Here is a 57,041-nt window from a genome sequence, read left to right on the forward strand (position 1 = left end):
TCGGCGAAGCGCGGCGTCATCGGCCGCTTGACCAGATACGGCGCGAGTTCGAGCGCGAGGCCGGGCGCGTAGTCGAACGGAAACTGCTCGGCCGACGGTTCGAGGAAGAAGTCGAACGGGTTATAAACGGCCATCTCCGCGACCAGATCCACGGTCACCTTGAATTCGCTCGTCTTCTCGGGAAACACGAGGCGCGCCTGGTAGTTGGCGAATGCGTCCTGCTGCCAATTGATAAAGTGTTCGGCCGGCTCGACCCGCATCGAATAGGACAGGATCGGGGTCCGGCAATGCGGCGCAGGCTTAAGACGCACGACCTGGGGCGACAGTGAAACCAGCCTGTCATAGCGGTAATGTGTAACGTGATGCAATGCGACGCGTATGGACACACCGGACTCCTGGTCGAAGGATGGCAGCCCGCCAAAAAGCAAGCTTCATGCCGTTGAACGAAAAACCGCGTGACACGTGAGTATTGCCCGGATCAACGCTTGCCGCGAAGTTCGCCGTCGATGGCCGGCGGTGCGGGCGGCCTGGCGAAGCATAGCTTGCCTCGCAAGTGCCAGGCACTGCACCAAAGCGGCGCAGCAGCCGTGCACGATCCAGCACGTACTGTGCGTTAAAGCAGTGACATCTGGCAAATGCGGCATGAAGATTGCGGCAGGTATGCGCTCATAGCTGCCTCCCACCCACCAGGCTCGACCGATGAAAACCTTCCACTGCAATTGCTGCTCGCAACTCGTCTTTTTTGAAAACGTTCGCTGCGAGCGTTGCGAGTCGTTGCTCGGCTACGTTCCGGAACTGGCGGAAATCAGCGCGTTCGAAGATGCCGGCGAGGGACGCTGGCGCAGCCTTCATCCGCGTGCGGACGGCGCGCTGTTTCGCCAGTGCCATAACTATGCCGTCGAAAACATCTGCAACTGGATGATCCCCGCCGACTCGCCCGACACCTTGTGCCACGCTTGTCAGTTGACCCTCACGATTCCGAATCTGAGCGCACCGGACAACCGGCTTTACTGGTATCGCCTGGAAGGGGCGAAGCGGCGGCTGCTCTACACGCTGGCCGGACTCGGCGTCGACGTGAAGTCGCGCCAGGCGGACCCCGAGCACGGCCTCGCATTCGAATTCCTCGAGGACGGCGGCGACGGTTCGCGTGTAATGACCGGCCACGACAACGGGCTGATCACGCTGAACATCGCGGAAGCCGACGACGCGCATCGCGAGAAGGTCCGCACCTCGATGGGCGAGCCGTATCGCACGCTGCTCGGCCACTTCCGCCACGAGACCGGCCATTACTATTTCGACCAGCTGGTGCAAAACGATCCGCGCTGGCTCGAACCGTACCGCACGCTGTTCGGCGACGAGCGCGCCGACTACGGCGAAGCGCTGAACGCGTACTATCGCAACGGCGCGCCGGCCGACTGGCAGGCGTCGTACATCAGCGCGTATGCGACCATGCATCCGTGGGAGGACTGGGCGGAGACGTGGGCGCACTACCTGTTGATCGTCGACGTGCTGGATACGTCGACGTCGTACGGTCTCGCGCTGCTGCCCGACGATCCGCGCGAGCCCACGCTCACCGACCGCACGCCGGTCGAGGACGCCAGCTTCGAGAATCTGATGAAGCGCTGGTTCCCGCTCACTTATGCGTTGAACAGCTTGAACCGCAGTCTGGGGATGAAGGATGGTTATCCGTTCACGCTGGCCGCGCCGGTGGTGGACAAGCTGCGCTTCGTGCATCGGGTGATTGCGGCAGCCGGCGAAAAGGCGGCGCTGCTGACCGCTGAGACGCGGACGGCCGGGCAGACCGCGGCGACAGATATGAGGCAAGCGGCCGGTGCCGGGCCCGCCGCAGGCAACGCAGCGCCCGAGCAGCAGACCGCCCAGCCTCGCTAGTTCGGCCGGGGGCTCGCTTTAGTTGAGACAGCTCGCAACTCGCAACTCGCCCCGAGCATCGCGCGAGCGATGCGGGCCGGGAACATCGGTTTCACGAGAATTCCTTCGAGGTGAAACGCCCGTGGCCAGCATGCCGGTCACGAACGCAAGACCAGGGGCGCACATCTGACCGGCGATACCGGTTGCATTCACACCGGTCGGGCTGCGTGAATGCGTCTACGGAGGGGCGGGGACGAAACTTTAATGGGTCGCGGCGAAGCGCCGCAATCGTTTGCGGGGCAATTCACACATTTGCCGGACGGTGGCCCGTTCGAGGCGCTTAATGATGAACGACGCGATCATGAGACGGCGCTGGTTTCACCCTGTTTTCGGGTGGTGGCGCGTCAGAAGCGAACAGTCGCAAGAGCATGACAGCGCGCGAGGAAATGTTGATGCGCGCCGCATTGCGCGAGTCGAAGTAAACGATTGCTGCAAAAAGCGTACTTCTGCGCCTCTTTCCTCTGACGAGAAATGTTAGAGGTGGCCTTTTCGTGTGAAGAGAAAGGGCAGCCTCAACCTCGCTCCAGCACTTGTGAAGCCGCGCAAAAAAATACCGCGAACGGCATCGGTCGTTCGCGGCATTGACTACCCGGCAACGAAACGCGTCACGCTCTAAGCGAGCGATTCGACGTTCTCGCTACTTCTTCTGCTGCAAGAGCGACTTCAGCTCCTGCACGTTTTCTTCTACGCGTTTTGCGATCACCGCATACGACTCCGCTTGCGTCTGATACGCAGCTTGCGCGAGTTGCTGCATATCGGCGAGCGACTTGTGCAGGCTCTGCTGGATCAGCTCGGCGGTTTTCGCCGAAGGCGCCGCGCCGCCGGCCGACAACTGCCCGGTCAACGACTGCAATTCGCTCAGCGTCGCGCGCAACATGTCCGCCTGTTTCTGCGCGAGCGACTGCATCCCCTGGAAGGCGGTCTGATTCGCCTGAACCAGTGCTTCCACATCCTTGCGTCGCGCTTCCATGATGGCGGGTACGTCGAAGCCGGGGAGCTTGAACTGCTCCAGCATTTTGGTGAAATCGCCAAACGGATTGGCGGCGTCAGGTCGGTCCATGCGAAATCCTCCTTAACGGTTGAATACTCGCCGGCGCTGCAGCGCCGCGACATGATTGCGTGACGGATGCAACGGCGGCTTCCTGTGCCGCACACCCCGCCAACGCTTGCTGCTTCTGGGGTCGGACGGCACATCGGTCCAATCATGCGCTATCCGAAAACATTGCGCCAGCGGTCCTCACCCTGGCTCGCCGGGCAGGCTTCGACGGACCTCAGGTGGTATTTGACGGCAGCGGCCGCTGCTCATGCAAGGTTTGGAAAGTTACGTGACGGCTTCAGTAACCCTACGAATCCCCATCTCGACTATCGTTGCTCATGTGCCGGCGCACTGTGACGCCGGCGTTGTCTCGAGGGGAGCGACATCATGAAAAAAGCAATCTTCGGCGCGGCCCTGGCCGCCATTTTGGGCGTGGCTGCAATGGCTACATTCGCGCAGGAGGCCCCGCCGCCGGCCGCCCAGATGCACGGCGAGCCGCAGCGCGGCGACGGAGCGCCGCCGCATGGCGCGATGGGTCCGATGATGGGTGCGAGGGGTCCGAGCTTCGCGGTGATCAACGATCTGGAGCAACTGCGCCGCCTGTATGCGATGAGCGGACATCCGGGCGACATCGTCGCGGTGTATCACGACGTGCTGAGCAAGACGCAGGATCCGATGCTGCGCCACTACATCTATGATTCGCTGGCTCGCGAGCAGTTGAAGCCCGCCAATCCGGAGCAGGCCATCGCGACGCTGCGCACCAGTCTCGCGGAAGACCTGGCTGCGGCGAACAAGGCGCCGCATGGTGTGCCGGGGCAGCCGCAATAAGTTCGTTCGCCACGCACACCCGTTCGCTACCAGCGCTTGCGCCGTGTCCCCGTCGTGTCCCTTTTGAAAGCGGCGCGGCGTTGTTCACGACCCTCGCTCACGCCTTGAAGCGGCGCCATCACCGCACCGGGTCGCGCATACGTTCGGCCCGCTGCGTTGGCTGCCCCACACTATTGCCTCACTGCCCACTTTTTCATCTTGCGCCGGGTGACTAGCATTACTGCACTGACATGCCAGTACCCGGTGAAGAATGCGCTATCCGTTGAATCTGCTGGTCGCCGCCGCGCTGCTCATCTTCGTCCTGAGCTGCATCCTCAAGCTTGCTTTGAACTGATACGCGATTTGCGCGCCGCGCGCGATACCACCGCTTCACCCCGCTCGCCGACAAGGCTGAACTCCACTCGCACGCGGCTTCTGGCACGTCACATCCACTTCCTTCCCGCGCCACGCAACCGCCACCGGCACCGCTTTTGCGCGTGACATCACTCGAAATAATTGCTGAATGGAGTTCGGCGAGCGATTTGCCCATACTTCGTTTCGCTGCCGGTGCGTACGAAACAAGGACGCATGAGATCAAGGGTGCTTCAAGTGCGAATACGTTCGCCGATGATCAACGATCCCACGGTTGCCCGATCATCGGCTGATACGTTCGAACATTCCGGCACCGCGTGCCGACGACAGGATGAACATGTTGACTTCAGCGAATTTCCTCAAAAAGAACGCCACCCGTTTGGTCTGCGTGGCGATGGTCTGCTGCACGGCGTTGCTGACCGGTTGCGCCGGCAGCGGCATCAGGAACACGAGCGAAGCGAGCGCGCAGCCGCAAGTGCGTCCGGACACCATCTATGTCTACACGTTCGACGCCAATCCCGATCAGGTCAAACTCGACGATGGCGGCATGCTGCAGAAATTGAAAACGCATATCGGCGGTTCGTCGACCGAGCAAAAGCAGGTCGCCGATGCGGACCAGGTACGCGAGCAGGTCGCCGACGAAATCGTGCATCAACTGCAGGCGAAGGGTCTGCACGCGATTCGCGCGGATGCCCCCGCGCCCGCCGACCAGAACGTGCTGCTGGTGCAAGGCAGTTTCGATACGATCGACTCCGGCAATCGCCGCCGTCGCGTGCTGATTGGCCTCGGCGCAGGCAAGAGCCAGGTGAGCAGCTCGGTGCAGATTCTGTATAAGCCCGCCGGGGGCGCACCGCGTCTCGTGCAAAGCTTCACCGCCGACGCGGACAGCGGCAAGGCGCCGGGCATGGCCGAAACCGCCGGCGTGGGCGCGGCTGCAGGCGCCATCGCGACGACGGCGGCAGTGGGCGGCGGCTTGCACGCCGTAACCGAAACCAAACGGGCCAGCGTGTCATCGGACGCGAAGCGCCTCGGCGATGCGGTGGCGAAACAGATCGCACAGATCGGTGTCGACGGTGGATGGTTGTCGACAGAGCACACGAAGAGCTGATCGAACACGCCCGGTTGGGTCTGGGCGCGTGAAAAACGGCGCGGCAGCGTGGAGCGAAACTCCACCCCGCCGCGCGTTTCATTTCATTCACGCTTTCGTATAGCGCAGCCACACCGCATCGTGTTCCGCTTTTTTGACCGATGTCAGCTTCAGATACGCGGGCGCCTGCCACTTGTCCATCGGCACTTCGAATGAAGAAGGATACTCGCTGAGCCCATCGTGTCCGACACACGCTCGACGAGTCGGGCGCGACGGACATGTTCCACAAGACGTGCTTCCTTATAGCCATGCAATCCTGAACAAACCAGCAGAAATCTCACACATCACGCCGCCCTCACACCGTCACGATCAGCAGCCACGCGGCGTTGCCGCCCGTCGATCATGATCCTCATCGACTCCAGCCCGCGGCTGATCCAGCTTTTCACCGTGCCAACCGGCGCATCCAGCGTGTGCGCGATTTCCGATTGCGATTGCCCGCGGAAATAGGCAAGCGCGATCGCTTGCCGCTGCACCGGCGTGAGCCGGCCGAGATAAAACGACAGGCGTTCGGCATCCAGAGAAAACTGCTGCGCGAAGTCAGTGTCGTCGTCCGGTATTGCAAAGCGCTCCCCCCGTTCCTCTTCATACGCGCCCGAATGCGCATTGCGCCGCAAATAGTCGAGCGCCTGATTCTTCACGATGGCCGACATCCACGTGGACGGCGACGACATCCTCGGATCATACGAACCGGCAAAGCGCCAGATCTTGAGGAAGCCGTCCTGCACCACCTCTTCGGCGGATTCGGCGGATCGGGTCACGCGCATCGCGAGACCGAATAGCGTCGGCGCCGAGGCGCGGTACAACGTCTCGAACGCACCGGCGTCGCGCCGGGCGATTCGCTTGAGGAGCGCCGCGAGACAGGCGCTCTTTTCATTCAGCGCGTGCGCGCAGACGGCTGCATCCACCGAAGCATCATGTTGCATGGCGCATCCTCCGCGAACGGTGTGAGCTTGCGTGCTACTCCTGAACGGCCGGGGGCGGCGGCGCGGCGAACCAGCCCTCTTCGCGCGCGACCCGCTCGAGGGCGGTCTCGATCATCGCGCAGGCCCGGTTGCTGACGTCGCCGAGATAGCGATGCAGCGCGGCGTCCTGCGCCGAGCGCGACGTGCATTCGTCGCTATAGCGCTCGAACGCCGACAGCTTCATGACCAGCTCGGCCAGATGCCGCGGACATTCGCACGCGATCGTGGACGAGCGGCTCGCAATCGCTTCGAGTTCCCCATCGTCATAGCGACGGCGCGCGCGCGACCAGATGGCGTCGTCGCCGATGCGCTCCTGAATGCGGACGCGCTCGCAGAGGTCGCCTAGCATCTGACGGAATTCGGTGCGGCTGCCCGGCTCGCGGTACAGCCGCACGCCGGCCACTCGCAAACTTTCGGCCGACGCGCCGGTGCCAAAGCCGTAGACCACGGCGATTGCCCTGGCGCGGACTGCGTCGGCGAGCGCAATGATTTGCGCGGCGACGTCTTCCTGTAGCGAGTCCACGCTGACCAGCAGTGCGTCGATCGGCTCGCGGCGCTCGCCGCTTGCGCAGGCCTCGGCCAGATCGGCGAAGGTGATCAGCTCGTTGACGCCGTATTGCCGCACATCGACGCCGCAAGCTTGCAGATGCTGCGCGAGGTGGGCGCCGACCAGCGCGAGCTTGAGATCGGTGCTTGCGGCGCTGCCCGCGTCCGGCGAAGCGCCCGCCTCACGCGCATTGCGCGCCGCCAGAAATTGCAGCTGCTCCCGGTCGAGCCGCGCGATCGCGCCGATCGCATGACCGCGGCTGACCAGCAATTTGATCAACGTGAGTCGCCGGACGTCGTCTTCCGTATACAAACGCTGGCCTGACGCGGTCTTGGCCGGGCCGACCACGCCATATCGGCGCTCCCAGATGCGCAGCGTGGTGACTGGCATCTTCGCCAGACGCGCCGCCTCGCCGCTTCGGTAGCCTTGCTGGGCTGTTGTTTGGTCGCCATTTGAAGTCACCATGAAACCCTCAAAGTCGCGTCTCCCGATTCAAGAATACGCGCCTTTACGACATTGTGAAACGCGTTTGAGGCTCATTTTGCGCCATGAAACGGATTTTTTGATGCGTCAGGTGTTCAGGGCCTGGGCGTGCTTTCCCTTGAAGCGGGCACGCTTGTGCGGCGGCAGGCCGCCAGGTGTCGGCGGCGGCGTGGTGAGGTGGGATATGGCGCGAACGAGTTGGCGTTTGTCGTAAGGCGAGGTATGCCCTATTCGCGCCAAAGCCTGCGCATCAGCGCGAGCAAAGCGGTCGGCGCCGTGCCTTTTTGACAATAGCCGTCGAAATTATGACGTGCCTTGCCGGTTTCCTTGACGTGGTCCTCGTCGAGCGATGTGAACGCGACGATGCCGAGACTCTGGGTCGGCAGATAGCTGCGCAGTGCGCTCGCCGTTTCATAGCCGTCCCGCCCCGGCATCATGATGTCGAGCACGACGACGTCGGGCACCCAGTCCTTCACGCAGCGCAGCGCCTCCGTGCAACTCATGGCGGCACGGGCTTCTATGCCTTCATAGGAGAGATAGGTGGCGAGCGCTTCGGCCGCGCCAGCGTTGTCGTCGACGACTAGCACGCGAGGCACTTCGTGCAATACCCGGACCTCGCGGGCGCTCCATCGTTGGCAGGTAGACGGTGTTCGGGACATGTAGGGCAACGTGCGATAAAAACATCAATGCTCAGCAAACCGCGTACCCACGCGCTTCGCAGCATCTGAACACCGCCAGCACCTGTCGATCCCGACCTGGGATACCGTCGACCTCGGCGCGCGCCATGCGGCCGTGCTGTCCGGCAAGCCGACGACGTTCTGCGCCAGCGTGCTGATCGTTGCGAACAGGCCCTACTGTGCTGCGCCGAAGGGCGGCTATCTGACGTAAGGCGCGGCGCGCGCTCCTGTTGTCGATGACGACGGACTTCTGATCGTCGGATGCGGGGGCGCCTCCGGGCGACTTCGCAGCATGATGGAAAACGCTGCTGACATCGCCTGTATTGAGGTAAGCGCCTCATGGGAAAAGGTAACAGTTACCACAACAAAAAATGAAACATTACAATGACCTTTCTTTAAATCCGCGAAGGGAGGACATGCAATGGTTCTGTTTCACCGTGGCGCAGCAATTCAGGCGTCCGCTATCAGACATGGCCACATGTTCGTCGGCCGCGCCTGCATTTTGAAGGAAGACGGCGAATCCACCTCGCTGGGTGATCTTGGTCCGTTCGCAAGTCCTGCCTGTGCATACGAGTTTGCTGTGCGTTGTGCGAGTGCTTTCGTGGATGGCGTGCCGATGCCTCGTTGCCCTATCAGCAAATCCTCGACCGTCGACGATTCGGCTCATCATTGACGGCTCTCTCCAAAGCACATTGCATCCCGGCGCAATAGCGCCAAACACAATCTGCCAGGCAAGGAGACGTCATGTACAAACCCGTACTAAGCCGCTTTCAATACACCCGCAAGCACGGTAAGCGACGCACCTACGACGTAACGATCAACCTCGTGCAAAAGGCATCCGGTGTCTGCTCATACGCAGCGTGGGTGCATTTCCAGGCCGAATTCAAAGGCTCCGGATTAATGCTCCCACTCGTTGCCAATACGCGTGACGCTGCCGTGCTGGAAGCGCAAATGCGTGTTCAGACAGACATCGACAATCTGATTGGGATCGTCGAATAGGGAACCGGCTAGCGCGGGGCGAATCCGGGCGCTGTCCTGATCGTTCATTTGCGCGTCATCGCCCACCACGAAGGCCGCATCCGCATCGCCTTCATGATTCAACATGCCGTCCGCTCTCACGCCGACGGCATGTTGCACATCCACTCCTGCCTAAGGCAAGTCAGCGATCTCCAGGCTCATCAACGCCGAACTCAAGGATTTTCCATGCGCATCGAGAGCGAGTGAACGCGTGACACCGCCGCCCAGCGCATCGCCAAGTACAAAGTTGAATGCCGCAAGATGCGGAAGTTCGTAGCGAACGACATCCCCACGCACGACCTCACGCAAATGCAACTTCACGCGGTCCGCGGATAACTCGCGCCGGAGATGTTCGTAGTGACGCGGGTCATAACAGATGACCGACACGTTCAGCGTATTGCCCTTGTCGCCCGTTCTGGAATGGGCCAGCTCTCGCAGTTTCATCTCATGCCTCCACGAACTCGAATGCCGGATTGACGTCGACGCGTGGCAGCAGCACGGATTGAACCGCAAGCACTTCTCGCGTCAGCCTGGTGACGCCACCGCCACCGGCCGGACCATTCGTATAGAGCGTTTCGACTTCGTTGCCGATTCTCACGGCTTCCGCCACCGAGGCCGTACGTCCCGCCACGCGTGCGCGCACTTCATACGGCTGCGCATCGCAAGCGCCCAAAGTATCGCCATGCAAAGCGTTCACGCCAATCAGATCGAAGCGCAGCTCGCTCGTGTCGACGCCGGTGAGTTGCAGCCTTTGCCTGACGACATCGAGTGCGAGCCGGCCTCGCTCCACCGCGCCGGGACCGGCGTACGATATCTGCCCTTCCCCGATGTAGCCATCGGCGTAGGCCACCGACACCTTGAGCGTATCGGTGCGCGGCGTGCCGCGCCCCCCGCTCACACGGACGCGATCCGGCGCTTCTTCGGTCACGCGAACACCGGTGAAGTCAGCGACCACATCGGGTTGCAAATATCTGGCCGGGTCATGAATCTCGTAGATCAATTGCTCCTTGCAGGTCGCCTCGGTCACGCGGCCGCCCGCATGCGCCACTTTCGTGACGATGACGGAACCGTCCTCGCCGACTTCGCCAATCGGAAAACCGAGGCGCGCGAGCTGCTGCACATCCTTGAAGCCCGGGTCGGCGAAATAGCCCCCGGTCACCTGGCCCGCGCATTCGAGCAGATGCCCGACCACGGTCGCTTGACCTAGCGTGTTCCAGTCGTCCATTTTCCAGCCGAACTCATGGATCAACGGCGCCGTGAAAAGCGACGGGTCCGCCACGCGCCCCGTCAGCACGATATCCGCGCCGGCCGCGAGCGCGGCGACAATCGGCGCGGCGCCCAGATACGCGTTGGCCGACACGATGCGCTCGTTGAACGAAGCGACGCTTTCTGCCGACTCCACGAAATGGAAATCGCCTCGCCGCACGACGTCGAGCACGTCATCGCCGGTGACGGCGGCGATCTTCAGCCCGTCGAGTCCGAGTTCGCGCGCGATCGCGGCAGTCCTTTGCGCGGCCGCGATGGGGTTGGCCGCGCCCATGTTGGAAATGATGCGCACGCCGTGACGCGCCGCAACCGGCAGCACCGCTTTCATGCGGGCCTCCAGCAGCGGATCGTAGCCGAGCTCCGGGTCTTTGCGCCGGCTCTGCTGCGCGAGCGCGATCGTGCGCTCGGCAAGGCATTCGAACACGAGATAGTCGAGCGCGCCGTATTCGGCCAGCTCGACCGCGGGTTCGATCCGGTCGCCGGAATAACCCGCGCCTGCGCCGATGCGCACGCGGCGTTGGGATTGAGTTGTCGTCATACGGATATCGCCTTTCGGAAAAGCTTCACAGAGGAAACACGCCGAGCACGACGCAGGCGATCGTCATGACGATCGACGCGCCGAACAGCAGCGGGAACGTGAATTTCTGGTGGTCGGCGAGATCGATGCCACACAGGCCGACGACGAGAAACGTCGCGGGCGTGAGCGGGCTCACCGGAAAGCCCGTGGTCATCTGGCCGAGCAACGCGGCCTGGCCGACGTGCACCGCCGGCACACCGAGTTGTCCCGCGACTTCGGCCACCACGGGTAGCACGCCGAAGTAAAACGAATCGGGGTCGAACAGCATGCTCAGCGGCATCGAAACGAGACCGAGCGCGATGGGAATGTGGCTCGCCATCGCCTGCGGCACGAAGCCGACGGCGGCCTGCGCCATCGCCTTGAGCATGCCGCTGCCCTGCATGATGCCGGTGAAAACGCCCGCTGCGAGAAGAATGCCGGCCATCATCAGCGCGGCGCGCGCATGTGCATCGATCCGCTTGCGCTGCATGTCCACGTTCGGATAGTTCACCATCAACGCGATGCACAAGCCCACCATGAACATGATCGCCGGCGGCACCTTCTCACCCAGCACGACCATCGTGCCGAGCACCACCACGGTCAGGACGATGTTGAACCAGAAGTTCTTCGGCCGGCGCAGCGCCTGTTCTTCAGCGGTGAGTTCACGCCGGGGCATCGGCACCGCGCCGTCCGCGCCGAAGTACCCGAGCCGCTTCTCTTCACGCCGGCCGAGCCAGAATGCCATGCCGAACACAAAGACCAGTCCGACAATCTGCACGGGAATCAGCGGATTGAACAGCGCCGAGACAGGAAGATGCAGCGACGCCGACGCGCGGATCATCGGCCCGGTCCACGGCAGAAAGTTGATGCCCGCCGCCATCGACACCGCGGCGGCCAGTACTCGCCGATCCATTTTCAGGCGGTCGTAGAGCGGCAACATCGCTGGAATTGTCACCAGAAAGCACACCGCGCCCGAGCCGTCCAGATGAATCAATAGCGCGAGCAGCGTCGTGCCCATCACGATGCGAGTCGGCTTCGTGCCGACTGCCCGCAGTATCCGGTCGATGATCGGGTCCAGCGTGCCCGCGTCGGTGATGGTTCCAAAGTACAGGATCGCGAACACGAACATGCCGACGACCGGCGCGAGACTCTTCAGTCCGTCGAGCACGAACTTGCTTGTCTGAAACCCGAAGCCGCCAACCAGCGAAGCCGCAATCGGCACGATGATGAGCGCGACGAGCGGCGACATGCGTTTCGAAAGGATCGCCCCGAGCAGGACGACGATGGTGGCCAGCCCCAACAATGGAAGCATGAGCTTGTCTCCGACGTGTTTTTTAATGTGACCCAGCGTAATTTCACGCCTACAATAAATCAATTGAAATGATTTGATCGCAACAATCACAAAACGTAATGGATCTGAACTTCCGCGATATTCGCGCTTTCATCGCCGTGGCCCACGCGGCCAGCTTCACGCGCGCGGCGACGCGTCTGAATCTCTCGCAGCCCGCGTTGACGGTGCAGATTCGCCGTCTGGAACAGACGGTCGGCGTGCGCCTGCTGGATCGCAACAGCAGGAACGTCGCATTGACGCCCGCGGGCCGGGAGCTGCTGCCCGTGTTGCAAAAGTCGCTTCACGACATGGAGCATGTATTGAGCGACGCGCGGGCGCTCGGTGACGGCACGAGCGGTACGGTGAGAGTCGCGTGCCTGCCGACATTCGCTGCGAGCGTGTTGCCCGAGTTGATCCACGATCTGAAGAACGAGGTGCCGCGCGCGCGCTTTTACATTCGCGATGTCGTCGCGGATATGGTGAATACGTTGGTGCGCAGCGAAGAAGTCGACATCGGGCTGACGGGGGGCGATCTGTCCGATACGGATTTTGAAGTTTTGCACGCCGGTGTCGACCGTCTGGTGGTCGTATGCCCGAAGGAGCACCGGTTGGCGCGCGGGCGGCACGTCAAGCTCGAAAATCTTGCCGGCTTGCCGCTGGTATTGACCGCGCCGGGTACGAGCGTCAGGGCTGTGGTCGACGCCGCGTTTGCAAGCAGCGGCTATACGCCCGACATCGCGTGCGAGCCGACCTATATGATGACCGCGGTGGCGATGGTGCGCGGCGGGCTGGGCGTGACGATTCTGCCAGGCTCGGCTCGCGAAGTTCTCGCCGAACCGGGGCTGGTCGCGCGACCCATCGCAGATCGGGCGTTCGTGCGTCCCATTACGCTGATCAAAAAGCGCGGGTGTACTTTACCTTCAGTGACCGAGAAGTTCGTCGCGGCGATGAAGAAAAAAATCGGCGCGACACGGCGCGTTCCGTAGAAAAGTCGCAGCGGCTCGAATGAGCCGCACGCGCCTTCAACCGGCGGAACCCTCCTTCATCGACGCGCGGGCGCCGTCGCCAGCGCAGCCTGCGCACGCTGCAGCCATTCGCGGTTATGGTCCCTTGCGTGGCGCGGCCAGTGTTTGGCATCCTGAACGATTTCCCTGTACAGCAGGTCGGCCCGTTCGCGATCCGCCACATCGGGTTGCGCGGCCAGCCAGTCCGCGAACAGACAGCGCGGGGCCACGTCACTCGCGCACGTCAACGACTGCTCGAACGCCGCGCGCGTGCCGGCGGCCCCTAGCGCGGCAAGCGTGCGTGCATACAGTAGCGCCGGTTCACCTTGATTGCGGGCCTGCGGGTGAGCCGCGAAGAGTTTCGCCAGGGTCGCGTCGGCGGCCGCGGGGTCGCCCATCGCGAACTGCGCGCGCCCCAGGCCAAGCAGCAACGCGGGGTCGTTCGCGAACGGGCCGTTCGCGGCAGCCTGATAGTGTTCGAGAGCTTCACCGGCATTACCAGCCGCGAGCAACGCTTCGCCGAGCCGCATGCGGTGCTGAACGGTGGGCGCGCGGTCGAATTCAGCGCGCGCCTCGCGCACCGCGCGATTGGGATCGACGAACTGCGTGATGGCCTGCGTGGCCGCGCGCGCGCCGCGCGATTGACGCAGGCTCGGCAGGTAGATGGCGAACAAATACACCACGCTGCCCAGCATCGGAAAAACAAACAGGATGAACAGCCAATACAGGCCCTGGTTAGTACGGACCGCGTGCACCGCAAAGCAGATTGCGATGATGACGTGAAGACCGATTCCGAAATATGGCATGTTTGTTGACCCTTCGAGGCTTAGGGAGCGCTTGTGGACACAGCCGCGCTGCTTCTTCATAAGCAAGTTTATTACAGGGCGAACAGGACCATCGGAAAAGGTCCTTACGGGTTAATGCAAGTCACCGCACGGGACACGCGCGCAGGAGCAGGACGCCATGACCAAGCGCCCTGCTGTGAGTCACATGGGGACAGTGGCCGTTGCTCCACGTCAATGCATACCTGAGCGGATCAGCGGTTCCTTCGCGGCGACTGGCCGCTCCTGCGCTTCCTGATCAGCAGACCTCGGTGCGTCGATCCCTCCCGCCGACTCCCGGTCGAGCACGGCGCGCGCCCTGCTCATATCGAGCGCCCCTTCCCAGCGCGCGACCACGATGGTCGCAACGCCGTTGCCGATCAGATTGGTCACCGCACGGGCTTCGTTCAGAAAGCGATCGACGCCCAACAGCAACACCAGTCCGGACACAGGGATCTTGTGCATGCTGGCGAGCGTCGCGGCGAGCGCGACGAAGCCGGCCCCCGCCACGCCCGCCGAGCCTTTCGACGTGAGCAGCAAAACGCCGAGCAGCAGCAACTGGTCCCAGATCGTCAGGTGGATGTTCATCGCCTGCGCGACGAACATCGCGGCCATCGTCAGGTAGATCGCGGTTCCGTCGGCATTGAAGGTGTAGCCGGTCGGCAATACCATGCCGACCACCGGCCGCGAGCAGCCGATCTGTTCCATCTTGATGAGCATCTGCGGCAACACGGCTTCTGTCGACGCGGTGCCGAGCGTAATGAAGATTTCATCCTTGATGTAGCGAAGGTACTTCCACAAGGACAGTCCGCACATCCGCATCACCAGTCCAAGCACCACGGCCACGAAGAAAATCGAAGTCAGGTAGAGGCACAGCATCAGTTGACCGAACGAGGCCAGCGTGCCGATGCCGTACCTGGCGATCGTGAAGGCCATGCCGCCGAACGCGCCGATCGGTGCCACGTACATCACGATACGCACCACGCCGAACATGCCCTGCAAAAACATGTCGAGCATATCGACGAACGGCGCCGTGCGCGGCCCCAGCCTGGCGAGAGCAACCGCGAGAAGAACCGAAAAGAAAATGATGGGCAGAATCTCGCCGTTCGCAAACGCTCCGACGATGCTGTTCGGCACGATGCTCATGAAGAAATCGAGCATGCCGTGTTGCTGCGCGGCGTGGGTATAGCTGGCAATCGCCGAACTGTCGATATGCGCGGGGTCGATGTTCATGCCGCTGCCGGGCCGGATCACGTCCACGATCACGAGACCGATCATCAGTGCGATCGTCGACGCGACCTCGAAGTAGAGCACCGCCTTGACGCCCACTCGACCCGCCTCGTGCAGGTCGTTCATCCGCGCAATGCCGACCACCACCGACGCGAAGATGATCGGCGCGAGCAGCATCCTGATCAGTTTGATGAACAGGTCGCCGAGCGGTTTGAGTTGCGAGCCGATATCCGGGTAGAAGTGTCCGACAAGAATACCGGCCACGATACCGATTAGAACCTGCACATAGAGTCTGGTGAGATATTTTCCGATCTTTGCAACCCGCATGTCTGTCTCCTATGCGTGGCGTCTTCCATTAAAGTCCGGACCGGCTGCTCGCGGCGGCGCCTCACGCTGCCGCGAGTACGGCCGGATCTCGCCTGCGTTTTTCTTTATTGTTTTAGTGCTGCGCCGATTCGTCGGACCGGCGCGCGGGTGCCGGCCGCTTATGCGGACAACTTGCGCATCTCGGCAATCAGATCGGCTTTTCCTTCGAAGCCGATGCCCGGCAAGTCGGGCATGGTGATATAGCCGTTGTCCACTTTCACGCCATCCGGAAAGCCGCCATACGGCTGGAACAGATCCGGATACGATTCGTTGCCGCCCAGACCCAGGCCGGCCGCGATGTTCAGCGACATCTGATGGCCGCCGTGAGGAATGCAGCGGCTCGGCGACCAGCCGTGCTGATGCAGCATGTCGAGCGTGCGCAGATACTCGACGAGGCCGTAGCTCAACGCGCAGTCGAATTGCAGCCAGTCGCGATCCGGACGCATGCCGCCGTAGCGGATCAGGTTACGGGCGTCCTGCATCGAGAACAGGTCCTCGCCGGTGGCCAGCGGCTTGTCGTAGTAATTGCGCAGGGTCGCCTGCAGTTCGAAATCGAGCGGGTCGCCCGGCTCCTCGTACCAGAACAGATCGTATTGCGACAATGCCTTCGCGTACTGGATGGCCGTGTCGAGATCGAAGCGGCCGTTCGCATCGACGGCAAGTCGCTGCCCGTCACCGAGCACGCTCAGAATCGAGTCGATGCGGCGCAGATCTTCGTCGAGCGACGCCCCGCCGATCTTCTTCTTCACGACCGTATAACCACGATCGAGATAGCTGCGCATTTCGTCTTTCAGCTTGCCGTGATCCTGGCCCGGGTAGTAATAGCCCCCCGCCGCATAGACGAAAACCTTGCGCTCGGGTCGGCCGTTGCCATAGCGATCGGCCAGCAACTGGAACAGCGGCTTGCCTTCGATCTTCGCGACCGCATCCCAGATCGCCATGTCGATCGTGCCGATCGCTACCGAACGCTCGCCGTGACCGCCCGGCTTTTCGTTCATGAACATGGTCGCCCAGATCTTGTGCGGGTCGAGGTTGTTGCCGGTGGAGTCGACCAGCGTCGAGGGATCGGCTTCGAGGATGCGCGGAATGAAGCGCTCGCGCATCAGCTTGCCCTGGCCGTAGCGGCCGTTGGAGTTGAAGCCGTAACCGATGACGGGCTGGCCGTCGCGTATCACGTCCGTCACCACGGCGACGAGACTCAGCGTCATCTTGCTGAAGTCGATGTAGGCATTGCGGATCGGGGAACTGATCGGAACGGTCTTTTCGCGGATTTCAACGATTCTCATGGGATGTCTCCGTGTAGCACGGCCGGTTGTCGAAGCAACGGGCTGTGGGAGTGCGTAGGTTATGCGCGAGGACCGGCGTTATGATTCACCTAAAGTCACTTCTTTATTAACTCAAGGTGAAAAGCGATCTGTCGTCCCAGCTGGAGTTCTTTGTGCTGCTTGCGCGGCACGGCAACCTGTCCGCCGCCGCGCGCGACATGGACATCACACCGCCGGCCGCCACCAAACGGCTTGCGCAACTGGAGGCGCGGCTGGGCGTGCGGCTCGTCAACCGAACGACGCGCAGCATCAGTCTGACGGCCGAAGGCGAGACCTATCTGGACTACGCGACGCGCATCCTGAACGACGTGCGGGAGATGGAGGAAGTCGTTTCATCCAGCCGGTCGGTGCCTAGAGGGCTGCTGCGGATCAATGCGACGCTGGGATTCGGGCGCACCACGATCGCGCCGCTCGTCTCCGAGTTCGCGAAGCGCTACCCGCACGTCGAAGTGCAATTAGACGTGACGGACAGGCCGATCGATCTGGTCGAAAGCGGTGTAGACCTGGCGATCCGCTTTGGCGAGTTGCCGGACAAGCGGCTCAACGCGCGCCGGGTGATGTCGAACCGCCGGTTCCTGTGCGCGTCGCCGCGCTATCTCGAACTGCACGGCACGCCTCGAACGCTTGCGGATCTGGCGGATCATCAGTGCATCGTTCATCGTCAGAACGACAACGCGTACGGCATCTGGCGTCTCGTCCAGAACGGCGAGGCACACGCGGTGAAGGTGCACGGCATGCTGTCGAGCAACGACGGCGACATCGTGCTCGGCTGGGCGCTCGACGGTCACGGCATTCTCGTGCGATCGGAATGGGATCTCGCGAAGTATCTGGAAAGCGGACGCTTGCGGGTCGTTCTTCCCGAGTTCGCGCAGCCATCAGCCGACCTGTTTGTCTATTATCCGAACAAACGCAACCAATCGGCGCGCGCGCGGGCATTCATCGACTTTCTCGTAGATCGCTTCAAGCGGAACGCGAATACGCTGCCGCCGGTTCCCGCGTAACGCGGCTGCGTCAGGTCCATGCGACGCGGCAAGCGGACCCGCGGCGCACGCGCTGCGCGCTCGGAAATCAATTCCGGTTTGCCAGTCGAAACTTCACCGTCTAAACTGATTTGGTTGATGCGGTGCAACACATGCGGTTGCGACTCCGTGTCACGCATGTGACAAGCCGCCTGGCCGTGCTATCCGTTGTATCGCTGATCCTGGTGAAAGCCGCGCCTTTGACAGAGCGCGCCAGGTCTCGCCCAGTTCCACACCAGTTGCGTAAAACCGCAAACGTGGATGCCTCGGGGCCGGGCCGACTACCTGAGGGAGTTCGAAGCGAACATGACCCAGTCACAACCGCTACCCGCCTCGCCTGACTTTAGCGCCCCTGCCGCTCCCTATGGCTTGCCGTTCGTGCAGGCCGCCGTCGAGTACTCCATCGATGCCTGGCAACGCGGCGTACTGTTCGCCGACGTGATGCGCGAGCGCGGCAACCAGTATCAGGCCCACCTGCAAGAACGCACGCCGAACGTGCTCGACTTCGGCGTCGAGCTGATCGTCGACGGAAGAACGTTGCCGCGGCCGGTCAACTATGGCCTCGTGCGTATCGTCGCCCCCGACGACCTCAAGCCCGACCGCGACGCCGTCAGCGCGCACGATCCCGGCCGCCTGCGCCCATTCGTCGTGTTCGATCCGCGCGCGGGGCACGGACCCGGCATCGGCGGATTCAAGCGCGACAGCGAGATCGGCGCCGCATTGCGCGCCGGACACACGTGCTATTTCGTCGGCTTCCTGCCCGACCCGGTGCCGGGCCAAACGGTCGAAGACGTGATGCGCGCCGAAGCGACGTTCCTTGAAAAAGTCATCGAATTACATCCGGACAGCCCGGGCAAGCCCGCCGTGATCGGCAATTGCCAGGCCGGCTGGCAAGTGCTGATGACGGCCGCGATGCGTCCGGACCTGTTCGGACCGATCATCGTGGCCGGCGCGCCGGTGTCGTATTGGGCCGGCTGGCGCGGCAAGAATCCGATGCGCTATTCCGGCGGACTGCTGGGCGGTTCGTGGCTGACCGCGCTCACCGGCGACCTCGGCGCCGGCCGCTTCGACGGTGCGTGGCTGGTGCAGAACTTCGAGAACATGAACCCGGCCAACACGTTGTGGACCAAGCAGTACAACCTCTACGCGAACATCGACACCGAGGCGCAGCGCTATCTGGGCTTCGAGAAGTACTGGGGCGGCCACGTGTTTCTGAACGCGGCCGAAATGCAGTACATCGTCGATAACCTGTTTGTCGGCAACCGGCTCGTTCAAGGCGAAATTGTGACAGCGGACGGGGTTCGCCTCGATCTGCGCAATATCCGTTCGCCGATCGTGGTGTTCTGCTCATACGGCGACAACATCACGCCGCCGCCGCAAGCGCTCGGCTGGATCACCGACCTGTATCGCGACGACGCCGATCTGCGCGCCCATGATCAGACGATCGTGTACGCGACGCACGACAGCATCGGGCACCTCGGCATTTTTGTGTCCAGCAGCACGGGGCGCAAGGAGCATCGCGAGTTCGTCAGCAATGTCGATCTGATCGATCTGCTTCCGTCAGGTCTGTATGAAGCCCAAATGGGAAAGAAGACCACCGCCACCCCGCACGCGGAACTCGTCGCAGGCGAGCATGTGCTGGCCATCACGCGGCGCAGCCTCGACGATGTGCGCGCGATCGTGCAGCCCGACCCGGCAAGCGACCGTCGCTTCGCGACGGCGGCTTACGTGTCCAACGTCAATCTCGGCCTGTACCGCAGCTTCATGCAACCGTGGATGCACGCTTGCGCGGCACCTTGGGCCGCCGATCTGACGAGCCGGCTCCACCCGCTGCGCGTGCCCTATGAGTGGTGGTCCGACCGCAATCCGCTCGCGGCGAACGTCGCCCAACTGGCGCAGAACGTGAAGCAGGAGCGCAAGAGCGTCCCCGCCGACAATCCGTTCTTGCAGATGCAGACGGCCATGTCGAACGCGATCGAAGCGTCGCTCGATTACTACCGTGATATGCGCGATGCCGCGGTCGAGCAGATGTTCGAGACCCTCTACGGCGCGCCGTGGCTGCAGGCGATGGCCGGCCTTCCCGCCCCGCTCGGCAATCAAGAGTCCGCCCCGGTGACGCCGCCGGACGCTGCACAAGAACGGGAACGCGACGCGGCGGTCGCTGCCGAGCACGAACGCCTGCGCGCGGCCATGACGGCGGGCGGTCTGGCCGAGGCGAGCGTGCGCGCGTTGCTGTTCGTGCGCCGCACGCACGGCGAAGCCGACGAGCGGCGCTTCAATCTCGCGCGAGCGATGCTCGGCACGTTATCCGATCGCGGCATTCTGGCTTTCAAAGAGGTGGTCCGCGAGCAGGCCACATTGCTGCGCTTCGACAGCGACGCCGCTATCGACGCGCTGCCCGCCTTGCTGAAAGGCGTGCCGCCGGCCCAGGTACGCTCCGCCGCACGCCACCTGGAGAAGCTCTCTGCGACGCTCGCCCTCGATGAGCACGAACGCGCCGATCTCGATCGCGTGCTGGCGATTTTCAAATCCGAGGAGAAAGCGAAAACGACTCAGCGAAACGAGGTTCATCAGAAGGTCGAATAACGCGCGTCATTTCATGTCTGCCTATCCACCCACGTTGTGAGCCATCGAGGGTCTAGCATATGGAACATCACCGCGAGAAGTACGAGCGACTCATTGCGTTTGCGGCCACGCTGCCGCCCACGCCGACCGCCGTCGCGCATCCGGTCGATTACGATTCGCTGTCGGCGGTCATCGAGGCGACCCGGCTTGGGCTGATTGCGCCGATCCTCGTCGGGCCGCGCGCGAAGATCATGGCGGCGGCGCGGGAAAGCAACCTCGACCTTGGCGATCTGCCCATCGTCGACGCGCCGCACAGCCACGCGGCCGCGGCCGCCGCCGTGCGACTGGTGCACGAAGGCCAGGCGCAGGCACTGATGAAGGGCTCGCTGCACACCGACGAACTGATGGCCGAAGTGGTCTCGCGCGCCACGGGCCTGCGCACCGCGCGCCGCGTCAGCCATTGCTTCGTGATGGATGTGCCGGGCCACGAGGAGCCGCTCATCATCACCGATGCGGCCGTCAACATCTCGCCGACGCTCGACGAGAAGCGCGACATCGTGCAGAACGCGATCGACCTGGCGCACGCGATGCGCTTTCCGGTCGCGCGCGTCGCGATTCTCTCGGCGATGGAGACGATCAACTCCAAGGTCCCGTCGACCCTGGACGCGGCCGCGCTGTGCAAGATGGCCGACCGGCACCAGATCACCGGCGGCATTCTCGACGGGCCGCTCGCACTCGACAACGCCATCAGCATGGAGGCCGCAAAGATCAAAGGCATCGAGTCGCCGGTCGCGGGGCAGGCGAACATCCTGGTGGTGCCGGACCTCGAAGCGGGCAACCTGCTCGCGAAGAGCCTGTCGTTTCTCGCGGGCGCGGATGCCGCGGGCATCGTGCTCGGCGCGAAGGTGCCGATCATTCTGACGAGCCGCGCCGACTCGGTGATAACGCGGCTCGCGTCCTGCGCGGTAGCTTCGCTGGTCGCGCTTGCGCGGCGCGAGAGGCTTGCCGCGGTCATCGCGTAAGGGTGCCGGCATGGACGTCATTCTCGTCATCAATTCCGGCTCGTCGAGTATCAAGTTTCATGCGTTCTCGGTGAGCGGCGGCACGCTCGAGCCGATCGCGGGCGGCAAGCTCGAAGAGCTGTACACCACGCCGCGTTTGCAGGTAAAGCGGCAAAACGGCGAAGTGATCGAAGAGCGGCGCTGGCCTGCGGGAGAACTGCTCGGCCACGACGATGCGATCGCGTTTCTGCTCGACTGGCTGCGCGCGCATGCGGGCGGCGCGACCTTGCTGGCCGTCGGGCATCGTGTCGTGCATGGCGGCGAGCGCTATTTCGAGCCGGTGCGCGTCGATGCCGAGGTGTTGGACGCGCTCGAGGCGCTCGTTCCGCTGGCGCCGCTGCATCAGCCGCACAACCTTGCGGCGATTCATTCGATCGCGGCGCGCAATTCTCAGGTTCCGCAAATCGCCTGCTTCGACACCGCGTTCCACCACACGCAACCGACAATCGCGACCCGCTATGCGCTGCCGCCCGACATCACGAGCCACGGCGTGCGGCGTTACGGGTTTCACGGCCTGTCGTACGAGTACATTGCAAGTGCGCTGCCGCAATACAGCGAGCGGGCCGCGCGCGGCAAAACCGTGGTGCTGCATCTTGGTAACGGCGCGAGCATGACCGCCATGGACGGCAGCCGGAGCATGGCGAGCACGATGGGATTCACGGCCGTCGAAGGGCTCGTGATGGGCACGCGCTGTGGCAGTCTCGATCCGGGCGTGGTGTTGTGGATGATCGAGGAAGCGCATATGGATGCTCGCGCGATCGGCTCGCTGCTCTACAAGCGCTCGGGACTGCTCGGCGTGTCCGGCATTTCGAGCGACATGCGCACGCTGCTCGCCAGCCACGCGCCGGCCGCCGCCGAAGCGGTCGACCTGTTCTGCTACCGGATCTCGCGCGAACTCGGTTCGCTGGCGGCCGCGCTCGGCGGGCTCGATGCGATCGTGTTCACCGCGGGCATCGGCGAATATGCGCCGCCCGTGCGCGAGCGCGTGTGCCGCCTGGCAGCGTGGCTCGGCGTGTCGCTGGACGCGAGCGCGAACGCTCGACATGGACCGCGCATCAACGATACGCAAAGCGCAGTCGAGGTGTGGGTCATCCCGACGAACGAAGAACTGATGATTGCCCGGCATACGCTCGAACGACTGGAGGGATGAGCATGGATAAGCTTTCGGCGCAGCCGTTCTCGGAACGCAAGGTGTTGATCGTCGGAATTGCCAATGAACATTCGATCGCCCACGGGTGCGCGCGCGCATTTCGCGAGCTGGGCGCGGACCTCGCGATCACCTACCTGAACGACAAAGCAAAGGCCTACGTCGAACCGCTCGCCGAAGAACTCGGCGCGTCGATGCTGTTGCCGCTCGACGTCTCGAAGCCCGGCGAACTCGAAAGCGTATTCGATACGATCCGCGAGCGCTGGGGACGGCTCGACGTCGCCGTCCATTCGATTGCGTTCGCGCCAAAGAACGATCTGCAAGGCGGCCTTCTCAACAGTTCCGCTGAAGGCTTCGCGCAGGCGATGGACATCTCGTGTCACTCGTTCATCCGGATGGCGCGACTCGCGGCGCCGCTGATGAACGAAGGCGGCTCACTGTTCGCGATGAGCTATCTGGGCGCGGCGCGGGTCGTGCCCAATTACGACTTGATGGGGCCGGTCAAGGCCGCGCTCGAAGCGTCGTGCCGTTATCTGGCGCATGAGCTTGGGCCCAGGCGTATTCGCGTGCATCCGATCTCGCCGGGTCCGTTGAAGACGCGCGCGGCGTCGGGGCTGAAGGACTTTGATCTGCTGCTCACTGAAGCAGCCGCGCGCGCGCCGATCGGGGAACTGGTGGATATCATGGACGTGGGGTATACGTGCGCGTTTCTTGCTACACCCTACGCGCGGAGGATGACTGGGAATACAGTTTATGTTGATGGCGGGGTTAGTATCATTGGGTAGGTCGTTAAATAACTTAAGGCCGATGACCTCGTCGAAGCGGTTGCCGATCCTTGCGAAAATGAAAGAGAAAGACTGCACGCGCGCACCTTGATTGCGTGATGCGCCGCGTGCAGCGTTACACCTCATTGGCCCGCGTTCTCGAACGGCAGATGCCAGACGGTCACGGTGTTCGTGTTGTCGTCGACTGCCGCAAAGCGCACGAATTCATGCTTCGGCTGCCCAAACGCGATTCCAAACGGACCATCGACTGCCGGGTCGATGGAAAACCGCGCGACGAAGCGGCCTTGCGGCGTAAACTCGATGATTTCGCTCGGATGCTTCGGATCGGGGTTGATCGCGTCGCCGTTCGCGGCGAACAGATGGCCGTTCGGGCCCAGGGCCATTCCGAGCGGGCCGTGCAGACGGGCGTTGTCCGCGTAGATCAGCACGCCCTTGCCGCCTTCGTGGTGCGAGCTGCCCGCGCCGGAGACGGCGAAGATCGCGTTGTCGGCGGTCGAGGCAACATAAAGTACATCGCGTTGCGGATCGTAGGCCAGTCCCGTGGGTCCGAGGACCAGTGCTGATGGATCGGGGCGAAATGCGTAGTCGGAGGCGATCCTCGTGGCGCGGTTCAGATGGACGCCGTCGTCGTCGATGCTGACGTCGAGCCTCGTGACGGTGCCATCCAGCACGTTGGACACAAATACCTTCGCATGGTCGCCCTCGTCGAAGATCGTCAGATCCCAGGGACCGTTGATCTTTGCCGCCTGGGGCATCCATTCCGCAATTTGCCTGCCACTTCGATTGATCACCAGCAGCGAGCCGGCCGTTGGGGACGTACCGTTCACGGTCGGTACATTGCCGACCAGTACGAAGCCGGCTCTGAGCACACCGAGCGCGGTGCTCAGACCGAGACGCGCCGGACCCTGGAAGAACGTGACCGGGTTGCCGCGCGGCACGATCTTGACGATGGTGGTGCCTTTGCCCTGAAGGTTGCCGGCGCTCTGCGAGTTGTTGAAATTGGACACGAGCAGGTCACCTGCTGCGATCGTGCCGTAGCCGGGGAAACCGTCGGGCACGAACACGACGCCATACGGATTGAGGTCTCCGTTGGTGGGCACCGTCGACGAGGTGACGAACGAGGGCGGCAGCAGCGCCGTGAGGTCATCGGCAATCGCACTGCCCGCTGACGAAAGCGCGAGACTGGTGCCATATAGCGTGGTCAGCAGCAAGCGTTTCAGCGCGCGGCCTTTTCCACGGGCAGCGCGGTGGCACGGTTGCCAGCCGAACTTCGGAGTAAGACTTTGCATGAGGGGATTCATGACTTCGCTCTCCACGAATGCCGCGGGGCGGGCGCGTCTGTTGTCGCTGCACGCATCGCGTGCCGGCCGCCGCAAGCGAATTTCGCCCGTGTCCGCGCAACGGACACTAGCACAGCAGTCCTGCGACTCGAACGCGGGTCGCGCAGCGTCGGCAGCAGTGGGGCGAATTACGTCAACCACGCAAAGGCAGACCCGTTGCCGGCGAGTGCGCGGCGAACGAGGCATGCGTCATTCACAACGAGAACTGGATCGTCCGATGGCGAACGCGAATGCGGGCGAAGCGTGTGCAGTAAACGGATGACAGGTGAGAATATTCCAGCGTGATTGACGAAATTGGAGTCGCTTGCCACGTCGACTCTTTAGCTGAATGAGAGTCTGCTAATCGTTTGTCTTTGACGATGATGCACCGGAAGCGCCAGGGTCAGCCGCTGTCGGCGTTGTGGCGACTGTCAGCAATTTGTTTGATTGGCAACCCGTAGGAATTGGGCTGTAGAGAAAACGGACTCGACGACCTACGCCGACGACGCAACCGCCTGCCGAATACTCCGGGGCGGTTGCGTCGCACGAGTTACTGCACTTGATAGGTCGCCGCGACAGACGACTTTCCGCGGTTAAAAGCGTTCGCGCTCGAAGCCCGGCAGTGCACGCGTTCCCTCGACTGCGACCGAATGCAGCAGTTCAGGCCTGAGATCAAGCAAGCGCAGGATAGTCGGTGCAACCTGTGTCGTCAGCACGGGATCGTCGATGGTTTGTCCCGCCCGACGAGCGCCCGGAACGGAGACCACGAGACCGAGATGACTGTCGTCTGGGGCGTTACCGCCGTGCTCTTCGTCTTTGGATGTGCTCGACGTATAGATGACACCCGGATTCGGCTGCACGATGATATCGGGCGTGCGGCCAAGCGCCGGATCGCCGAAGCGCGCTGCAATCTGAGGACCGTACAGGATATACGCCTGCGGACCATCTGCGCAGATGCCCGGCGCATTGCAACCGAGGTTGCCTTTCAACGTCTTGACAACTGCCGCCAACTGACTTTGATCACGCAACCAGACTAGCCCGACGTCGTCCGACTGGACCATGCCGGTATCGACGAGACCCGTGCCGTCGTTCAGATTGCCGCTCGTGGTCGCGTTCTGCCCGAAGTTTCCATTCGGGTCCAGATAGTTGTTGGCTTCCAGCAGTTTGGAGAGCGTGTCGCCGTTCTTCACGAGCTTCGAGTGATCGGTAGGCGACTGGCCATGTTTGGCCGTGACTATGATCGCGGTGGACGAATAGAGCCCACGCTGCTTGAGTTCGGACACGATACGGCCCAAAGCATCGTCGAGATAGGCTATCGCGCCGGCAACCTGCGGGCCCGGCGTGAAACTCGCATCCAGATAGCCACCACCCGTGTCGACCGTGGCCTTCTGGGCTACGCTCAGCGTCTGGAAGTTAGTGCCGAACAGCGTGGGCACATCGGCGCGCAACTTGCCCGTCGAGTCCCTGCCATCAATCTCGGCGATCAGCGACTGCACATGGAAGTTATCGAATATTTCCGTATGCGTGTAGACGTCGGTGTAATTGGTCTTGGTCGCAGGATCGATCGAATTGATTTCCGTGCGCGAAAGATCGTCGACGCCTATACCCGATGGCCCGTTGAGCCAATCGTAGCCCCATGCGTGCTTGTCGGCCCATGCGGTCCGTGCGTCCCGTTTGTGCTTTTTAACGACCTCGAAGACGGTATTGGTCTTGATGTAGTTGTGAGGATAGACAGGCTGGCAGACGCCTTTGATCAATGCGTGAGGAATAGCCTGCGGGTTGAAAGCGCCGCCGCCGTCGAGATGCGTCAGCGCGCCGCCGTTCTCGCCATCGACGCCGGTCGTCTCGTCGAATACGACGTTCCAACCTTGTTTCCCCGTGCAACCGGTATCGGAAGGCGCGTAGAGCGTTCGATCATAGGACACGTCGTAGAACAGACCGGCTGATTTCGGCGAACCGCCCGTCACCAATGCAGCCAGGCCGGGGAAGGAATCGGACAGACCGGGCGTATATGCATTCGTGTAATTCATACCCGACTTCGCCAGCAACGCGAGATTAGGACACGAATTAGAACCGATACAGCGTGCGACGTCCTGTTCATGCAAGCCATCGAAGCTGAGCAGCAGCACATGTTTCACCGGCTCATGCTCATGTTCATGCTCACGCCCATGTTCGCCGGAATCGCCCGCCACCGCGCCTGCTGCATGCAGCGCAGCGAGCATCGCAACGCTGGCGCCAATCGTTCTTTGTACGCACATCCATCTCCTGATCGCCTTCATTTCCTGTCCTTTTTAGAGTGGTCACAGAAATATTCTGTAATCGAGGCTGAATGTGCAATGAAATTAAGTCCTCCAGATGAATTAGAACTTTCGATTCGCTGACGCAACAAACTCTTCTCTCATGCCTCAAAAAATTCACAGAACATCGCGTAGTACTTAAGGCTTTCTTAAGCATTGGATGTTCCATTTCAAGGCTATTTTTTCATTTCAATAACAGCTACCCACTTGTCAGCCGACGTCGAAACGGAGCATGGCGATATCGCTCTCGCATCGACGATGCTTCTCAGAGTCTTCGCGTTAAGCTGCCCTTGATCTTCCCAGTTGTTAGTCGATATACCGCACGCCGATGGTTCAGCAACGGGAAGGTTCATACCTCGACCGAATTCGTCCGCCCCGACCCCGGCAACATCTGACGGTGGCTCTCGAGAAACATCGCATGGAAGTACGAAGTACGCGTGGTAACGGTTCCCACCACCACACAGTCAACCCCGCTACTCCCGGGAACGCCTAAACTGATCTGATCCGCTTCGTCGAGGCCGCTTCGAACGCTGCCAGGGCGTACCGTCCGCATAGGAGACATCATGGCCACCGCTTCGATTGCACAGAGCGCCGGTACTGGCATCGTCACTGTTGCGAGCGCGCACTCCGGCGCCGCGACGATCGACAAGCTCCAGGCGCTGCTGCGGGAACGGGGGCTGACGGTTTTCACTTGCATCGATTTCAGCGGCGACGCCGGGCGAGCCGGGCTCGAGCTACGGTTCAGTCAACTGGTGATCTTCGGCAATCCCAAGGCGGGTACGCCTTTGATGCAAAGGACGCCAACCGCTGCGCTGGACCTTCCGCTCAAGGTGCTCGTCTGGGAAGACGCGAATGGTCATACGTGGCTGTCGTTCAACTCGATCGAGTATCTTCGCCAGCGTCATGGTCTTCCGGATGATTTGATGACGCCGGTCAGTGGCGTGGCCGCCCTGGTGGACGCCGCTGCGCGCTAAGGCCTTGAAACGAGGATCCCTCGCGATTCGACGCGCTCAAGCCACGGTACGAGGAGCAAGAGACCTTCATGCCCATGCACGCTTTGATACTTAGCCGCTACGACAGTCCGCTGGAGTACTCGACGCTGCCCTGCCCTGAACCTGCTGCCGGGCAGGTGCTGGTGCGCATCGCCGCAAGCGGACTCAACCCGCTCGACACCAAGATTCGCGCGGGCGCCGCAGCGCACGCGAAGCACCCGCTGCCGCTGGTACTCGGTATCGACCTGGCCGGCACCGTGACGGCACTCGGCGCCGGAGTCACCGGACTCTCTGTCGGCGACAAGGTCTACGGCATGACCGGTGGTGTCGGCGGCATTCAGGGGTCACTGGCGGAATATGCCGCGGTCGATGCCGATCTGCTCGCTCACGTGCCGCGCAATCTGTCGATGCGCGAAGCCGCTTCATTGCCGCTCGCGTTCGCCACGTCGTATGCGGGCATCGTCGATCGCGCACGACTGCAAGCCGATGCGAAAGTGCTGGTGCAGGGCGGCTCGGGCGGAGTCGGCCACATCGCCGTGCAACTGGCGCATGCACTCGGCGCCGAAGTCTATGCCACCGCGAGCGCCCATCACGCTGAGCTGGTGCGGCAGCTCGGCGCAACACCGATCGACTACCGCGCACAAACGGTCGAGCAATACGTGGCGGCGTATACCGATGGTGAAGGATTCGATCTGGTCGTCGATACGGTGGGCGGTGCAACGCTCGATGCGTCGTTCGCCGCCGTCAAGCACTTCGGGCACGTGGTCAGTGCGCTCGGCTGGGGTACGCACGCACTCGCACCGCTGTCATTTCGCGAAGCTGCCTATTCCGGCATCTTCACGCTTTATCCGTTGCTGACAGGTCACTGCCGCTCGCACCATGGCGAGATGATGCGCGCAGCGACACGTCTTGTAGAAAGCGGCAATCTAGCACCCGTGGTCGATCCGAGGCGGTTCGACTTACATACGGCGGAACAGGCCTACGAGCTCGTTTCGAGCGGCACTGCGCGTGTCAAAGTTGTCGTCGAGGTGGAGCAGGCGTAGCGACGGGCGTTGGCTTCGTGACGAGCATTCAGAACTGCGTGGCATCGGCCAGAGAACATTTCTCGGCATGGGCAAGTTCATCCGCCAGATCGAGGCCGCCGAACATTCTGGCAAATGAAATCACCGCTCTTCGCTAATCGCTCCGTAGTCCAGAAGACTGACTGCGAACGATATAGCGTCGATGTCATCGTTGTATCGCGTTGTCAATTCATCTTGCAACGGCGACGAAATCGTCGCTCTCACAATTGACAGTTGCTGTCGGCGCAGGCACCGCGAAAGTCCCTGCAAAGCAATCTTTTCAAGCGTACGTTCCAATTGAGAGTGAGAAGCGAATAGCCGCTACTCGTATAAGTCAATTTCGCGTCACGTTCGTGACCATTTCATGCTACCGTCCGCTCAGGCATCAGTGCACAGTGTCTCGGCGGACCGGCGTTAGAACGAATGATGGGGGCTTCGCGATCGGCGATGTTCCAGGCTTGCTTGTCGCGAACCTGATACCGAACAAGGAACCGCGACATGAGACACCCAAACCGTGCCCAAACTGTCTTGGCCTGCTGCGCGTTCGCGGCAATAGCGACCTCCGGTAGCCAATGCTGTATCGGGGCTCCCGCCGACGCCGATTCCGAATCCGAACTCGACGACTCCAGGCAAGTGGTCCGTTTTGCGGGAAACACACCGTTTTCCTCTCTTTGTTCCATCGCTCGCTCCATCGGGTACAGGGCCGCCCACACCATCCCCAGCAGTTGCACTCTGCATCCCGGACCTCTATTGCTCACTCGCAACCGAATAGCACAATTGAGTGCGGCGATGTCATTGCCAGCATAGCGTTCCAGCCAGAACATGCCAGGCGTGTGGCCCAATGCAGCGATGACGCGTATGTACACGCGGTGTATTTCAATCCGGCACGGCCGACCGGAACAGATCGGCGTCGTTAAAGCAATGATTATGTTCGCGATCGTCGCGATTCAAAATCCATTGCCTGCTACGCATGACGGCCTTTTTCACTGCGCACACTTTCTATGCGTGTTGCATATGCTGCGCCGCAGTTGATTCTATCTTCCAACGCGTGCGATGCTTTCGATGCTTGTGATCCGGCAGTGCCGCAAGGAGACGGCATCGGATGAGGTCGCGCGACGAGACCAGTGAAACGCCCATACACCCAGGAGGCGACATGAGCATCCAGTCACAGTCTCGTACCAGCGCAGTGTCAGCGAGCGACGCGCAATTCGTCGAACCGTCGTTTCAGGCATCCGCATCGCGGCTCGCTTGGCATCTGTCTCGCAGTCGAAAATGCATCACGCGACAGCGCTCACTCACTGCGATCCGCACCGCGTGCATTGCAACTCTCGTGTTCGCGTCAGCGAGCGGTCTCGCCGACACCCAGGTCGGCGCGGCGTTGCCGCCCGCACCGGACATCCTATACGGCGATCTGTTCGTCGCCGTGCAGACCGCGCAGATTTTCAGCGACCAGAAGACTTTCGTAGACTCCACGCCGAAGATGAGCCCCGCGACCATCGTGCAGCTCTACGAAACACAGAAGAACCAGCCGGGCTTTTCGCTGCTGGCATTCGTGAACCAGTATTTCACGCCCCCAGCCGACCAGAGCATCACACCGCCACCTAACCAGAGCCTGCGCGAGCACATCGACTGGCTATGGTCCGGTCTTACGCGCACCACAACGACCGCGCCCGACAACAGTTCGCTGATCCCGCTGCCCAACCCCTACGTCGTGCCGGGGGGCCGCTTTCGCGAAGGCTACTACTGGGATACTTATTTCACTATGCTCGGGCTGCAGGAGTCGGGACGCGAAGATCTCGTCGACAACATGCTCGACAACTTCGCGTACATGATCGACACTTTCGGCCATATTCCGAACGGCAATCGCACGTACTACCTGAGCCGGTCGCAACCACCGTTCTACTCGTACATGGTCGAACTCGCTGCGCAGAAGGAAGGCAACAAGGTCTATCAGAAGTATTTGCCCCAGCTGCACAAGGAGCACGCTTACTGGATGCAAGATGCAACCAGCACCGCGCGCGGCAGTGCGACGCGCAATGTCGTCGTGCTGCGTGACGGCACCGTGCTGAACCGCTACTGGGACGAGCTGGACACGCCGCGCGACGAGTCGTACATCGAAGACGTCCAGACCGCGGCGCAGGCCAGCGGGCGCCCGGCAAACGAGGTCTACCGCGATCTGCGCGCGACCGCCGAAAGCGGCTGGGATTTCAGTTCGCGCTGGTTTGGCGACAACCAGAACCTGTCGACCGTGCGCACCACGTCGATCATTCCGGTCGATCTGAACAGTCTGCTTTTCCATCTCGAGACGACGATCGCGCGCGGCTGCACGATCAGCCGCGATTTCGGCTGCGTCGCGAAGTTCATCGGCTACGCGGCGCGCCGCGCGGAGGGCATCAACCACTACCTGTGGAACAACAAAGGCTACTACGGCGACTATGACTGGCAGCTCGGCAAGGCTCGCGACAATCAGACGCCCGCGATGCTTTATCCGTTGATGGCGGGCGTCGCCTGGCCCGACCGAGCATGGAAAACCGCGCAGACCGTGCAGAGCGTGCTGCTCAAGGAGGGCGGTCTCACGACGTCGACTTACGCCACCACGCAGCAATGGGATGCGCCGAACGGCTGGGCGCCGTTGCACTGGATCGCGATCCAGGGGCTCAAACGCTATGGACGTGCCGATCTTGCAAAGCCGATCGGCATGCGCTTTCTCTCGGATGTCGAAAACGTCTACAAGACGCAGCAGAAACTCGTCGAGAAGTATGTCGTCGAAGGGGCGGGAGAAGGTGGCGGCGGTGGCGGCGAATACCCGTTGCAGGACGGCTTCGGCTGGACCAATGGCGTGACATTGATGCTGCTCGATCTGTACGGCAACGGCCAGTAGTGGATGCGGCGCCGGCAACGGCATCCAGACCTGCAAGGTAGGCTCACGGCGCATCGTGAGCGGACCCGGCCCGGAGCAAATGGGCCGGGGCCACCGTCAGTTGCCGCTCGGCAGGGCGACGTCTGCATGGCAGTCAACAGTACAACTGACATTCGCGTAGATGGCGGCCCAGGCAATGCCTGACACGGCAGGATTTCGCTCGACCCGACGTTGACGACCGGACGTCATCGAGTTAATCCGCATAGCCTGAATCAAAAGCCGTGTCGGACAAAAAGCGTTGCACCCGTACTGTGCGAATGGAGAACGGCGATACGCGCGGTGGCGGAAAAGACCCAGTCGTCGACAGTCAACGACAGCCTTCGCTGCGGTCCTGCACCGAGCGTCAAGGTCGCGTTCGCCGACTGGACAATCGAGAGCTGCGGCGCCGTCGACGGGCTCAGACGAAGAACATTCGATGCCGGTTGCGTCGCCGCGCCGGGCGTTGGCGTGGTGTTCGCGGCGCCGAACCGGAAGTCATGCTTCAACTGTACGCTGTAGAAGTTCTCGATCTGCGTATAGAACGGCACACCCTGATTCGACGAGTGTTCCATTTCATAGCGCTGCAAATAGCTTCCCGGCGCCGGAATGGGCGGAACAACCTCCACGGGCAGAATTGCGATGTTCGCAACCGTCATTGTTCCGGGCGAGTCGATGGCAGCGCCGCCCGCGAACGCCAGCCCGCTCTGCACAAAAAAGACAACGCAAACAACCCTTTCGTTCAGGCACGTCATGAGCATGCCTCCAATGAAGGAATTGGAACGTCTCACTACTGAGCGTTATGCCCAGACCGACCATGCCTGAACAGACCGGCTCCAGCTTCGCTTGCATCTACACAGTGTAGTCAGTCATTCGCGCTTGGCTACTCCAATGTGCATAGCGGCGAAGATGACGAGCGATATCGTACCGGGTACCAGGATGCCGCTCTTGATGTAGCACTCCGCGTGCCGCGCCGGAGTGAGCAAGGCCAGTACGTTCGACACGTTGAGCGAGTGACGCTTGCAGGCCGCTCCACGGCTAGGCGAACCTTCGAACGCTTTACAATGATCCAGATGAGTTCCCCCCTTCAACAGCGCCGAATGCCAGACCTGCTGACCTCCTTTTTCTGGAGCGGCGACGCCATCCGCAGTCGACGCGTGAGCGACCTCGTGCTATCAGGCAGGGTCGACGTGCCCGAGCCCCCTCGTCGCCTGCTTGCGGATTGGGACAGGGAGATATCGTCGCACGTAATACTGGAGCCCGGAGACGTCGAGCCATTGCCTTTGGCAAGAGCACGGGCGCGTTGGCCGGACTACACGCGCTGCGTGCAGGCAGTGTCCGATTGGACGCGTGCGCTTGGCATGCCTGCGGTGCTCGCCTCCAGTGACGTAGCCCTCATGGCCTGCCGCGGCGCGAGGTATCACCATGACGGCAACCAATATGGCGGCGCGGCCTTTTGCAATCTCTTCCTGAGCGAGGACAAGGGGCTGGACGTGCATTTTCCCTCTACCGGCCATCGCATTCCTCTGCGCCGCGGGACGGTTGTGATCTTCGATACTTGCCAGCCCCACGGCGTGATTCGGCGCGGCAGCAATGCTTTCGATGCGACCGACTTCGCGCCGGACCAGGATTGCATCCAGATATTCCTGACCTGGGAGCTTCCCATCGAAGATGCCCACGTTGCGCAGGCGCTCAGGATTGCCTTCGACGTTTGCCCTTCGACCTCGTCACAACCCGATGCGGAACAAGTCCAGGTGGACCGCGAACAGGCCACCGTGTGCCCGGAGTCTGGCCGTTGGTGCCGCGTTCGGTAATCGCCGGGGTCACGCCTCCGAGCTGTGCTGACGAAACGGACGACCTCATGCTTAACGACAGCCGCCGGCCGCCTGTATGATGGCGGGCTCGCGCGCGCCGCAAGAGCGGCAGCAGGCGCCAAGTTATCCATTCACGATGATCCGGAGGAAGACCGTCATGACGGCCGCAACGCAATTCGAGCAGGTTTCCGTTATCAAACGCGCCAACGTTTACTTCGAAGGCAAGTGTGTCTCGCACACTGTCCTTTTTGCCGACGGCACGCGCAAGACGCTTGGCGTCATCCTGCCCGGCTCGCTCAACTTCGGCACCGACGCGCCGGAACTCATGGAAGTGCAGGCGGGCCAATGCCGCATCCGCCTCGAAGGCAGCGATGTGTGGACAACCTACGGCGCGGGCGAGTCGTTCCACGTGCCCGGCAAGAGCCGTTTCGATATCGAAGTGATCGAAACGCTCGACTACATCTGCAGCTACCTATAAAGACTCTTCCGCTGAGCCTCCCTCACGCCGGGCACGGTCGGGTTCCCGGCTGAGAGCGGTTCGCTCGCAATTCAAGTTGAGCGTGTCACCCAAACGGCGATCCATCTTCCGCGCGACCTGATCGAACCACTCTTCAGTGAATCGAACGCCTCGGACGGATCGCCATGTCTTTCGACAAACCCGCCGCCATACCCATCCCTGCGGCGCGCCGATGCTCAGGATCTATACGTCCGGATCCAGACCGGCGCCAATGGCGTATGAGTTCACCGGTCCTGGATCAGCCGGCCGAGTGGGACAAGCGGGCCGACCGGCATCAGTTCATAGGTCATGAGACCGTCAGCGACCAGCGGCAGCGCGTTCAGCGTCGCCCTGGCCTGTTCGACCGACTCGACGTTCATCAGAAAGATCGGCCCGGCCTTCTCACGAAACCAGAACTGCTCGACCTTGCCGTCGAGATAAAGCTTGAGTGTGGCCGGGACCTCGTTTGGCATGTGCTGCTGGAGCTTGTCGGGTGTGAGAGCCGGTTGCGCGGATGCGATGGCAAAAACCTTCATGAGTGATCTCCTTTGACAATCTTCGTTGCGGCATGCAACGGGGATCACTGTAGTCTTCGGGCGGAAAAAGCTGTATCGTCGTAAATGACAACTTTAGGGTCGTTTACGCCATGCGCATCTCCATACTCGCGTTGCAGGGACTATTCGACACGGGCCTCACCGTCATGCTCGACGCGTTCTCGCTTGCGAATAAATTCTCGGCCGTGCAAATGGGCGGAAGCCCGCGTTTCGATGTGTCGATCGTAGGCGTGCGCAAGAAGGTCCGCTCCGGACAAGGACTGGCGATCCCCGTGCAAGCCGTCACGGCAGACCTGAAGCCGGACTGGGTGATCATTCCGGCGCTCAATACCGGAACGCCGGAGCAGCTGGTCCCCGCTCTCGGACGGCCCGATGTGATTCAGGCCAAGGCGCAACTGCTGGAGTGGCATGCACAAGGCGCTCTGCTAGCCGCGTCCTGCATCGGGACGTTCCTAGTGGCGGAAACGGGCCTCCTCGATCATCGGGAAGCGACCACGACCTGGTGGCTCGGCCCATTGTTCCGGCAGCGCTACCCCAATGTTTTGCTCGACGAGTCTCGGATGCTCGTGCCGACCGACGTGGGTGTCACGGCTGGTGCGGCGATGGGACATCTCGATCTCGCGCTCTGGCTGATACGCCGGGCGAGCCCTGAAGTGGCAGCTCTCGTCTCACGCTACCTGCTCGCCGATATCCGCTCGTCGCAAGCGCCCTACATCATCCCCAACCATCTGGCTCAGGCAGATCCGCTGATTCAGCGCTTCGAACTGTGGGCGCGAGACCATCTCAAGGCGGGGTTCTCGCTGCAGGAAGCCGCCAGCGCACTGGCCATGAGCGCACGCACGCTGCAGCGGCGCTGCCAGGACGTGCTCGGCAAATCGCCGCTTGCCTACTTTCAGGATCTGCGTGTCGAGCATGCGCAGTCGCTCCTGCATGGCAGCGGCCTGGGCATCGACGCCATCGCAGCCGAGGTGGGTTACGTCGACGGCGCGACCTTGCGGACACTCTTGCGTCAACGCCTCGGAAGAGGCGTGCGCGATCTTCGCGCCGATCTGCGCTGATAGCTTGTCGAGTCAACAGCAGTTGGAACGGCTGAATCCCTACCACCCAACCCGTACCGGCCACCATCCCCCGAACCGTACCGGTACTGTACCGGTCACCCTCGCTAGAATGGACTCCACCGTCTTCCCGCCGACACGGAGCCGTCATGTCTTACCTCACTCTCAGCGCGCTGCCCGCCGGCATTCTGTTCGCGCTTGTCACCACCATCACGCCGGGTCCGAACAACACCATGCTGCTCGCCTCGGGCGTGAACTTCGGCTTTCGCCGCACGCTGCCGCATCTGTCCGGCATCAGCCTCGGGGTCGTGCTGTTGATGCTGTCGGTCGGTATCGGTCTCGGCGAAGCCTTCGTGCATTTCCCCGTGCTCTACACGGTGCTCGAAGTCGCGAGCGTGGCTTATCTGCTGTATCTCGCGTGGAAAATCGGCACCTCGGGCGAATTGAAGGTGAAAAAAGGCGAGCGCCGGCCCATGCGCTTTCATGAAGCCATCGCGTTCCAGTGGGTCAACCCGAAGGCATGGATGATGGTGCTGACCGCCGCCACGACCATCCACCTCAGCGAGAGCTACAGCATGAACGCCGTCGCGATGGCGGTGATCTTCTACGTGATCGGCTTTCCGTGCATCTGCCTGTGGGCCGGCTTCGGCACCGCGATGCGCCAGGTGTTGTCGGACCCCAAGCGCTTGCGCATCTTCAATGTGGCGATGGCGCTGCTGCTCGTGTTCTCGCTGTATCCGATCGCGCTGCGGCTGCTCGGCCTCGCCGCCTGAACCGGCAAGCCTAGAGCGCTCCCTGCCCCACTCGCTCGATGAACCGCCACAGCGCGTCGTCGGTCGAGTACGGGGCGTTGAAACGGAACCAGGCGCTCGGCGCGTCGTCGGCGCGGAAGTAGGAGCCCGGCGCGAGCCAGATGCCGTGCGTGAGCGCGGCGGTCGCCACTTCGCCGGCCCGCTCGGCCTCGATCGGCAAACGCGCCCACAGAAAGAGCCCGGCGCGCGGCCGGTGAAACACTTCGAGGCCGAGCGCATCGAGCCGTTCTTCAACGGTCGCGTGCGCGAGCTTGAGCCGCTCGTTGACCTCGTCGACATGGCGCGCGTAGCGCCCTTCGAGCAACACCTTGTCGACGATCCGCTCGATCGCCTCCGACGACGTCAAGCCCACCGCCATTTTCGTGCGCGCCAGTTCGCGCAACACCGCCTGCTCGGCGACCACGAAGCCGCAACGCAGCCCCGGTGTCACGGTCTTCGAAAATCCGCCGACGTACAGCACGCGCTGCAAGCCTTCCATCGCGGCGAACAGCGGCGCGCCGGGCGGCGCGAGTTCGCGGCTCACGTCGTCCTCGATCACCCACATGCGCTGACGCTCGGCGATCTGCAGCAAGCGGAACGCCGCCGACATGCCGAAGGTCGCGCCGGTCGGGTTCTGCAGCGTGGTGTTGACGAAGATCGCCTTCGGCTTGTGCTGCGCGACGAGCGCTTCGAGCACGTCCGTATCGACGCCCGCCGGCGTACGCGGCACGCCATGCACGACCAGTCCGGCCAGCTTGAGAATCTGCAGCAGATTGCAGTAGCCGGGGTCTTCGACGATCACGACATCGCCCGCGCGCAGCAGCGTGCGCACGATCAGATCCAGTCCCTGAGTCGCGCCCTGCGTGAGCAGGACATTGGAGACGTCGACGGGCAGGCCGCGCCGGTCGAGCTGCTCGGCGATCCGCTCGCGCAGCGGCGCAAACCCGTACGGATGCCCATAGTCGCCCAGGCGCGCGGCCGGCACCCGGCTCGTCGCGCGCAGTGCGTGCTGCAAGCCGGTCTCGTTGATCCACTCGTTCGGCAGCCAGCCGCCGCCCGCCTTGATCGGCACCGAATGGTCGGCGAACACGTCGGACAGCAGCCAGGTCGCGGTGAGGCTGGGCGGCTGCCACTCGGTGACGGCGGCGCGCGGAGATGGAGCGCGCGCGGCCACGCGGTAGCCGGAGCCGCGCCGCGCGACCACGAGGCCCATCGACACCAGCCGGTTATATGCCTCGGTCACGGTAAAGGTGCTCAGTTCATGGCTGTGCGCGAGTTGCCGCACCGATGGCAGCAACGCGCCCGCGCGCAGCGTCTGCGCCTCGATGGCGCGCGCAAAGCCTTGCACCACCTGCTCGACGAGCGTGGGAGCGGCGCGGCGGTCGCGCTCAAGTTCCAGTTCGATCATGGTCACGGCGAAATCCGGGCGAAAAAAGAAGTCGGCGGCGAGCGGCCAGGAACGCGACACGAATCGGCGCCGGTCAGCACCAGGCGGTGAATCGTATCCATCGACACAGTTGACGCCAATCCACCAGCACAGTTAGCACCACACTGCGTCAACTGTTTATGCCGCCATTAAACCGCGAACGCTACAGTTTCGCTACCTAACGGAAGTCCCCAAGGGGACGCCACTTCGAGGAGATACCCATGACTTCGCGCCCCGTCATCGATGATCTGTCGTCTTTCTGGATGCCCTTCACCGCCAACCGTCAGTTCAAGGCCGCGCCGCGCCTGCTCGAATCGGCCAAGGGCATGTACTACCGCAGCACGGACGGGCGCGAGATACTCGACGGCTGCGCGGGTCTGTGGTGCGTGAACGCCGGCCACGGCCGCGACGAGATCGTCGCCGCGATCACCCAGCAACTCTCGACGCTCGACTTCGCGCCGACCTTCCAGATGGGACACCCGCTCGCCTTCGAAGCGGCCACCAAAGTCGCCGAGCTGATGCCGGCCGGCCTCGACCGGATCTTCTTCACGAACTCGGGTTCCGAATCGGTCGACACCGCGCTGAAGATCGCGCTCGCGTACCACCGCTCGCGCGGCGAAGGGCAGCGCACCCGGCTGATCGGCCGCGAGCGCGGCTATCACGGCGTGGGCTTCGGCGGCATCTCGGTCGGCGGCATCGCGCCGAATCGCAAGACCTTCTCCGGCGCGCTGCTGCCGGCGGTCGATCATCTGCCGCACACGCACAACCTCGAACACAACGCGTTCTCGAAGGGGCAACCCGCCTGGGGCGCCCATCTGGCCGATGAACTCGAGCGCATCGTCACGCTGCACGACGCGTCGACGATCGCCGCGGTGATCGTCGAACCGGTGGCCGGCTCAACGGGCGTGCTGATTCCGCCGCAAGGCTATCTGCAGAAGCTGCGCGAAATCTGCACGAAGCACGGCATCCTGCTGATTTTCGACGAAGTGATCACCGGTTTCGGCCGCGTCGGCAAGGCGACCGCGAGCGAATACTTCGGCGTAACGCCGGACCTGATCACGATGGCCAAGGCGATCAACAACGCGGCGATTCCGATGGGCGCGGTCGCGGCCAGCCGCACGATCCACGACACGATCGTCAACAGCGGCGCGCAAGGCGCGATCGAGCTGTTCCACGGCTACACGTATTCGGCGCACCCGGCGGCGGCCGCCGCCGCAGTGGCGACGCTCGATCTGTATCGCCGCGAAGGCCTGTTCGAGCGCGCGGCCTCCTTGGCCCCGACGTTCGAAGCCGCAGCCCATTCGCTGCGCGGCGCGAAGCACGTGAAGGACGTGCGCAACCTCGGCATGATCGCGGGCATCGAGCTCGAATCGCGCGACGGCGCGCCGGGCGCGCGGGCTTATGAAGCGTTCGTCAAATGCTTCGAGGCGGGCGTGCTGGTGCGCTTCACGGGCGACATCCTCGCGTTCTCGCCGCCGCTCATCATCAACGAAGAGCAGATCGCGCACATCTTCAAGACCGTGGGCGACGTGCTGGATACCGTTCAGTAACAGCAGCCCGGCAAGGTAAGAATGAAAGCGGCGCATGTGTTTGCATGCGCCGCTTTTGTTTTGGGAACTACGGCACGCGGGTTTGCCGGAGGGCACGCACGCGGCGCACCCTTGCCGGCAGGCATCAGTGATGCGCGCGCGACGCCCGCGTCTGCGCCGCCTTTTTTGCAGCCGCGGAGCGACCCGCTGCACCCTTCGTCGCGGCGGCCTTCTTCGCCGCCGCCGAACGGCTGGCCGCCGGGCGCCTGGCCGCCGCCGACTTCGCCTGCTTCGACATCGCCGCGGGCGACGCCCCGGCGGTGCTCTCACGCTTCAGCGCATTGGTCGAAGCTCGCGAACGCTTCGCCGCCGACTCCGTGCTCGCGCTCTTTCGCGCAGTGCTCTTGTGCTGTCCGGCGGCGCTGTCCTTCCCGGCTTTCTTGCGCGTCGCTTCGCTCGTCGTGCCCTTCTTCGGGGACTTCACGGCGACGCCCGCGCGGCGCGCTTCCGACAGGCCGATCGCAATCGCCTGCTTCGCCGACCTGACGCCGTGCTTGCCGGCACGCACCTTGTCGACCTGTTCCTTGACGAACTCTCCTGCCTGAGTACTCGCTGACTTGCCGGCACGCTTGTCGGCTGCGGCGCGCTTGAGGGTTTTCTGTTCGGGCATGACGGTTCTCCAGTTTGACTGTGGCCTATGTGATGCAGCAACAGTTATGCCGGAGCGTTCCGGCGCGTGTGAGCTTCGTTGCGAAGCGTCTTCCACGGGGCGGGTTCGCGCTCCTGCTCGCCTCGCGGGTCATGGCGGAGGGTTGTCCAATGGTCGATGTCAATTCGCGCGAGCAGTCGAATCGCCGCGAGCCCTCCGGCAAAACCGCCCGACGGGACTCGCGCCCGCCAGCGGGACGGCGTATGGTGTCAGCAAGGGTCGGCGCCGTGGTCCGGCCCGACGGGAGACGTCCATGAAGATACCTACCGTTCGCGCGGGTGCGCATATCGAAGGCGTGCACTGGATCGCCGAATACGCGGAAGACGTTCACGAGATTCGCGTGTTTCGCGAGGGCCAGGAGGTGGATGTGCACAACGCGCCATCCACCCTGTTCGGCGATGAGGAGAATGCGGGCTCGAAGAGCACCGCCGATCATCGCGCGGTCGAAGCCGCGGTGCTCGCTTATCTGAGGCGCTTTGTCATCGAGCACGACGCGGAAGAGTAGCCGTGCGCGGATTGTTCGCGTCCTCAGTGGCTAGTGTGTTTTTCGCAGCGCTGGCGGCACGAGACACGTTCGATAACCCGTGGAACGTGCCGCTTACGTAACACGTTCAGTCAGCGGGCCGCAGCTTCCTGACTTCGGCATCCGACGGCTGAACGCTCGCACCGTCGATATACCGGTACGACGTCATCACCCCCTTGCCGTCCTTCAACCCGGTCACGCCGACATACGCGCCCATGGTCGACTGATTGTCCTGCGCGCGGTACGTGATCGGGCCGAACGGCGTCTCGACATTGAGGCCCTTGAAGGCGGCCGCGAGCTTGTCCGCATCCACCGAGCCGGCCTTTTTGATGCCGTCCGCGATCGACATCAGCGCCGAGTAGCCGACCACCGAGCCGAGGCGCGGATAGTCGTGATACTTCGCCTGATACGCATCGACGAATTTCCGGTTCGCCGCCGCATCGATCGAATACCACGGGTAGCCGGTCACGATCCAGCCAGTCGGGGCTTCCGCGCCCAGCGGATCGAGATAATCCGGCTCGCCGGTCAAGAGCGACACCACGCTGCGATCCTTGAAGAGCCCGCGCGTATTGCCTTCGCGCACGAACTTGCCGAGGTCCGCGCCGAACAGCACGTTGAAGATCGCATCGGGCTTCGCATCGGCGATCGCCTGGGTCACGGCGCCCGCGTCGACGTTGCCGAGCGGCGTCGCCTGTTCGACGACGAACTGCACGTCCGGCTGCGCCGCCGTCAGCAGCTTCTTGAAGGTCGCCACCGCGGATTGCCCGTACTCGTAGTTCGGATACACCAGCGCCCAGCGCTTCTTCTTCAGCTTTGCCGCTTCCGGCACCAGCATCGCCACCTGCATGTACGTGGAAGGACGCAAACGGTACGTGTATTTGTTGCCATCGGCCCAGACGATCTTGTCGGTCAGCGGCTCGGCGGCGAGGAAGAAGATCTTCTTCTGCTTCGCGAAGTCGGTCAGCGCAAGGCCGGTGTTCGACAGGAAGCCGCCGAACAGCAACTGCACCTGCTCGCGCGCGATCAGTTCCTGCGCGACGCGGATCGTGTCGCCGGGGTTGCCGTTGTCGTCGCGCGACACCACTTCGAGCTGCTTGCCGAGCACGCCGCCGGCGGCGTTGACCTGTTCGAGCGCCAGGTTCCAGCCGTTCTTGTAAGGCCCGAGAAAGGCGGGCTGCGCCTTGTAGCTGTTGATCTCGCCGATCTTGATGGTCTGCTGGGCGCTCGCGCCGAGCGCGGCGAGCGAGCACACCGTCGACACCGTGAGGCGAGAGATCCATCCTGCGCGCGTGGTCATGCGTTTCTCCGTTATCAGAAGGATTGCGTGAATGCTTTTAATCGGGCTTGTAGTCGTGCGTTCGAACGTCGAGCGGCTGACGGCTGACGGTTCAATCCGGCCAGGGCGTCGCGCGGATTCGGGCCACGCTCGCCTTGACGTCCTGCCATGCCGGCTTGCCGCCCGCGAATTGCTGACGCAGATACGACACGAGTTCGGCGACCTGGGCGTCGTTGAAACTGTCGCGGTACGCCGGCATCGTACCGAGTTCGGGCCGCGCAGGCGAGCCGATGCCGTCGAGAATCACGCGAATCAGGTTGTCCGGGCTCGCGCTGTGCAGATTCGTGTTGAGCGCGAGCGACGGATGCGCGCCGAATAGTTGCGGCCCGCTGCCGGTGTGATGACAGGCCGCGCACGCACCGTCGAAAAGCCGCGCGCCAAGCCCCGCCGGCGCGCCGGTGATCGTGCTGGCCTGCTCGTATTGACGCGCCGTCGCCGCCGGGTCCGCATTGGGCTCCAGCGGATTGAGCGACGCCAGATACGCGGCCATCGCGCGGATATCGCTGTCGGGCAGCGCCGCCAGATCGCCAATCACCGGCGCCATCGGCCCAGCCGCCACGCCATGCAGCGGCGCGTGACCGAAGCGCAGATAGCTGAACAGTTCGTCCTCGCTCCAGGGCACGGGCGCGCTCGACAGCGTGGAAAGCGCGGGCGCTTCCCAGCCCTCCGCCCTGCCGCCGCCCATGAACGCCGCGCCGGTTTTCTCCGCGCCGAATGCGTTGCGCGGCGTATGGCACGCGCTGCAATGGCCGAGGCCGTTCACCAGATACGCGCCGCGATTCCATTGCGCGCTTCGCGTCGCGCTGGGCGTGATCGTGTTGCGGCCGAGAAAGAGGCCATTCCACGCGGCCATCAGCGGGCGCACGTTGAAGGGAAACCGCAACTGGGTTTCCGGCGCGCGGGAGCGGACCGGCGTTTGCGACATCAGATAGGCGTAGAGCGCCTTCAGATCGTCGTCGGACGTGTTTTTGAACGACGTGTACGGGAACGCCGGATACAGCCGGTGGCCATCGCGGCTAATGCCTTGCCGCATCGCGCGAATGAAGGCTTCGAGCGACCAGTTGCCGATGCCCGTCTGGCCGTCCGGGGTTATGTTGGTGCTGTAGACGATGCCAAACGGCGTATCGAGCGGCTTGCCGCCGGCATTCGGCACGCCGTTGCGCGCGGTATGGCATACCGCGCAATTGCCGAGCGACGCGAGCAGCTTGCCGCGCGCCACCAGGTCGGGGGCGAACGCGCTCGCGAGCGGCGGTGTGATCGGCGCGATGGGCTGCGGCGCGAACGACAGCGCGCCGAGCCAGCCGGCCGCGCCCGCCGCGAACGCACCGAGCAAACCCAGCCGCCAGCGCTTCTTCTTGCGCGCCGCGGCGTCCTCGGCCTGCGCATCGGCGAGCGCGGCGCGAATCGTTTCCGGCGTAAACGGAGGCCGCCGGAAGCGCACGCCGGTCGCATCGAACAGCGCGTTGGCGATGGCCGCCGCGCCGGGCAGCGACGCGGATTCGCCGACGCCCATCGGCGGCTCGCCGTGACGCGGCATCATCACCACGTCGATCACCGGCACCTCACGGAAGGTCAGGATCGGATACGCGCCCCACTCCTGACTCGTCACCGCGTTGCCGCCGAACGTCACGCGCTCTTTCAACGCACGGCTGGTCGCCTGGATCACGTTGCCGTGAATCTGATGACGCACGCCATCGGGATTCACCATCGTACCGCTATCCTGGCCGACCACCACGCGCGTCACCGCGAGTTCGCCGCTCTTGCGATTGACTTCGACATCGGCGATCCACGCGGACCACGCCGCGCCGAAGCCGGGGAATTTGCTGTGCACGTAGCGCGCGTAAGCGATGCCCCGGCCGCGGGCGATGTCGCCTTCCTGCCGGGGCGCGGGTTGCGCGGCTTGTGACGCTTGCGCGGATTGCGCGGGTTCGCGCGGTTGCCAGCCCGCCTTGTCGGCGACGGCCTTCACCAGTTCGATCGCGCGCGGGTCGGTCAGATGCTTCAGCCGGAACTCGACCGGATCGACGCCCGCTTGCGTTGCGAGTTCGTCGATGAAGGACTCGTGCGCGAACGTGTTCGGCAACGCGGACACGCCGCGCAGCCACGACGCCCGCACGATCGGCGGCGTGTCGTCGCACACGATGCGCATGCTGCGGTAGTCGTAAGGCGGCACCGCCGTACGGTCGCCCATCTCGAACACCTGCGGCTGCGCGGAGATCGTGCCGGTCAACAGCAACGCCAACGTGGGCGCATCGTTCGACGGATAGCGCGTCGCGAAGTCATACGCGGCCAGCTCGCCTGCGGCGCTCAACGCGCCGCGCACGTCCATCAACTGCGCGGCGCCCTTCGGCTCCCACGCATGTTCGTCCTCGCGCGAGAGCTGCACGCGCACCGGCGCGCCGCTCGCGCGCGACAGCAGCGCGGCGTCGGCCGCCACATCGTCCGCGCAATTGCGGCCGTAGCAGCCCGCCGCATCCATCCGCACGATCTCGATGCGCGCCTCGTCCATCGCCATCAGCAACGCGAGGTCGGCGCGCAGCGAATGCGGATTCTGCGTGCCCGACCAGACCTTCAGCGCGCCGTCGCGATAGTCGGCCACCGCGCACGAAGGCCCGATCGATGCATGCATCTGGAACGGCCACACGTAAGTGCGTTCGAGCGTGCGAGCCGGGTCTTGCGCCAGCGCCGCGTCCACGTCGCCGTCGAGCACCAGGTCGCGCCGCGTGGCCGGATTCGCGCGCAACGCCGCTTCCACTTCTTCGCTGGTCTCCAGCGGCGGCAAGCCCTCGACCGCTTTCCATCGCACGTCGAGCCGCTTCACCGCTTGCTGCGCGATTTCCTCACGCTCCGCGACGATGCCGACGAAATCGCGAATCACCACCACCTTGACGATGCCGGGCAAATCGCTAACGGAGTTTTCGTCGACATGCAGCAGGCTGTTGCCCATGAAGTCGCCCTGCGCGACGCCGGCATACGGCGGACGCACCACGCGGCCATGCAGCATGCCGGGCACGCGCAGGTCGTGCACAAAGCTCAATTCGCCGGTCGCCTTCGCGGGGATATCGACGCGCGGCGCGCTTTTTCCGACAATCCGGTACGCGTGCGGGGATTTCAAAGGCGCGTCGGTGGAAAGCTTCAGCTCGACGCGCCGGCCTTTAATCAGTTCGCCATACTGAATGCTTTTTGCCGGATCGCCGTCGCGCTGAAATACGCGGCCTTCCTGAACGTCCAGTTGCTCGACGCCGACTTGCAGGCGCGCCGCCGCTTCCGCAAGCAGATAGTGACGCGCCTGCGCCGCCGCGTGCCGCAACGGCACCGCTGAAATCTGGATCGTCGCGCTGGCGATCGTCGGCCCCTGATTCGGCGCTTCGCCGGTGTGGCCGAGCACGATCGACACCCGCGTGAGCGGCACATCCAGTTCTTCCGCGACGATCTGCGCGAGCGCCGTGCCGATGCCGGTGCCGAGATCGACATGCCCGTTGAACGCGACCACGCTGCCGTCGTCGCGCACGACGAGGAACAGGTCCGCCTCCGCCGGCACGAACGACGAGCGCGAGCCCGGCTGACCGACCGCGGCCTTCACCGGCGCTTGCGGCGGCCGCGTGACGATCAGCACGCTCTGCGCGTCATACAACTGTTTGCGCGACGGCGGCGCGGCGCGTCGGTCGACGCTGAAGTCCGGTCCCGTCATGCGCGCGCTCCTTCATGCGCAGCCGCTTGCGCGGCGAGCAATTCGGCAGCGCGCTGCACCGCGCGCACGATCTCGACATGCGTGCCGCAGCGGCACAGGTTGCGCGACAGCTCGCGCTGGATCGTCGCGACGCTCGGATGCGGATCGCGATCGAGCAAGGCCTTGGCGGTCAGGATCATGCCGTTCAGGCAATAGCCGCACTGCGCGGCCTGCTCTTCGATGAACGCCTGCTGCACCGGATGCAGCGCGGCGCGCGTGCCCAAGCCTTCGAGCGTGGTGATCTCGCGGCCCACGGCGACCTGCGCAGTCGTCACGCAGGCGCGCGTCGGCATGCCGTCGAGCAGGACCGTGCACGCGCCGCACTCGCCCAGCCCGCAGCCGAACTTCGGCCCGTTCAACGCGAGGTCGTTACGCAGCAGGTAGAGCAGCGGCGTGTCGGCGGCGGCGCAGACTCGATGGGTTGCGCCGTTCACGTTCAGCACGAGCGGCGCGGGACGATTCGTCACGTGGCTGTCCACGTTTTGCGCGCGCTCAGAACACCACCGGTACTTCGGTGGCAGGCGGCGTGTTACGGCTGCGCCGGCAGCGGATCAAGCCGTCGATCATCACCATGCCCACGCCCGGAATGTCGCCGAGTTGCACGCTTTCGAGCAGCGTGTCGGCTGCCGTGTGTTGCGCGCGGTCCATGAACACGAGGTCGGCGGGACGGCCTACTTCGATCAGCCCCTGACGCAGCTTGCGTTGCCGCGCGGTGTTGCCGGTCGCGAAGCAGAACGCGATTTCGGCGGGCACGTCGGCGAGGCTCGAAATCAGCGCGATCATCCGCAAGATGCCGAGGGGTTGCACGCCGGAACCGGCGGGGCTGTCCGTGCCGAGAATGATCCGGTGCGGGCACTTCAGTTCGATCGCATGACGCGCGGTCAGCAGTGCGATCCGTTCGTTGCCGTTGTGGACGATCTCCAGAGCGCGGCTCGACTGCTCGCACAGGTCGCACACGTGCCGGTACGACAGCGACGTATGGCCGCCGTTGACGTGGCCGATCACGTCGGCGTCGGCGGCCAGCACCACGTCGCGATCGATCAGCCCCGAGCCGGGAATCGACGGGCCGCCCGTGTGGATCGTGCTTTGCATGCCGTACTTGCGCGCCCACGCGACCATCTGCGCGGCTTCCTCGCCGCCCTTCACGCTGCCGAGCCCCACTTCGCCGAGCAGCTTCACGCCCGCTTCGGACAGCTCCTTGAAGTCCTCTTCGACCATGCCCTTCTCGATCACCGGCGCGCCCGCCATCACCTTGACGCCGCCGCCGACACCCGCGCCGCGCATCCCTTCGAACGACCGTTGCGCGGTGATCGCGAGCGCCTTCACGCCGAGCACATCTTTCGGACGACCAGGCAAATGCACTTCGCCGGCCGAGATCATCGTCGTCACGCCGCCGTTCAGATTCGATTCGATCCAGCCCATCTGGTTCTGGCGCGGCGTCCAGTCGCCGAACACGGGATGCACATGCGAGTCGATCAGGCCGGGCGCCACCGTGGTGCCTTTGCAATCGACCGTGGTCCGCGCGCCTTCGAGGTCGCAGTCCTTCTCCTTGCCGAGCGCGACGATCACGCCGTCGTCGATCACCAGCGTGTCCGCGTCGAGAATCGGCTGGTCGATGTCGCCGGATAACAGCAGCCCGATGTTCGTTACCGCGACCTTGCCCGACAAGCCTGTCAACGTCTCTGCTGCCATCTGCCTCTCCTTTCGCAACGATTGCCCGGCCATGCCGGCGTGCACCCCGCACGCCGCGCGCGCCGCTGGAATCACACGCTGAGATAAGCGCGCCTGACTGTTTCGTTCCGTGCGAGTTCGCCGATCGTGCCGCTAAAACGGATCTGCCCTTTTTCGAGCACATACGCGCGGTCGCTGACCAGCTCGGCGAAGTGCAGGTTCTGTTCGGACAACAGAATCGACAGCCCTTCGCGCTTGAGTTCGAGAATCATGTTCGCCATCTGTTCGACGATCACCGGCGCGACGCCTTCCGACGGCTCGTCGAGCAGCACCAGATACGGATTGCCCATCAGCGTGCGCGACACGGTCAGCATCTGCTGCTCGCCGCCGCTCATCTGGCCGCCCGGGCGGCGGGGCATTTCGCCGAGATTGGGAAACAGGCGAAACAGCTTTTCCGGCGTCCATTGCGGCGCGCCTTCGCGCGGCGGCTGACGGCCGGTGTCGAGGTTCTCCATCACCGTGAGATCCGCGAACACGCGGCGGTCTTCGGGCACGAAGCCCATGCCCATCCGCGCGATCCTGTACGGCGGCAACGCCGTGATGTTCTGCCCGCGAAACGTCACCTCGCCGCGACGGCGCGGCAGCAGACCCATCACCGCTTTCATGGTGGTCGATTTGCCGGCGCCGTTGCGGCCCATCAGCGCGACCACTTCGCCGCGGCCGACTTCGAGACCGACATCGAACAGGATATGAGCGCGGCCGTAGAACGCGTTGAGGCCGGAGACTTTCAGCATCGGCTCGCTCATTGCGGCGCTCCTCGTCCCGCTTGTCCCGCCTGGCCTGTCGCCGTGTCATGCAGCGGCGCGTGCGGCCGGAAGGTCTTGCCTGTACCGAAATAGACTTCCTGCACGCGCGGGTCGTTACGGATCGTTTCGGCATCGCCCTCGGCGATCAGCTTGCCGCGCGCGAGCACGATCATGCGATCGGCGTACGCGAATACCACGTCCATGCTGTGCTCGGTAAACAGCACGCCGATCTTGTGCTCGGTGACCAGACGTTTGGTCAGTGCCATCAGCTCGTTGCGCTCCTTCGGCGCCATGCCGGCGGTGGGTTCGTCCATCAGCAGCAGCTTCGGTCGATTGGCGAGCGCGATCGCCAGTTCGACGCGTTTCACGTCGCCATACGCGAGCACGCCGCACGCGCGCTTCGCATCGGCGCTCATGCCGACCTGTTCGAGCAGCGCAAACGCTTCGTCGGCATAGCGCGAGCCCGCGGGCTTCCACAGGCCGAAGGTCTTGTGTTCGCGCGACACCAGCGCCGTCTGCACGTTTTCGAGCACGGTCATGGAATTGAAGGTCGCGGCAATCTGGAACGTGCGGCCGACGCCGAGCCGCCAGATGTCGCGCGGACGCATGCCGACCAGTTCATGGCCGTCGAGGCGGATCGATCCGGACGACGGCTGCAACTGCCCGTTGACCATGTTGAAGCAGGTCGACTTGCCCGCGCCGTTCGGTCCGAGCAGCGCGAGCAGTTGACCGGCTTCGAGATCGAACGAGACATTGTCGACAGCCTTCAGGCCTCCGAACGATCGGGACAGACCCGAGACGCGCAGCAGGCTCATAGTCCCTCCTTGATCGCGGCGGCGCGTTGCGACGGCGACACGGCACTACTGTCGGCGGCATCGGCGGTGTCGTCGCCGAAACGCTCGCGAATGAAGCCGACGATCCCTTGCGGAAACGCGATCACCAGCAGCAGGATCGCGACGCCCAGCAGCGCCTGCCAATAGTCGGTCTGCCGCGCGACGGTGTCCTGCAGCCACGTGAACACGGCCGCGCCGACGATCGGTCCGCTCAAGGTCTGCAAGCCGCCGAGCAGCACCATCACGAGGCCGTCCACCGAACGGCTCACGCTGATCACTTCCGGCGAGATCGTCCCCTTCGAGAACGCGTACAGCGATCCGGCGAGTCCGCAGAACAGCGACGCGATCACGAACGCCGCCCACTGCACGCGCTTCACGTCGATGCCGATCGCCTCGGCGCGCAGCACGGAATCGCGCGACGCCCGCATCGCGTAGCCGAGCGGCGAGAACAGCAGCTTGCGCAACAACCACACGCCGACTACCGCGCAGACCAGCGTCAGGTAGTAAAACGCTACCGGCGACGACAACCAGTTCGACGGCCATAAGCCGAGCACGCCGTTGCTGCCGCCCGTCACGTCGTCCCACTGGAACACGACCGACCAGACGATCTGCGCGAACGCTAGCGTCAGCATCGCGAGATAGACACCGGAGAGGCGCACGCAGAACCAGCCGAACACCAGCGCGCCGGCGACCGCGAGCAGCGGTCCGAGCAGCAGCGCGGCTTCCATCGGCAGATCCAGCACTTTGAGGAACAGCGCGGCGCCGTATGCGCCGAGGCCGAAGTAAGCGGCGTGGCCGAACGAATGCATGCCGCCCGGCCCCATGATGAAATGCAGGCTCGTCGCGAACAGCACCGCGATCAGGATTTCGACCAGCAGCACAGGCATGTACGGAAACGCGTTAGCCGCGAGCGGCGCGAGCGCGAGGACCAGCAACGCGAATGCGGCCAGCCACTTGAGGCGTTTGCCCGCCGGACGCAACGGCGTTTCCGGCGCCGCCATCCCGCGCACCGCGGCGCTCGCGCGGCCGAGCAGGCCCCAGGGCCGCACCACCAGCACGACCGCCATCACGACGAATTCGGCCACCAGCGTAAAGCGGCTCAACGACAGACCTACGCCGAAGACCGTCACATGGCCGATGCCGATGCACAGCGCCTTGATCTCCGCGATGAGCAGCGCAGCGACGAACGCGCCCGGAATCGAACCCATGCCGCCGACCACGACCACCACGAACGCATTGCCGATGGTCTCCAGATCCAGCGACAGATTCGCCGACATGCGCGGCCCTTGCAGCGCGCCGCCGAGACCGGCGAGAAACGCGCCGACGAAAAACACGCCGGTAAACAGCCACGCCTGATTGATGCCGAGCGCGCCGAGCATCTCGCGATCCTGCGTCGCGGCGCGCACCAGCGTGCCCCAGCGCGTGCGCGTCAACGCGTACCAGAGCAGCAGCAACACCACCGGCCCGATGACGATCAGCGCGATGTCGTAGGTCGGCAGCGGATGGCCGAGAAAATCAACCGCACCGGCCAGATGCGGCGCTCGTGGCCCGAACAGATCTTCGGGGCCCCACAGCCACAACGCGGCGTCGCGAGAGATCAACACTAGCGCGAAGGTGGCGAGCAGGTGGAACAACTCGGGCGCCTGGTAGATGCGCCGCAACACGATCATCTCGACCAGCGCGCCCAGCACCGCAACCACCAGCGCGGCGGCCAGCACCGACAGCCAGAAGCCGCCCGCCGTCTGTCCGAAGCGGCTCGCGATGCTGTACGCGACGTAGATCCCGAACATATAGAACGAGCCGTGCGCGAAGTTGACGATGCGCGTCACGCCGAAGATCAGCGACAAACCGGCGGCGACGAGAAACAGCGTCGACGCGTCGGCGAGTCCGTTGACCAGCTGTACCAGCAAATTCGAAAGCATCACGACCCTCGGCAGCTTGCTGAACGGCGCGTGCGCGGCAGGCGCAGGCGGCGCGATCGGCAGACGTTGCAGCGCGTGCGGCCCCATGCGCGCACGCGTCAACGGCGGGACAGTAACCCGAAAGAATTCTCCTTGGGAAGCAGCGAAACAACCGCGTTCAAACTCAGCGCAAACCGTCTTCGCCCTTGATCTCACTCACCTGCAAGCCGCCGATGCGCGGCAGCGGCCGCCCCGACGCGGTCACCGCAACCGCCACGACGATTTCGTTCGCGCGCGGCGCATCCGACACGCGCGCCTCGATCGCATCGAAATGACTGCGCACGAAGGCCGCGTCCTTGTGGCCGAGCGGCACGTCGATCGCGGTGCCGAGCGTGCCCATCTTCTTCGCCGACGGCACCAGCGCCGCGCCCTTTTCGACTGCGGCCCGCAGCGGCGCGCCGAGTTTCGGGTGCAGGATCGCGGCCGCATGTTCCAGCTCGCCCGCCTCGCCGACGATCGCGGCCTTGCCGTAGCTTTGCGCGTCGCCGGGCGCAATGCCGAGCGCCTCGACGCACCGGTTGCCGAGCAGCGCGCCCAGTTCTTCGCCGGCTTCGATCAGCGCGTCGAGTTTGGCCTCGTAGCGGCCCGCATACGGATTGTCGATCACCGCGATCGCAACCGCGCGACGCGCGGGTGGATCGATGGCCTGGCCCATTTCAATGCGAGTTTCATCCACCTGCACGACCAGCTTGCGAAGCTTGATTGCCATTTCGCTCTCTCCGGGTTTCGATGCTTCGATGTTGCGGCGTTGCCACTTGTCGCTGCGCCGCTGCAACGCTTCAGCGCAAACCGTCCTTGCCCACGATCGCCTCTTTCGCGAGGCCGCCGACGCGCGCATGGACGCGCTGCCCCGTACTCATCACGAGGATGTACACGAGTTCGTCGGCGGCGGGCGCGCCGGGCACGCGCACTTCGATCGCGTCGAAGTGGCTGCGCACGTAGCTCGCGTTCACGTGCGTGAGCGGCACGTCGAGCGCGGTGGACGGCGCGCCGACCTTCTTCGTGGACGGCACGATCGCGTTGGTCGGCACGCCGTTCTTCTCCAGCAGTTCACGCATGGCATAGCCGCCGGGGACATGCCACAGCGCGCCATGCTCGAGTTCGCCGCGCGCGCCGACAATCGCGCGCTTGCCATAACTTTCAATCGATGCGTGCGGCACCGCCATCGCCGCCAGCAGCCGTTGCGCCATATCGAAGCCGATGGGTTTGAGCGCTTCCATCGCGTGCTCGATTTTCGCTTCGTAGCGGCCGGCAAACGGGTTCGTCATCACCGCGGCAATCGCGCCGCGTCGGAGCGGCTGCTCGGGCGCGGGGCCGAACTCGTGGAAGATATCTTCGACGTGCGTCAGCACGCGGCGTATTTCGAACACGGAGCCTCCGTTATTGTAGGGGCGCGGCGCGCGGGCAACGCGCCGTTTTCATGAATGCCGGCGACGCGCACCCGCCCTTGCAGGAAGAGTGCGGCGCCTTCGATCAAGCCTTGCTCTCGCAGACACTGTGCCACGGCGACGCCGCGCGCCAGCGCGAGTTCGATCAGCGGCTGCGGCAACGCAGGGACGTCGACGGTGACGAGGAGGTCGCCCAGATCGCTATCGTCCTTCAACGACGACGCCGGGCGGCGCACGATCCCCGCATGGTCCAGATGCACGGCGTTCGCGATCATCGTCGCGGCGGCGTCGGCGGTGGCGGCGTCACGGGCGAGCACGGTCACGCTGTCGGCGATGCCGAGGCTGAAGCTGCGGCCGCGCCAGCCGCTGGTCGCGATGCCGCGCACCGGCACGCTCGCGTCGAGCGTCAGGTTGGCGTCGAGCGCATGATCGCGTGAGAGATGCGAGCCGGAGCAGTTCGCGAGATCGGCGAACACGCCGACGCGGTACTGCTGCCCTTCCGTCAGATACAGCGCGATGTCGCCGCCATTGTTGATGAACGCACGTGCGACGCCTTCACGCGCGAACGCCGCGATCAGTTCATCGGCGACGCTGCCCGCGACGGCCGCCATCGGTGTGATGTAACGCGCGCGATGCGGATGGCACGCGGACCACATGCGGCGCGCCACCGGGCCTTGCAACGCGGTGTCGTGCGACGCCGAGTCGGCCGGCACGGGCTGCCGAAGCAGTTGCAACTCGCCGACCAACTCGGGCAGCACATCCGCGAAACGCGTCCAGCACGCGTGATACGCGGCCTGCACCGCCGCAGGCTCGCCGTCCGCGCCGAGGATCAGATCGATCGGCCCATGCTGCCAATGCCAGCGGTTTGCATCGAGCCGGGTGCGGGTGGGGGTCATCACGTTGGTCGCGTTCGTCGTGTGGATGTGTGTTTTGGGTTGGCGGGTGACGCGCCGTCAGCCGAGCATCGGCGGCATCGCGGGCGGCCACGGATTGTCGGGATTGCGCAGCAGCGTACGGCGCGCGAGCGGTGCGCCTTCCGTATGGCCGGGCCCGTTCGCCAGCACGCTCTCCAACGAGCGCACCGCGTCGAGATGGCCGCCGAGGTCGCGATACGCGTCATACGTCATCGTGAATTCGATCGGCGCGACGATCGCGGGCGTGGGCACCGTGCCGAACGAGCGGTCGGGCATCCGCGCTACATCGACCATCACGGTGATGCCGCCACCGGGCCACACATAGGCCGGCGCGCCGCCACAGGTCACGTTGACCAGCTTCTGTTTGATCGCCCGGGTGAGCAGCACCGGGTTCTCCGTGGCGCCTGCGCGCAGACTGCCACCCGCGCCACCGAGAAACAGCACCGTGGCGAGTGACGGCTCGCAGTTCTCGCCGATGCGTTCGACCGTACGGCGCACCGCGTCCGGCATCGGCGCGATACGCGGCACGAGATCCCGATCGAGTTCGTACCACTGCGCGTGTTCACCGGTGGTCGACACCATCAGCAAACGCATGCCCGGTGTCGCGACGGCGGGATCGAAGCCTTCGACGATCGCCAGCGGATCCTGAATGTCGGTGCCGCCCCAGCCCGTGCCGGGATTGGCGACCTGAAAATAGCGCCCTGGCGTCGACTTACGTCCGCGAATCTTCACGCCCGAGCGCGTCATGCCGAGGCATCGGCCGGCCTGGTGTTCGGTGAGCACGCCGGTGATGTGATCGTCGACGACCACCACTTCGTCGGCATGACCGAACCATTGCTTCGCGAAGATGCCGATGGTCGCGGAACCGCAGCCCACGCGCATGCGCTGTTCCTCGACGCCGTCGACCACCGGCGCCGCGCCCGCGCGAATCACGAGACTTGCGCCGCCGTCGATGGTCAACGCCACCGCCTCCTTGTTGCCGAGCGCGAGCATCATGTCGCACGTCACGCGGCCTTCTTTCTTGCTGCCGCCGGTCAGATGGTGCACGCCGCCGAGGCTCAACATCTGCGAGCCGTACTCCGCAGTGCTCACGTGGCCGACAATCTCGCCGTGACAGCGAACGTTGGATTGTTCCGGGCCGAGAAAGCGATCGGTGTCGATCTTCACCTTGAAGCTGCAGTAGCTGAAGATGCCTTCGGTGACGACCGTGATCATATCGACGTCGTCGAGCTTCGACGCAACGATGAAAGGCGCGGGCTTGTAGTCGGGATAAGTGGATGATGCGCCGATGCCGGTGACGAAGAGCGGCTCGTCGGCGGTGGGATCATTCGCTTCGGACAGCGCGCCGAATTCGACGATGGCTTGCGCCTGGGCGCCACTTGCGCCCGCTTCGGCCGCTAACGGCGAGCGCGCGAGAAACACCACCGGATCGACGCGGATCAGCCGCCCGTCCGCATTCGCGTAACGATCGCACGCGCCGGTGCGGCCTTCGGATATCTGGCACAGCACCGGGCATGCATTGCATTCGATCTTGTTCGACGCCATGCGCTCGCTGCGCGGCGCCGCCTTTTCGAGCACGGTAGGACCCGGCGTCGACGCGGCTTCGCCGTCGACACTGTCCGCGCCGAAATCGACCTTCGTATGTTCTGTCATGGCGGGGTTCCCATACGACGACATTACAAGCGGTCCTGCCCGGCTGCCAAATCACCCTTGTTTCAGGGGACTTGCGCGCGACGCGCCAATTTTCATGTTGCGTCCACTCACCGTTGATGTAGTATTTCCTACATCAAACTGGATTGAAATCTACCCGATCAAAATAGACTGTGCAACGTGTTTCCGGATGAGAGAAAGAATGGTGCGACGCGGCATGGGCGTGTGAATCACGCCTCAATCTACGCCGAAGCGGCAGGTCGCGCAGCACCTGACTCAGCCGCTAAAGCGGGCGGTATGATGATGGCGCGAGCGTCCCTCGCTCGTGCACGTGCCGCTGCTGTACATGCCGTTTTATTGACACCGACAAAGAGATCCAAGACCGCCATGAGTCCCACCGCCGTCCGCAAGCCGGGCGCCACCGGCATCCGTGCGAAACAGGCGCAGGACACTCGCGCCAAGCTTCTGAAAGCGGCAATCAAGGTCTTCGCGAAACAGGGTTATGCAAGCGGCCGCGTCGAAAGTATTTCGAAGGCCGCGCGTTCGCACGACCGCATGATCTATTACTACTTCGGCAGCAAGGAGCAGTTGTTCGTCGAAGTGCTGGAAACGATCTACACGCAGTTCAACGAAGCGGAAAGCAAACTCGATCTCGATCTGGACGATCCGGTGCACGGTCTCGAACAGATGGTCGAATTCGTCTGGGAGTACTACCTCGATCATCCGGAGTTCGTCACGCTGCTGTCGAGCGAAAATCTGCATCAGGGCAAGCATGCGAAAAAATCGCTGAAGCTCAAAGAGATTTCGGGCTACGCGATTTCGGTCGTGCAAAAGTTGCTGGACGCGGGTCACGCGCAAAACGTGTTTCGCGCCGACGTCAGGGCGCGCGACGTATATCTGATGATCGCGTCGCTCGGCTATTTTTATAACGCCAATCAGTACACGTTGGGCGCGTTCCTCGGCGAGCCGCTAATGGACAAGGCGGCGCTCGAACATTGGCGCGAGGTTATCAAGGACACGGTGTTGCGTGCGGTGCGATTGCGGTTGCCGGAGAGCGCGGCGGCGAATCCGGCGGCGGGCGCAACTGCGGCTGCGGTCACGGCTTCGGCGAATCACAGCGGAAAGGAAAGCGAAATCGAACACGGGCGCGGCGCTGCATAAAAAAACGCGCGCCGGACAAGCGGCGCGCGTCTCTCATCTCAAGACCACAAACGTACAGCGTTACGGCTTCGCTGCTGCCGCCGCGTCGTCTTCGCGAAACAGCTTGTCCGCGAGGTGAAACGCCGAATTAGCCGCCGGCACACCGCAATAGATCGCCGTTTGCAGCAGCACTTCCTTGATCTGCTCGCGCGTCACGCCGTTGTTCTTTGCGGCACGCAAGTGCAGCGCAAGTTCTTCGCTGCGATTGAGCGCGACCATCATCGCGATGGTCAGCAGACTGCGCGTATGACGCGGCAAGCCGTCGCGCGTCCAGATTTCGCCCCACGCATAGCGGGTGATCAGGTTCTGAAACTCGTCGGTCAACTCAGTGCGATTCGCGAGCGACCGGTCGACGTGCGCGCTGCCCAGCACCGAGCGACGCACACCGAGCCCGGCCTCGTAGCGGTCTTCGTCGTTCATTTCGTCTCCGTCAGGAAATCGACCACGGTCTTCGTGAAAGCGTCGGCCTTCTCGATGTTGGAAATGTGCGCAGCGTCCAGTTCGACGTAACGCGCGCCCGGAATCGACTGCGCGAGTTCGCGGCCTTGCGCGGGCGTCGCGGCCAGGTCGTGCGTGCCGCTGATCACGAGCGTCGGCAGCTTGATGCCGGCCGTTTCAGGACGCAGATCGGTCGCGTC

Annotated in this window: 52 protein-coding genes (2 of these 52 cut by a window edge); 20 read left to right on the forward strand and 32 right to left on the reverse strand. The window is 63.6% G+C overall.

The annotated features are described in order from the left end of the window. Positions 1-386: the 5' end (the start) of a transglutaminase family protein gene (locus tag FVF58_RS16675; RefSeq protein ID WP_149670978.1), read on the reverse strand. The gene continues 3,100 nt to the left of window position 1, outside the view; only the first 386 of its 3,486 coding nucleotides appear in the window; it begins with the start codon at positions 384-386; the stop codon falls past the left edge of the window. A gap of 313 nt (positions 387-699) precedes the next feature. Here FVF58_RS16675 and FVF58_RS16680 point away from each other — a divergent pair, with 313 nt between their 5' ends. Next, positions 700-1,890, forward strand: a complete 1,191-nt coding sequence (locus FVF58_RS16680) for a zinc-binding metallopeptidase family protein (protein WP_246217086.1) — start codon at positions 700-702, stop codon at positions 1,888-1,890. Positions 1,891-2,566: 676 nt separating this feature from the next. Here FVF58_RS16680 and FVF58_RS16685 read toward each other — a convergent pair. Further along, positions 2,567-2,989 (reverse strand): phasin family protein, encoded by a 423-nt coding sequence (locus tag FVF58_RS16685; protein WP_149670979.1) that lies wholly within the window; start codon positions 2,987-2,989, stop codon positions 2,567-2,569. A 363-nt stretch (positions 2,990-3,352) separates the two neighbouring features. Between FVF58_RS16685 and FVF58_RS16690 the strand changes: the two genes are divergently transcribed. Then, positions 3,353-3,793, forward strand: coding sequence for a hypothetical protein (locus FVF58_RS16690; RefSeq protein WP_149670980.1), 441 nt, complete (start codon positions 3,353-3,355; stop codon positions 3,791-3,793). A gap of 217 nt (positions 3,794-4,010) precedes the next feature. Here the strand turns inward: FVF58_RS16690 and FVF58_RS16695 are convergent, their stop codons facing one another. Then, on the reverse strand, positions 4,011-4,322 hold the full coding sequence (locus FVF58_RS16695) for a hypothetical protein (RefSeq protein WP_149670981.1): 312 nt from the start codon (positions 4,320-4,322) through the stop codon (positions 4,011-4,013). Positions 4,323-4,481: 159 nt separating this feature from the next. Between FVF58_RS16695 and FVF58_RS16700 the strand changes: the two genes are divergently transcribed. Next, positions 4,482-5,252 carry a DUF4410 domain-containing protein gene (locus FVF58_RS16700; RefSeq protein WP_149670982.1) on the forward strand — a complete coding sequence of 257 codons (771 nt, stop codon included), beginning with the start codon at positions 4,482-4,484 and terminating at the stop codon, positions 5,250-5,252. A gap of 323 nt (positions 5,253-5,575) precedes the next feature. Here the strand turns inward: FVF58_RS16700 and FVF58_RS16710 are convergent, their stop codons facing one another. The 3 genes from FVF58_RS16710 to FVF58_RS16720 all read right to left on the reverse strand — a co-directional run bounded on the left by FVF58_RS16710 (position 5,576) and on the right by FVF58_RS16720 (position 7,942). Further along, complete coding sequence (locus FVF58_RS16710) at positions 5,576-6,214, reverse strand: RNA polymerase sigma factor (RefSeq protein ID WP_149670983.1); 639 nt, start codon at positions 6,212-6,214, stop codon at positions 5,576-5,578. A 34-nt stretch (positions 6,215-6,248) separates the two neighbouring features. Next, positions 6,249-7,265, reverse strand: coding sequence for a MerR family transcriptional regulator (locus FVF58_RS16715; protein WP_149670984.1), 1,017 nt, complete (start codon positions 7,263-7,265; stop codon positions 6,249-6,251). Between the two features lie 245 nt (positions 7,266-7,510). After that, positions 7,511-7,942, reverse strand: coding sequence for a response regulator (locus FVF58_RS16720; protein ID WP_149670985.1), 432 nt, complete (start codon positions 7,940-7,942; stop codon positions 7,511-7,513). A gap of 439 nt (positions 7,943-8,381) precedes the next feature. Here FVF58_RS16720 and FVF58_RS16725 point away from each other — a divergent pair, with 439 nt between their 5' ends. Then, the gene (locus tag FVF58_RS16725) at positions 8,382-8,633 is read left to right on the forward strand and encodes a hypothetical protein (RefSeq protein WP_149670986.1); all 252 of its coding nucleotides are present in this window, start codon (positions 8,382-8,384) and stop codon (positions 8,631-8,633) included. Between the two features lie 224 nt (positions 8,634-8,857). On the opposite strand, the gene FVF58_RS51475 is transcribed toward FVF58_RS16725, so the two are convergent. From FVF58_RS51475 to FVF58_RS16745, 4 genes are read right to left on the reverse strand one after another with little or no spacing between them, the layout of a single operon-like run. After that, positions 8,858-9,097, reverse strand: coding sequence for a hypothetical protein (locus tag FVF58_RS51475; RefSeq protein WP_188130847.1), 240 nt, complete (start codon positions 9,095-9,097; stop codon positions 8,858-8,860). 12 nt (positions 9,098-9,109) lie between these two features. After that, positions 9,110-9,421 carry an AtuA-related protein gene (locus FVF58_RS16735; protein ID WP_149670988.1) on the reverse strand — a complete coding sequence of 104 codons (312 nt, stop codon included), beginning with the start codon at positions 9,419-9,421 and terminating at the stop codon, positions 9,110-9,112. Position 9,422: 1 nt separating this feature from the next. Next, entirely contained in the window at positions 9,423-10,781 is a 1,359-nt protein-coding gene (locus FVF58_RS16740; protein WP_149670989.1) for an acyclic terpene utilization AtuA family protein, read from the reverse strand. 25 nt (positions 10,782-10,806) lie between these two features. Continuing rightward, the gene (locus FVF58_RS16745; protein ID WP_149670990.1) at positions 10,807-12,111 is read right to left on the reverse strand and encodes a CitMHS family transporter; all 1,305 of its coding nucleotides are present in this window, start codon (positions 12,109-12,111) and stop codon (positions 10,807-10,809) included. 98 nt (positions 12,112-12,209) lie between these two features. Between FVF58_RS16745 and FVF58_RS16750 the strand changes: the two genes are divergently transcribed. Then, positions 12,210-13,115: a LysR family transcriptional regulator gene (locus FVF58_RS16750; RefSeq protein ID WP_149670991.1), complete on the forward strand. Its 906-nt coding sequence runs from the start codon at positions 12,210-12,212 to the stop codon at positions 13,113-13,115. Between the two features lie 56 nt (positions 13,116-13,171). Here FVF58_RS16750 and FVF58_RS16755 read toward each other — a convergent pair whose 3' ends face one another. The 3 genes from FVF58_RS16755 to FVF58_RS16765 all read right to left on the reverse strand — a co-directional run bounded on the left by FVF58_RS16755 (position 13,172) and on the right by FVF58_RS16765 (position 16,836). Further along, positions 13,172-13,939, reverse strand: coding sequence for a tetratricopeptide repeat protein (locus tag FVF58_RS16755; RefSeq protein ID WP_149670992.1), 768 nt, complete (start codon positions 13,937-13,939; stop codon positions 13,172-13,174). Between the two features lie 210 nt (positions 13,940-14,149). Beyond that, positions 14,150-15,511, reverse strand: coding sequence for a C4-dicarboxylate transporter DctA (gene dctA / locus FVF58_RS16760; RefSeq protein WP_149670993.1), 1,362 nt, complete (start codon positions 15,509-15,511; stop codon positions 14,150-14,152). 158 nt (positions 15,512-15,669) lie between these two features. After that, on the reverse strand, positions 15,670-16,836 hold the full coding sequence (locus FVF58_RS16765; protein WP_149670994.1) for a mandelate racemase/muconate lactonizing enzyme family protein: 1,167 nt from the start codon (positions 16,834-16,836) through the stop codon (positions 15,670-15,672). A gap of 116 nt (positions 16,837-16,952) precedes the next feature. Here FVF58_RS16765 and FVF58_RS16770 point away from each other — a divergent pair, with 116 nt between their 5' ends. From FVF58_RS16770 to fabI, 5 genes are all read left to right on the forward strand, one after another. Continuing rightward, positions 16,953-17,876 carry a LysR family transcriptional regulator gene (locus tag FVF58_RS16770; RefSeq protein WP_149670995.1) on the forward strand — a complete coding sequence of 308 codons (924 nt, stop codon included), beginning with the start codon at positions 16,953-16,955 and terminating at the stop codon, positions 17,874-17,876. Positions 17,877-18,200: 324 nt separating this feature from the next. After that, positions 18,201-20,480 carry a DUF3141 domain-containing protein gene (locus FVF58_RS16775; RefSeq protein WP_149670996.1) on the forward strand — a complete coding sequence of 760 codons (2,280 nt, stop codon included), beginning with the start codon at positions 18,201-18,203 and terminating at the stop codon, positions 20,478-20,480. A gap of 59 nt (positions 20,481-20,539) precedes the next feature. Then, the gene (locus tag FVF58_RS16780; RefSeq protein WP_149670997.1) at positions 20,540-21,481 is read left to right on the forward strand and encodes a phosphate acetyltransferase; all 942 of its coding nucleotides are present in this window, start codon (positions 20,540-20,542) and stop codon (positions 21,479-21,481) included. Between the two features lie 10 nt (positions 21,482-21,491). Next, on the forward strand, positions 21,492-22,670 hold the full coding sequence (locus FVF58_RS16785) for an acetate/propionate family kinase (RefSeq protein ID WP_149670998.1): 1,179 nt from the start codon (positions 21,492-21,494) through the stop codon (positions 22,668-22,670). Positions 22,671-22,672: 2 nt separating this feature from the next. Continuing rightward, positions 22,673-23,452: an enoyl-ACP reductase FabI gene (gene fabI / locus FVF58_RS16790; RefSeq protein ID WP_149670999.1), complete on the forward strand. Its 780-nt coding sequence runs from the start codon at positions 22,673-22,675 to the stop codon at positions 23,450-23,452. Positions 23,453-23,574: 122 nt separating this feature from the next. Here fabI and FVF58_RS16795 read toward each other — a convergent pair whose 3' ends face one another. Beyond that, on the reverse strand, positions 23,575-24,753 hold the full coding sequence (locus FVF58_RS16795; protein ID WP_246217087.1) for an SMP-30/gluconolactonase/LRE family protein: 1,179 nt from the start codon (positions 24,751-24,753) through the stop codon (positions 23,575-23,577). A gap of 611 nt (positions 24,754-25,364) precedes the next feature. Continuing rightward, a complete protein-coding gene (locus FVF58_RS16800) occupies positions 25,365-26,993 on the reverse strand; it encodes an alkaline phosphatase family protein (protein WP_246217096.1) in 1,629 nt (542 codons plus the stop codon). Between the two features lie 638 nt (positions 26,994-27,631). Between FVF58_RS16800 and FVF58_RS16805 the strand changes: the two genes are divergently transcribed. The 3 genes from FVF58_RS16805 to treA all read left to right on the forward strand — a co-directional run bounded on the left by FVF58_RS16805 (position 27,632) and on the right by treA (position 32,002). After that, the gene (locus tag FVF58_RS16805) at positions 27,632-28,042 is read left to right on the forward strand and encodes a DUF302 domain-containing protein (protein ID WP_149671001.1); all 411 of its coding nucleotides are present in this window, start codon (positions 27,632-27,634) and stop codon (positions 28,040-28,042) included. Positions 28,043-28,110: 68 nt separating this feature from the next. Then, a complete protein-coding gene (locus tag FVF58_RS16810) occupies positions 28,111-29,103 on the forward strand; it encodes a zinc-dependent alcohol dehydrogenase family protein (RefSeq protein ID WP_149671002.1) in 993 nt (330 codons plus the stop codon). A gap of 1,171 nt (positions 29,104-30,274) precedes the next feature. Then, entirely contained in the window at positions 30,275-32,002 is a 1,728-nt protein-coding gene (gene treA / locus FVF58_RS16815; protein ID WP_149671003.1) for an alpha,alpha-trehalase TreA, read from the forward strand. Between the two features lie 251 nt (positions 32,003-32,253). Here treA and FVF58_RS16820 read toward each other — a convergent pair whose 3' ends face one another. Next, positions 32,254-32,772, reverse strand: a complete 519-nt coding sequence (locus FVF58_RS16820) for a hypothetical protein (protein ID WP_149671004.1) — start codon at positions 32,770-32,772, stop codon at positions 32,254-32,256. Positions 32,773-33,117: 345 nt separating this feature from the next. On the opposite strand from FVF58_RS16820, the gene FVF58_RS16825 reads away from it, so the two are divergent. Continuing rightward, a complete protein-coding gene (locus FVF58_RS16825; RefSeq protein WP_246217088.1) occupies positions 33,118-33,831 on the forward strand; it encodes a hypothetical protein in 714 nt (237 codons plus the stop codon). 157 nt (positions 33,832-33,988) lie between these two features. Beyond that, a complete protein-coding gene (ppnP, locus tag FVF58_RS16830; protein ID WP_149671006.1) occupies positions 33,989-34,309 on the forward strand; it encodes a pyrimidine/purine nucleoside phosphorylase in 321 nt (106 codons plus the stop codon). 263 nt (positions 34,310-34,572) lie between these two features. Here ppnP and FVF58_RS16835 read toward each other — a convergent pair whose 3' ends face one another. Beyond that, entirely contained in the window at positions 34,573-34,863 is a 291-nt protein-coding gene (locus FVF58_RS16835; RefSeq protein ID WP_149671007.1) for a hypothetical protein, read from the reverse strand. 110 nt (positions 34,864-34,973) lie between these two features. Here FVF58_RS16835 and FVF58_RS16840 point away from each other — a divergent pair, with 110 nt between their 5' ends. Then, entirely contained in the window at positions 34,974-35,939 is a 966-nt protein-coding gene (locus tag FVF58_RS16840) for a GlxA family transcriptional regulator (protein ID WP_149671008.1), read from the forward strand. A gap of 146 nt (positions 35,940-36,085) precedes the next feature. Then, the gene (locus tag FVF58_RS16845) at positions 36,086-36,709 is read left to right on the forward strand and encodes a LysE family translocator (protein WP_149671009.1); all 624 of its coding nucleotides are present in this window, start codon (positions 36,086-36,088) and stop codon (positions 36,707-36,709) included. Between the two features lie 10 nt (positions 36,710-36,719). On the opposite strand, the gene FVF58_RS16850 is transcribed toward FVF58_RS16845, so the two are convergent. Beyond that, the gene (locus FVF58_RS16850) at positions 36,720-38,135 is read right to left on the reverse strand and encodes an aminotransferase-like domain-containing protein (protein ID WP_149671162.1); all 1,416 of its coding nucleotides are present in this window, start codon (positions 38,133-38,135) and stop codon (positions 36,720-36,722) included. 239 nt (positions 38,136-38,374) lie between these two features. Here FVF58_RS16850 and aptA point away from each other — a divergent pair, with 239 nt between their 5' ends. Beyond that, complete coding sequence (gene aptA, locus FVF58_RS16855) at positions 38,375-39,703, forward strand: omega-aminotransferase AptA (protein ID WP_149671010.1); 1,329 nt, start codon at positions 38,375-38,377, stop codon at positions 39,701-39,703. A 124-nt stretch (positions 39,704-39,827) separates the two neighbouring features. On the opposite strand, the gene FVF58_RS16860 is transcribed toward aptA, so the two are convergent. Continuing rightward, positions 39,828-40,352: a DUF6496 domain-containing protein gene (locus FVF58_RS16860; RefSeq protein ID WP_149671011.1), complete on the reverse strand. Its 525-nt coding sequence runs from the start codon at positions 40,350-40,352 to the stop codon at positions 39,828-39,830. A gap of 292 nt (positions 40,353-40,644) precedes the next feature. On the opposite strand from FVF58_RS16860, the gene FVF58_RS16865 reads away from it, so the two are divergent. Then, positions 40,645-40,896 carry a hypothetical protein gene (locus tag FVF58_RS16865; RefSeq protein ID WP_063499960.1) on the forward strand — a complete coding sequence of 84 codons (252 nt, stop codon included), beginning with the start codon at positions 40,645-40,647 and terminating at the stop codon, positions 40,894-40,896. A gap of 106 nt (positions 40,897-41,002) precedes the next feature. Here FVF58_RS16865 and FVF58_RS16870 read toward each other — a convergent pair whose 3' ends face one another. The 11 genes from FVF58_RS16870 to FVF58_RS16920 all read right to left on the reverse strand — a co-directional run bounded on the left by FVF58_RS16870 (position 41,003) and on the right by FVF58_RS16920 (position 55,206). Then, positions 41,003-42,211: an ABC transporter substrate-binding protein gene (locus FVF58_RS16870; protein WP_149671012.1), complete on the reverse strand. Its 1,209-nt coding sequence runs from the start codon at positions 42,209-42,211 to the stop codon at positions 41,003-41,005. 91 nt (positions 42,212-42,302) lie between these two features. Next, positions 42,303-45,941, reverse strand: a complete 3,639-nt coding sequence (locus FVF58_RS16875) for a molybdopterin cofactor-binding domain-containing protein (RefSeq protein WP_149671013.1) — start codon at positions 45,939-45,941, stop codon at positions 42,303-42,305. After that, positions 45,938-46,447 (reverse strand): (2Fe-2S)-binding protein, encoded by a 510-nt coding sequence (locus FVF58_RS16880; RefSeq protein WP_149671014.1) that lies wholly within the window; start codon positions 46,445-46,447, stop codon positions 45,938-45,940. The genes FVF58_RS16875 and FVF58_RS16880 overlap by 4 nt, the downstream gene beginning before the upstream one ends. A 25-nt stretch (positions 46,448-46,472) precedes the next feature. After that, the gene (locus tag FVF58_RS16885; protein WP_149671015.1) at positions 46,473-47,672 is read right to left on the reverse strand and encodes an amidohydrolase family protein; all 1,200 of its coding nucleotides are present in this window, start codon (positions 47,670-47,672) and stop codon (positions 46,473-46,475) included. A gap of 71 nt (positions 47,673-47,743) precedes the next feature. Then, on the reverse strand, positions 47,744-48,457 hold the full coding sequence (locus FVF58_RS16890; RefSeq protein WP_149671016.1) for an ABC transporter ATP-binding protein: 714 nt from the start codon (positions 48,455-48,457) through the stop codon (positions 47,744-47,746). Beyond that, a complete protein-coding gene (locus tag FVF58_RS16895; protein ID WP_149671017.1) occupies positions 48,454-49,272 on the reverse strand; it encodes an ABC transporter ATP-binding protein in 819 nt (272 codons plus the stop codon). Before FVF58_RS16895 ends, FVF58_RS16890 begins: the two co-directional genes overlap by 4 nt. Next, positions 49,269-51,212, reverse strand: coding sequence for an ABC transporter permease (locus tag FVF58_RS16900; RefSeq protein WP_149671163.1), 1,944 nt, complete (start codon positions 51,210-51,212; stop codon positions 49,269-49,271). The genes FVF58_RS16895 and FVF58_RS16900 overlap by 4 nt, the downstream gene beginning before the upstream one ends. 163 nt (positions 51,213-51,375) lie before the next feature. Next, a complete protein-coding gene (locus FVF58_RS16905; protein WP_149671018.1) occupies positions 51,376-51,960 on the reverse strand; it encodes an amino acid synthesis family protein in 585 nt (194 codons plus the stop codon). 70 nt (positions 51,961-52,030) lie between these two features. Continuing rightward, positions 52,031-52,621: an amino acid synthesis family protein gene (locus FVF58_RS16910; RefSeq protein WP_149671019.1), complete on the reverse strand. Its 591-nt coding sequence runs from the start codon at positions 52,619-52,621 to the stop codon at positions 52,031-52,033. Next, complete coding sequence (locus FVF58_RS16915) at positions 52,597-53,535, reverse strand: UPF0280 family protein (RefSeq protein WP_149671164.1); 939 nt, start codon at positions 53,533-53,535, stop codon at positions 52,597-52,599. Before FVF58_RS16915 ends, FVF58_RS16910 begins: the two co-directional genes overlap by 25 nt. A 57-nt stretch (positions 53,536-53,592) precedes the next feature. Further along, positions 53,593-55,206 carry a 6-hydroxynicotinate reductase gene (locus FVF58_RS16920; protein WP_149671020.1) on the reverse strand — a complete coding sequence of 538 codons (1,614 nt, stop codon included), beginning with the start codon at positions 55,204-55,206 and terminating at the stop codon, positions 53,593-53,595. 384 nt (positions 55,207-55,590) lie between these two features. Here FVF58_RS16920 and FVF58_RS16925 point away from each other — a divergent pair, with 384 nt between their 5' ends. Then, positions 55,591-56,364, forward strand: coding sequence for a TetR family transcriptional regulator (locus FVF58_RS16925; protein ID WP_149671021.1), 774 nt, complete (start codon positions 55,591-55,593; stop codon positions 56,362-56,364). 60 nt (positions 56,365-56,424) lie between these two features. Here FVF58_RS16925 and pcaC read toward each other — a convergent pair whose 3' ends face one another. Together pcaC and pcaD are read right to left on the reverse strand one after the other, a co-directional pair. Further along, positions 56,425-56,823 (reverse strand): 4-carboxymuconolactone decarboxylase, encoded by a 399-nt coding sequence (gene pcaC, locus FVF58_RS16930; protein WP_149671022.1) that lies wholly within the window; start codon positions 56,821-56,823, stop codon positions 56,425-56,427. Further along, on the reverse strand, positions 56,820-57,041 hold the final stretch of the coding sequence (pcaD, locus tag FVF58_RS16935; RefSeq protein WP_149671023.1) for a 3-oxoadipate enol-lactonase. It continues 570 nt past the right edge of the window; 222 of the gene's 792 nt are visible here — the last part of the coding sequence; the start codon falls outside the window, past its right edge; the stop codon is at positions 56,820-56,822. Before pcaD ends, pcaC begins: the two co-directional genes overlap by 4 nt.

The organism is Paraburkholderia panacisoli (genome assembly GCF_008369935.1).
Taxonomy (GTDB): domain Bacteria; phylum Pseudomonadota; class Gammaproteobacteria; order Burkholderiales; family Burkholderiaceae; genus Paraburkholderia; species Paraburkholderia panacisoli.

Coding starts and splice junctions, on each gene's coding strand:
- FVF58_RS16835 (WP_149671007.1), bottom strand. CDS start 34,863: ATGAAGGTTTTTGCCATCGCATCCGCGCAACCGGCTCTCACACCCGAC.
- FVF58_RS16870 (WP_149671012.1), bottom strand. CDS start 42,211: ATGACCACGCGCGCAGGATGGATCTCTCGCCTCACGGTGTCGACGGTG.
- FVF58_RS16710 (WP_149670983.1), bottom strand. CDS start 6,214: ATGCAACATGATGCTTCGGTGGATGCAGCCGTCTGCGCGCACGCGCTG.
- FVF58_RS16820 (WP_149671004.1), bottom strand. CDS start 32,772: ATGACGTGCCTGAACGAAAGGGTTGTTTGCGTTGTCTTTTTTGTGCAG.
- FVF58_RS16850 (WP_149671162.1), bottom strand. CDS start 38,135: ATGATCGAACTGGAACTTGAGCGCGACCGCCGCGCCGCTCCCACGCTC.
- FVF58_RS16840 (WP_149671008.1), top strand. CDS start 34,974: ATGCGCATCTCCATACTCGCGTTGCAGGGACTATTCGACACGGGCCTC.
- FVF58_RS16775 (WP_149670996.1), top strand. CDS start 18,201: ATGACCCAGTCACAACCGCTACCCGCCTCGCCTGACTTTAGCGCCCCT.
- FVF58_RS16845 (WP_149671009.1), top strand. CDS start 36,086: ATGTCTTACCTCACTCTCAGCGCGCTGCCCGCCGGCATTCTGTTCGCG.
- FVF58_RS16860 (WP_149671011.1), bottom strand. CDS start 40,352: ATGCCCGAACAGAAAACCCTCAAGCGCGCCGCAGCCGACAAGCGTGCC.
- FVF58_RS16890 (WP_149671016.1), bottom strand. CDS start 48,457: ATGAGCGAGCCGATGCTGAAAGTCTCCGGCCTCAACGCGTTCTACGGC.
- FVF58_RS16920 (WP_149671020.1), bottom strand. CDS start 55,206: ATGACAGAACATACGAAGGTCGATTTCGGCGCGGACAGTGTCGACGGC.
- FVF58_RS16750 (WP_149670991.1), top strand. CDS start 12,210: ATGGATCTGAACTTCCGCGATATTCGCGCTTTCATCGCCGTGGCCCAC.
- fabI (WP_149670999.1), top strand. CDS start 22,673: ATGGATAAGCTTTCGGCGCAGCCGTTCTCGGAACGCAAGGTGTTGATC.
- pcaC (WP_149671022.1), bottom strand. CDS start 56,823: ATGAACGACGAAGACCGCTACGAGGCCGGGCTCGGTGTGCGTCGCTCG.
- FVF58_RS16905 (WP_149671018.1), bottom strand. CDS start 51,960: ATGGCAATCAAGCTTCGCAAGCTGGTCGTGCAGGTGGATGAAACTCGC.
- dctA (WP_149670993.1), bottom strand. CDS start 15,511: ATGCGGGTTGCAAAGATCGGAAAATATCTCACCAGACTCTATGTGCAG.
- FVF58_RS16825 (WP_246217088.1), top strand. CDS start 33,118: ATGCCAGACCTGCTGACCTCCTTTTTCTGGAGCGGCGACGCCATCCGC.
- FVF58_RS16685 (WP_149670979.1), bottom strand. CDS start 2,989: ATGGACCGACCTGACGCCGCCAATCCGTTTGGCGATTTCACCAAAATG.
- FVF58_RS16915 (WP_149671164.1), bottom strand. CDS start 53,535: ATGACCCCCACCCGCACCCGGCTCGATGCAAACCGCTGGCATTGGCAG.
- FVF58_RS16745 (WP_149670990.1), bottom strand. CDS start 12,111: ATGCTTCCATTGTTGGGGCTGGCCACCATCGTCGTCCTGCTCGGGGCG.
- ppnP (WP_149671006.1), top strand. CDS start 33,989: ATGACGGCCGCAACGCAATTCGAGCAGGTTTCCGTTATCAAACGCGCC.
- FVF58_RS16700 (WP_149670982.1), top strand. CDS start 4,482: ATGTTGACTTCAGCGAATTTCCTCAAAAAGAACGCCACCCGTTTGGTC.
- FVF58_RS16725 (WP_149670986.1), top strand. CDS start 8,382: ATGGTTCTGTTTCACCGTGGCGCAGCAATTCAGGCGTCCGCTATCAGA.
- FVF58_RS16715 (WP_149670984.1), bottom strand. CDS start 7,265: ATGGTGACTTCAAATGGCGACCAAACAACAGCCCAGCAAGGCTACCGA.
- FVF58_RS16695 (WP_149670981.1), bottom strand. CDS start 4,322: ATGGGCAAATCGCTCGCCGAACTCCATTCAGCAATTATTTCGAGTGAT.
- FVF58_RS16925 (WP_149671021.1), top strand. CDS start 55,591: ATGAGTCCCACCGCCGTCCGCAAGCCGGGCGCCACCGGCATCCGTGCG.
- FVF58_RS16865 (WP_063499960.1), top strand. CDS start 40,645: ATGAAGATACCTACCGTTCGCGCGGGTGCGCATATCGAAGGCGTGCAC.
- FVF58_RS16735 (WP_149670988.1), bottom strand. CDS start 9,421: ATGAAACTGCGAGAGCTGGCCCATTCCAGAACGGGCGACAAGGGCAAT.
- FVF58_RS16720 (WP_149670985.1), bottom strand. CDS start 7,942: ATGTCCCGAACACCGTCTACCTGCCAACGATGGAGCGCCCGCGAGGTC.
- FVF58_RS16765 (WP_149670994.1), bottom strand. CDS start 16,836: ATGAGAATCGTTGAAATCCGCGAAAAGACCGTTCCGATCAGTTCCCCG.
- FVF58_RS16900 (WP_149671163.1), bottom strand. CDS start 51,212: ATGCTTTCGAATTTGCTGGTACAGCTGGTCAACGGACTCGCCGACGCG.
- FVF58_RS16755 (WP_149670992.1), bottom strand. CDS start 13,939: ATGCCATATTTCGGAATCGGTCTTCACGTCATCATCGCAATCTGCTTT.
- FVF58_RS16740 (WP_149670989.1), bottom strand. CDS start 10,781: ATGACGACAACTCAATCCCAACGCCGCGTGCGCATCGGCGCAGGCGCG.
- FVF58_RS16810 (WP_149671002.1), top strand. CDS start 28,111: ATGCCCATGCACGCTTTGATACTTAGCCGCTACGACAGTCCGCTGGAG.
- FVF58_RS16895 (WP_149671017.1), bottom strand. CDS start 49,272: ATGAGCCTGCTGCGCGTCTCGGGTCTGTCCCGATCGTTCGGAGGCCTG.
- FVF58_RS16785 (WP_149670998.1), top strand. CDS start 21,492: ATGGACGTCATTCTCGTCATCAATTCCGGCTCGTCGAGTATCAAGTTT.
- FVF58_RS16805 (WP_149671001.1), top strand. CDS start 27,632: ATGGCCACCGCTTCGATTGCACAGAGCGCCGGTACTGGCATCGTCACT.
- FVF58_RS16690 (WP_149670980.1), top strand. CDS start 3,353: ATGAAAAAAGCAATCTTCGGCGCGGCCCTGGCCGCCATTTTGGGCGTG.
- FVF58_RS16680 (WP_246217086.1), top strand. CDS start 700: ATGAAAACCTTCCACTGCAATTGCTGCTCGCAACTCGTCTTTTTTGAA.
- aptA (WP_149671010.1), top strand. CDS start 38,375: ATGACTTCGCGCCCCGTCATCGATGATCTGTCGTCTTTCTGGATGCCC.
- FVF58_RS16780 (WP_149670997.1), top strand. CDS start 20,540: ATGGAACATCACCGCGAGAAGTACGAGCGACTCATTGCGTTTGCGGCC.
- FVF58_RS16800 (WP_246217096.1), bottom strand. CDS start 26,993: ATGCTCGCTGCGCTGCATGCAGCAGGCGCGGTGGCGGGCGATTCCGGC.
- FVF58_RS16885 (WP_149671015.1), bottom strand. CDS start 47,672: ATGGCAGCAGAGACGTTGACAGGCTTGTCGGGCAAGGTCGCGGTAACG.
- treA (WP_149671003.1), top strand. CDS start 30,275: ATGAGCATCCAGTCACAGTCTCGTACCAGCGCAGTGTCAGCGAGCGAC.
- FVF58_RS16875 (WP_149671013.1), bottom strand. CDS start 45,941: ATGACGGGACCGGACTTCAGCGTCGACCGACGCGCCGCGCCGCCGTCG.
- FVF58_RS16795 (WP_246217087.1), bottom strand. CDS start 24,753: ATGAATCCCCTCATGCAAAGTCTTACTCCGAAGTTCGGCTGGCAACCG.